Origin of the sequence: Streptomyces sp. TM32, from assembly GCF_004122755.1 — a bacterium.
In the GTDB taxonomy this organism is placed as follows: domain Bacteria; phylum Actinomycetota; class Actinomycetes; order Streptomycetales; family Streptomycetaceae; genus Streptomyces; species Streptomyces sioyaensis.
In genome coordinates this window covers 1-53597 of record NZ_SDIG01000033.1, presented here as the reverse complement: position 1 = coordinate 53597, position 53597 = coordinate 1, and the positions used below count along the sequence as shown (strand labels likewise).

The window sequence follows — 53597 nt, the reverse complement described above, 5'->3', positions numbered from 1 at the left end:
CGGGGGCGTGGGAAGCAGCGTGCCGGAACTGCCGGACGGTCAGCGGGTCTGCTGGGCGGGGACGCCGCGGGTGACGGTCTCCTCGTCGCCGGGGGCACCGGCCGCGGCCACCGCCGCACCGGTCAGTGTCGCGAGCATCTCGCGGACGTTGGTCAGCTGCGCGTTGATCGAGTCGCGGCGGTTGGTCAGCGCCGCCAGCTCGCGCTCGGATTCGCTGCGGATACGGTCCGCCTTGGCGTTGGCGTCCGCCACGATGTCCTCGGCCTGGCGCTGCGCGGTCTCCACCGTCTGGCGGGCCCGGCGCTCCGCGTCCGTGCGCAGCTTCTCGGCCTCCAGGCGGAGCTGCTCGGCGCGGTGCTCGATCTCCGCGAGCCGCTTCTCGGCCTTGGCCTGACGCGAGGCCAGGTCGCGCTCGGACTGCTCACGGCGCTTGGCGAGGTTGGTCTCGAAGTCCGCGGCGGCCTGGGCGGCCTTGGCGCGGGTCTCCTCGAAGAGGGAGTCCGCCTCCTCGCGCTTGGACTGCGCGTCCTTCTGCGCCTCGGCGCGCAGCGTGGACGCCTCGCCCTTGGCCTTCTCGACGATCCGGGCGCCCTCGTCCTCCGCCTTCGACTTGCGCTCGGCGGCGAACGCCTCCGCGTCGTTGCGGACCTGCTGGGCGGCGGACTCGGCCAGCTCACGGTGCTGCTCGGCGGCCCGGCGGGCCTCCTCGCGCAGATCCTTCGCCTCTTCCTCGGCGAGACGGAGGATCTTTTCCACGCGTGCACCCAGGCCCGCGTAGGACGGTTCGGCGTCATTGACCTGCGCCTGGGCGTTCTGCGTTTCGAGGTGCAGCTCCTCGATCCGCTTTTCCAGCGACGTGATGCGGGCCAGCGCGCTGTCGCGGTCCGCGACGAGCTTCGTAATGCGGTCATCCACCTGACCGCGGTCGTACCCACGCCGCACGAGCTCGAAGCCGAAGGGGGAGGAAGTGTCGCTCATGGGGTTCCTGTCGAAGAGACCGGTGAGGTGATAAGGAGAATCCTAGGGGTCACAACGGCGTGTCATCGAGTCATTGCCCGTTTGATCTGGAGAATGACCCCTCATTTGAGTGGCTACCCTTCAGACTGCTTGCCACTCGAACGAGTTGCCCCCGCTCCAGCGGCTGCCTTCACACCACCGCCTTTGCCCTCCCCGTTTCCGCCGGGCGTCTCGAACGATTCCAGGGCCTCCAGGACATCCTGGACGCGGGAGATTTCGGCGTTGATGTCCTCGCGCCGGCGCACCAGAACCTCCAGCTCCCGCTTGCCCTCGTCCACGATCCGGGTGGCCTCCGCCTCGGCCTCGCGGCGCATCCGCTCCGCGTCGCGCACCGCCTCGGCCTTCTTGTTCTCGGCCTCCTTGATCAGACCCTCGGCCTTCTTCACCGCCGAGATCCGGACCTTGCTCGCCTCGCTGTTGGCGTCCGCGACCATCCGGTCGGCCTTCTCCTCGGCCTCCACCTGCTGGGCGGTGGCCTGCGCGATGAGCTTGTCGACCCGCTCGCCGGCGTTCTTCATCGTCTCCGCCGACTCCCGGCGGGCCCGCTCGTGCAGCTCCTCGACCTCGGACTCGATCCGCTGGCGCAGCTCCTCGGCGCGCTCGCGGATACCGGTGGCGTCCCGGCGGGCCTCCTCCAGCAGGGTGTTCGCGTCCGTACGGGCCTTCTCGACGCGCTCGTTGCCGTCGGAGGTCGCCTCCGCGACGAGCCGCTCGGCCTCCTTGCGGGCCGCCCCGACCATCGTGTCGGCCTGCTCCTCGGCGGCGGTGGCGGCCTTGAGCGCCTCCTCCTGGGCCCGGGCGATGAGCTGGTCCGCCTGCTCGGCGGCGTCCCCGCGGCGCCGGGACGCGTCCTTGCGCGCCTCGTCCAGCAGCCGGTCCGCCTCCTCCTGGGCCTCGGCCCGGGTCCGCTCGGCCGCCGCTTCGGCGTCCTCCTTGAGCTTCGCGGACTCGTTGCGGGTGCGGTTGGCGTGCTCCTGAGCGGCGGTGACCGTGTCGGCCGCCTCCGCCCGCAGCCGGTCCGCTTCCGCGGTGGCCGTCGCGACCATCCGGTCCGCCAGCTCCCGGGCATCGGCCCGGGTACGGTCCGCGTCCCGCTCGGCGTCCGCGGTCGTCTCCGCCGCCTCGGTGCGCAGCCGCTCCGCCTCGGTCGCGGCCTCCGACATCAGCTGGTCGGCCTGCTCCGCGGCGTCCGAACGCGTCTTGTTCGCCGCCTCGCGCGCCTGGTCGCCGGTGCGCTCCGCGTCCAGCCGGGCGTTCTCCAGCGCCTGGGCGGCCTCGGTGCGCAGCCGCTCCGCCGTCTGCGTCGCCTCCGACACCAGCGCCTGCGCCTGCTGCTCGCCGTCCGTACGCAGCCGGTCGGCGGCCTCCTGGGCCTCCTGGACGATGCGGTCGGCGTCGTCCTGCGCCGAAGACGTCAGCTCGGTGGCCTCGGTGACGATCCGTTCGGCTTCCGTACGGGCCTCGGTGATCAGCCTGTCGGCCTGCTCCGCGGCGTCCGCACGCATCCGGTTCGCGTCGTCCCGTGCCTCCGCACGGGCCCGCGCCGCGTCCTGCTCGCCGGACGCCAGCGCGTCCGAGGCGTCCGTGCGCAGCTGCTGCGCCTTCGCGGTGGCGTCCGCGACCAGCTTCTCGGCCTGCGCGTTCGCCTCCGACAGCAGCCGGTCGGCCTGCTCGGCGGCCTCGGTGCGCGCCGTGTTGGCGTCCCGGCGGGCCTCGTCGAGGACCCCGGCCGCCTCGGCGCGCAGCCCCTCGGCCTCCTCGATGGCCTCGGCAACCGCCCGCTCCGCCAGGGACTTCGCGTCGTCCCGTGCCTCCTGCGCCTCCTGGCGGACGCGTACGGCGTCCTCCGAGGCACGCTCGCGCTCCTCGGAGGCCTCCTTGCGGAGCCGGTCCGCCTCGTCCTGCGCCTCGGCCTTCGTACGCTCCGCGGCGTGCTCGGCCGCCGAACGCAGCCCGGCGATCTCCTCGCCGGCCTGCTCGTGCAGCCCCGCGACCGAGTCCCGCACCTGCTGCGCGGTCTGCTCGGCCGCCGCCATCAGCTCGCCGGCCCGCCGGTCGGCGTCCTCGACCAGCCGCTCGGCCTCCTCCTGCGCCTCGCCGACCCGGGTACGGGCCGCCGCCAGCAGCTCCTCGCTCTGCTCGCGCGCCGCGGTGCGCTCCTGGTGGGCCTCCTCGCGGGCCTCGCCCAGCAGCTGCTCGGCCTCCCGGCGCCGCCGCGCGGCCTCCTCCTGGGCCGCGGCCAGCGCCTGCGCCGCCTCGGTGCCCGTGCGCTCCGCGGCCGTCGCCGCCTCCGCACGCACCCGGTCCGCGGTCTCCTGCGCCTCCGCCTTCAGCCGCTCCGCCTCGGCCGTCGCCTCGCCCCGCAGCCCTGCAGCCGCCGATTCGGCCTCGGCACGCGCCGCCGTCGCGTCCGCGGCGGCCTCCGTGCGCAGCCGCTCGGCCTCCTCCTCGGCCTGCTGCTCCAGCATCCGGCGGCGCTCCGCGGACTCCGCCTTGAGGCGGGCGGCCTCCTCCTGGGTCTCCCGGCGCAGCCCCTCCGCCTCCGCGCGGGCGTCGCGCAGCTGCTGCTCGGCGGCGGTGACCTTCTCCTCCGCCTCGGTGCGCAGCCGGTCCAGCTCGGCCTGTGCCTCGGCCCGCCGCTCCTGCGCGGCCTGCTCGGCCTCGGCCCGCAGCCGGGCGGCGGACTCCTCCGCCTCGGTGGTGACCATCTCCGCGGCCTGGGCGCCCTCGGTGAGCAGCTCCTCGGCCTCCGAGCGGGCCCGCTCCAGGGCCTCCTCGGCCTGCCGGCGCAGCGCCGTGGCCCGTTCGATGGCCTCCGTCCGCACCCGCTCGCTCTCCGCGACGGCGCCCGAACGGGTCTCCTCGGCATCGTTCTTGGCCTTGCCCAGCAGCTCCTCCGCGGACCCGGCCGCCTCCTCGATCTGCTGGACCGCTTCCCGGCGGGCCTCGCTGCGGATCCGCTCGCCCTCGGCGACCGCGTCCGCCCGCAGCTGCTCGGCCTCCCCGCGCAGCCGGCGCGCCTCCTCCTGGAGTTCGACGGTCTTGGCGCGGTACTCCTTGGTGTCGTCCTTCGCCGCGCCCTTGAGCTGCGCGACGGTGTCGTGCGCCTCTTCCCGCAGCCGGTCCGCCTCGGACTCGGCCTCCCTGCGCAGCCGTTCGGCCTCCTCCGCCGCCGCCTTGGTGGTGGCCTTGGCGTCCTCCGACGCCTTGGTCAGCACCTCCTCGGCGGTGCGCGCGGCCTTCGCCAGCTGCGCCGCGGAGTCCTCGGCGGCCTGGGACCGGGCGGTGTCCTGCGCCTCGGCGATCAGCCGTTCGGCCTCCGTGGCGGCGTCGGCCCGCAGCTGCTCGGCCTCGGCCTTGAGCGCCTCGGCCTCCTTGGTGGCCTCCCCGACCAGCCGGGCGATCTCCGCCTTGGCCGTACGGGTGCGCTGCTCGTTGTCCGACTCGACCGCCGACAGCCGCTTGGAGGCGGCCTGCTGCGCCTCCTCGACCAGCTTCTCCGCCTCGGCACGCGCCTCGCGCAGCGCCGTGTCGGCCTCCTGGATGCGGCTCTCGGCGGTGCGGGTCAGCTCCGCGGCCTGCCGGCGCGCCTCCTCCGACTCGCTGCCGACGCTGGTACGCAGCTGCTCGGCCTGGTCGGTGGCCTCCTGGGCCTGGCTGGAGGCGGCGTTCAGCAGCCGCTCGGCGTCCGTACGTGCCCGGCGCAGGATGGATTCCGCTTCGGCGCGGGCCTGCTCCGCCTCGGAGCCGAGCCGCTCACGGGCGCGTTCGGTCAGACGCTGGGCCTCGGCCCGCGCGGCCGCGAGCGCCTGCTCGGCCTCCGCCCGGGACTCCTCCATCAGCCGGCGGGCCTGCGACTCCGTACGGGCGCGCAGCTGTTCGGCCCAGGCGACGTTCTCGTTGACGTGTGATTCGACGGTCTGCCGGCGCTCGTTGAGCTCCTCGTCGAGCCGCTGGCGGCGGGCGACCGCCTCGGCGTGCAGCTCGGCCTCCAGCCGGGACTGCCGCTCGGCCTGCTCCTGGAGCAGCCGCTGGGTCTGTGCCCGTGCCTCGCGGACCTCCCGCTCGGCGTCCGAACGCAGCTGGTCGGCCTGGATCTGCGCATTGCGCAGCAGCTGTTCGGCCTGATGGCTGACGCTGTCGTAGGCAGGGCGCGTCGCGAGGTTGCGGCGCGCCTCATGGAGCTTGGCGCGCAGCACCTCGACCTGATAGCCGAGGTCGTCGGCGTGCTGGACCGCCTTGTCCCGCTCGCTCTTCAGCCGCTCCATCTCGGCCTCGAACTGCGAGAGGTGGTCGTCAGCCTCGTAGCGGTCGTTGCCCCGCACTGCGCGGTCCCATCCGTCCCCTGGTCATGGTGGCGGCCGTCTCCGGATTCTGCAGCGCTCGCCCCGTACACGTCACGTCGTACGGACTTGCGCCCCTCGGAGCTGACCCTTCCGAAGAAATGGTGTCAGATCATCGGCAGGGTATGGACCGAGCCCCACTCCCTTACCCCGGCCGAAGCTGCACTCTACCGGCCGGGGAAGGCAAAGGTCAGTGCTCTTCCGCCGCGGGGGGCGCCGCGGTGACAAGTTCGGTCAGCACGCCGTGGCAGTCCTTGGGGTGCAGGAAGGTGATCCGCGACCCCATCGAACCCGTCCTGGGCTCGTCGTACAGGACCCGGACGCCCTTGCCGCGGATGGCCTCGGAGTCGCCGTCCACGTCCGCGGTGCCGAACGCGATGTGATGGACTCCCTCGCCGTTCTTGGCAAGCCACTTGCCCACCGCGGAGTCCTCGCGGGTGGGCTCCAGAAGCTGGAGATACGAGGCACCGCCGTCCGAGGTCTCATTGATCTTGAGCATGGCTTCCCGGACTCCCTGCTCCTCGTTGACCTCGGAGTGGAACACCTCGAAGCCGTACGTGGCACGGTAGAACTCGACAGTCTTGTCGAGGTCGAAACAGGCGATCCCGATGTGGTCGATTCGCGTCAGCATGGCTCCAGTGCACCCCTCGCATGGCTGGTTACGCAACGTGCGCGCGATCACACCTGCTTCCCGGTGACCCCGGGCGTACTGCTCAGTACATTGACGGGAACCCTCGTTAACTTCCCTGCAAAGGAAGGCCGCACCGCATGTCTCCAACGAACGGCACCAACGGCAGCACCTCAGTGATCGTGGCGGGAGCGCGCACCCCCATGGGCCGGCTCCTGGGGTCCCTGCGGACCTTCTCCGGCGCGGATCTGGGCGGCGTCGCCATCAAGGCGGCACTGGACCGGGCGGGGATCGGCGGCGATCAGGTGCAGTACGTGATCATGGGCCAGGTCCTGCAGGCCGGGGCAGGGCAGATCCCGGCACGTCAGGCGGCCGTCAAGGCCGGTATCCCGATGAGCGTCCCCGCCCTGACCATCAACAAGGTCTGCCTCTCCGGCCTGGACGCCATCGCCCTGGCCGACCAGCTCATCCGCGCCGGTGAGTTCGACGTCGTCGTCGCCGGCGGCCAGGAGTCCATGAGCAACGCCCCGCACCTGCTTCCGAAGTCCCGCGAGGGCTACAAGTACGGCGCCGTCGAGATGCTCGACGCGATGGCGCACGACGGCCTCACGGACGCCTTCGAAGGCATCGCCATGGGCGAGTCGACCGAGCAGCACAACACCCGTTTGGGTATCGCCCGACCGGAGCAGGACGAGGTCGCCGCGCGCTCCCACCAGCGGGCCGCCGCCGCCCAGAAGAACGGGCTCTTCGAGGCCGAGATCACCCCCGTGGAGATCCCGCAGCGCAAGGGCGAGCCGGTCGTCTTCAGCAAGGACGAGGGCATCCGCGGCGAGACCACCGCCGAGTCGCTCGGCAAGCTGCGCCCGGCCTTCGCCAAGGACGGCACGATCACCGCGGGCAGCTCCTCGCAGATCTCCGACGGCGCCGCCGCGGTCGTCGTCATGAGCAAGGCCAAGGCCGAGGAGCTCGGCCTGGAGTGGATCGCGGAGATCGGCGCCCACGGCAACGTCGCCGGCCCCGACAACTCCCTCCAGTCCCAGCCCTCCAACGCCATCAACCACGCGCTGAAGAAGGACGGCCTCGTCGTCGGTGATCTTGACCTGATCGAGATCAACGAGGCGTTCGCGGCCGTCGCCGTGCAGTCGGTGAAGGACCTCGGAGTGTCGCCGGAAAAGGTGAATGTCAACGGCGGCGCGATTGCGCTGGGTCACCCGATCGGTATGTCCGGCGCCCGCATCGTGCTGCATCTCGCGCTGGAGCTGCGCCGCCGGGGCGGTGGCGTGGGTGCTGCCGCACTGTGCGGTGGCGGCGGCCAGGGCGACGCGCTGATCATCCGCGTTCCGGGTAAGTAACCGACGAGCTCGTACGCCCCGCGCGTACGAGTGCCCGATGCGCGTACGAGCGAGCCGAAGGAGCCGAGCGGCGATGGTGGACGTCCCCCAGCTGGTGGAACAGGCACGGCAGGGCCGGCCCAGGGCCGTGGCCCGGCTGATCTCCCTCGTGGAGGGGGCGTCGCCGGAGCTGCGCGAGGTGATGGCGGCCCTGGCGCCGCTCACCGGCAACGCGTACGTGGTCGGGCTGACCGGCTCGCCCGGCGTGGGGAAGTCCACCACCACCTCCGCGCTGGTGTCGGCCTATCGCAGGACCGGCAAGCGGGTCGGGGTGCTCGCCGTCGATCCGTCCTCGCCGTTCTCCGGGGGCGCGCTGCTCGGCGACCGGGTACGGATGAGCGAGCACGCCTCCGACCCCGGCGTCTACATCCGTTCGATGGCCACCCGCGGCCATCTCGGCGGGCTCGCCTGGGCCGCACCGCAGGCGATCCGCGTGCTGGACGCGGCGGGCTGTGACGTGGTCCTCGTCGAGACGGTCGGCGTCGGCCAGTCCGAGGTGGAGATCGCCTCGCAGGCCGATACGAGCGTGGTGCTGCTCGCGCCCGGCATGGGCGACGGCATCCAGGCGGCCAAGGCCGGAATCCTGGAGATCGGCGACGTCTACGTGGTCAACAAGGCGGACCGGGACGGCGCCGACGCCACCGCCCGCGAGCTCAACCACATGCTGGGGCTGGGTGAATCCCGCGCGCCCGGCGACTGGCGGCCGCCGATCGTCAAGACCGTCGCGGCGCGCGGCGAGGGCGTGGACGAGGTCGTCGAGGCACTGGAGAAGCACCGGGCCTGGATGGAGGAGCGGGGCGTCCTGGCCGAGCGGCGCCGCGCGCGTGCGGCCCACGAGGTCGAGACGATCGCCGTCACCGCCCTGCGGGAGCGGATCGGCGATCTGCGGGGGGACCAGCGGCTGGATGCGCTGGCCGAGCGCATCGTCTCCGGCCAGACGGATCCGTACCGGGCGGCGGACGAGTTGGTCGACGGGCTGACCAACGGGGACAACGGGGGCTGAGCGCCGGGCGCGTGGCGGCCGGAACGGCGCGACCCCCGTCCACCGTGAACGGGGACGGGGGCCTGGCCGGGGGGCCCGGGGTCAGTCGTCCGAGCCGTCGTCGTCGTTGTCGTCGGCGTCCTGCGCCGGTGCCGCGGTCAGCTTGCCCGACTGCGGGTCGACCAGGACGGTGTGCTCCTTGCCGTCCTTGGTGACCGTCTCGACCTCCCAGGCGGGCTTCGGACCGTGGTCGTCGTCCAGCTCGACGGAGGTCACCGTGCCGCGCGGGGCCGCGGAACGGGCGGCGTCCGCCGCGGTCGTCCGGGCGTTGGTGAGGGCGGCGCGCTGCCGGCCGCGGTCGTCGTCCCCGCGGTCGAGGTGCTGGTTCAGCACCCGCGCGGTGCCGGCGTCGAGGGTGACCTCGTGCTGCTTGCCGTCCTTGCCGAACACCTCCGCGTCCCAGACCAGGCCGGGGCGGTCCGCGTCCAGGTCCAGGCCGGTCACGGTGCCGGGGACGGCCTTGAGGGCGGCGGCCGCGGCGTCCGGTGCGGTCACCTTGGCGGCCTTCGCCTCGCGGCTGTCCCCCTGGCCGTCGTTGCCGTCCGCCATGCGGATGCTCGACCGGCCGTCCTGCACCTGGGCGGTGCCCGGGCCGGACGCTCCCGTGTGGGCGGTCTGCTGCGCCGAGGACTGCGCGCCGCCGGAGCCGCTGTCGCTGTTGGCCGCGACGGCGGTCACCGTGCCGCCGGCGATGAGGGCGGCCGCGGCGGCGGTGGCGATGACGAGGTGGCGCTTCATGTGGTTTCTCCTCTTGCGATCGACTGTGCCCACACCGTGACGGATCGAAGCTGAAGGGGAGCTGAAGCAGCCTGAAGGGGCCTTCAGGTTCCGGATGGCAGGGTGGGCGCATGCACCCGCCCGTATCGCGCCACGCCCATCCCGGCGCCGTCCGCCGCCCGTTCCGGCTCCTGATCGTCGAGGACGAGAAGCGGCTGGCCCTGTCGTTGGCCAAGGGTCTGATGGCCGAGGGGTACGCGGTCGACGTGGTGCACGACGGTCTGGAAGGGCTGCAACGGGCGGGCGAGGGCGGCTACGACCTGCTCGTGCTCGACATCATGCTGCCGGGGATGAACGGCTACCGGGTGTGCGGGGCGCTGCGCGCCGCCGGTCACGAGACGCCGGTCCTGATGCTGACCGCCAAGGACGGCGAGTACGACGAGGCCGAGGGCCTGGACACCGGCGCCGACGACTATCTGACCAAGCCGTTCTCGTACGTGGTGCTGGTGGCGCGGGTGAAGGCGCTGCTGCGCCGGCGCGGCCGGAGTGCCGAGCCGGTGCTGCGGGTGGGGTCGCTGGCCGTCGACCAGGGGGCGCGGCGGGTCGAGCGGGACGGCGCCGACGTGGTGCTGACGGCGAAGGAGTTCGCCGTGCTGGAGCAGTTGGCGCTGCGGGCGGGCGAGGTGGTCTCCAAGGCGGAGATTCTGGAGCATGTCTGGGACTTCGCCTACGAAGGCGATGTCAACATCATCGAGGTGTATGTGAGTGCGTTGCGGCGCAAGCTCGGCGCCGGCCACATCGTGACGGTGCGCGGCGCGGGATACCGGCTGGTGGCCGATGGGTAGGGCGCTGGGCTCCGTACGGGCCAGGGCGGCGGCGGGCGCGACCGTGGTGGTGGCCCTGGCGCTGGTCGCCGCGGGGACGGCCGTGCTGCTGGTGCTGCGCGGCCATCTGCACAGCCAGGCGGGGCTGCAGGCCGAGGTCACGGCGCGGGACGTGGCCGGCCAGATCGCGACGGGGACGCCGTACGGCAAGCTGGACCTGCCGGACGGTGAGGACCGTCCGGTGATGGTCACCGGCGACGACGGGCGGGTGCTGGCCGTCGGTGAGGACGTGCGGGCCGTGGACGGGAAGCGCGTGGGCGCGCAGGGGGCGCCGGGCTCCGGGCCGGGCCGGTCGGCGGACGACGAGGACGGCGACGACGACGGGCCGCGGCTCGGGCCCGGGGAGATCGATGACGATGTCGACCTCCGGGACGGGAGCGCCGACGTCGGGGGGAAGGTGGCCGGCTACCGGCTCGCGGCGGTCGAGGCCAAGGACAGCCGGGGTGCGCAGGCGACGGTGCGGGCGGGGTCGGCGCTGGCGCCGGAGGAGGACACCGTCGCATCGGTGCGCGACGCCATGCTGATCGGGCTGCCGCTGCTGCTCGTGGTGGTGGCGGGGGTGACCTGGCTGGTCACCCGGCGGGCGTTGCGGCCGGTGGAGGGGATCCGCGGGGAGATGGCCGCGATCACGGCGAGTACGGATCTGAGCCGGCGGGTGCCGGTGCCGTCGTCGCGGGACGAGATCGGCCGGCTGGCGCGGACCACCAACGAGACGCTGGCGGCGCTGGAGCTGTCCGTGGAGCGGCAGCGGCGGTTCGTCGCCGATGCCTCGCACGAGCTGCGCAGCCCGATCGCGAGTCTGCGCACCCAGCTCGAAGTGGCGGTGGCGCATCCGGAATTGCTGGATGTGCCGGGTGCGGTGGTGGACACCGTGCGGCTGCAGCGGCTGGCGGCGGATCTGCTGCTGCTGGCCCGGCTGGACGCGGGGGAGCGGCCGGCGGACACCCGCGTCGAGCTGGCTGCGATGGTGCGCGAGGAGACCTCGCAGCGGGTCGCGGACCGGGTTCCGGTGCGGATCGGGGAGCTGGCGAGCGGGGAAGTGGCGGGGTCGCGCGGTCAGTTGGCGCGGGTACTGGGGAATCTGCTGGACAATGCGCAGCGGCATGCCGACGGGGCCGTACGGGTGGCCGTGGTGCGCGAGGGGGAGGAGCTGGCGCTGCGGGTCGAGGACGACGGGCCCGGGGTGGCGGAGAGCGAGCGGGAGCGGATCTTCGAGCGGTTCGTGCGGCTCGACGACGCACGGGCCCGGGACGACGGCGGGGCGGGGCTGGGGCTGGCCATCGCGCGCGATGTCGCGGTGCGGCACGGCGGCTCGCTGGCCGTGCGCACGGGGTCGGTGTTCGAGCTGCGGCTGCCGGTGGCCGGCTGAGCCGGCCGGCCGGGCCTCGGCCCGCTCGGGGAGCCGGGGCCCGGCCGCTCAGGGGGCCGCGTCCGGCGGGGGGCCGAGGCCCGGCCGGTCAGACGCCGCCGCGCTCCGTGCGGAGGTGTTCGGCCACGGGGGTGAGCGAGGCGCGCAGCGCCTGGAGGTCCTGGGCCGAGAACAGGTCGATGAAGTGCTTGCGGACCGATGCGACATGGTGCGGGGCGACCCGGCGCATGGTGTCCCAGCCTTCCTCGGTGAGCACGGCGTAGAGGCCACGGCGGTCCGACTCGCAACTCTCGCGGCGCACCAGCCCGGCGTTCTCCATCCGGGTGATCTGGTGGGAGAGACGGCTCTTGGACTGCAGGGTGCTGGCGGCCAGGTCGCTCATCCGGAGCCGGCGGTCCTCGGCCTCGGAAAGGTTGACCAGGATCTCGTAGTCGTTGTTCGTCAGGCCGAACGGTTGCAGATCGCGCTCGAGTTGGTGCATCAGCAGTCTGCTGACGTCCAGATGAGTGCGCCAGGCACGCTGCTCCTGGTCGGTCAGCCAGGGGGTGTCGCTGTCGGTCGTCATGGAGGAATTCTACCCGTAAAAGTTGAATACTGAATTAAATGGGTGGGGGTGGCGACTCGACCGGCAGGGGGCCGGGTGTTGGTCAGACGTTCGAGGTCACCGTCCGCAGAGTACCGCTCACAGGCCGAAACGGCGCTGGAGGCTCCCGAGGTTGCCGGGCAACTGGGGCAGTTGTGAGCCACTTTGCGGGACGTGTCCGCCCGCGCCCGGAATGCCCGCTTCGGTGGGGACTGCCCCGGTTGCCAGTTCCGGCATCAGCTGCTCCGTCGACTGCAGCAGGACCGTGCCGGCGCCGACGAACTCGAATTGGTGCTCCTCGCCGGACGCCCCGCCGATCCCGGTGTGCGCCCGCAGCCCGCCCAGGAATCCCCGCAGGTACTGATGGTCGTAGTGGTGGCACGGGGACGGGCAGTCCGCCCAGCCGACGAGCGCCTGGGGGTCCACCCGGATCGGCGGCTCCATGAAGACCACCGGTCCGTTGGATGCGGCCACGAACTTGCCCGTACCGATGAGGGTGAGAAAGCCCGGGATGATGGACTGCTTCAGCGACAGAGATGGCTGAAATGCGAGCAGGTTGCCCGAGCGAATCGTCAGATTGCCGTCCTCCAGATCGAAGGAATTCACATCGAAGGCACGGTCCGCCAGCAGCATTTTTCCGCGGCCCTCGGCGACGACCCAGTCCGCGGCGTGCAGTGGCGAATGGAAACTGCCGGCGATCAGGCGGTCCAGGCGGCCGTGTCCGATGCCGTGGAAGTCGATCTGCCCGTAGTAGGCGATCATCTTCCCCTTCTGCAGGAACCACTGGCCGTTCAGCTCCACGCTGAAGGCGTAGGCGTGGACGTTGTCGTCGGAGGGGAGGGAGGAGACGTCGTGGATGACGGGACCGGTCACAGTTTTTCCTCCGACGCCTGGACGTAGACGGTGCCCTGGCCCGACAGCTCCAGCTGGAAGGCCTCGCCCGAGCCGCGGCCGACCATGTCGCGCCAGCCGAGCGCCGTGGACAGTTTGTTGCGGACGTCGCCGCGGTGGGCGACATAGGCCTGCGGGTCGACATGGACCGGGCGCTGGGGGGTGATCGGCAGTTCGATGACGCCGCCGTGCGCCATCACCGCGACCGAGCCGACGCCCTTGAGGGTCGTGGTGAACAGGCCCTGGCCGGTGACCTGGCCGCGCACCATGCCCATCACCCCGCCCTGGGAGCCCATGAACATCGTGCCCTGGTGCAGCGAGCCGTCGAAGGCCAGCAGCCGGTCGGCCTCGACGTAGAGCGTCTCGCCGGTCAGGTCGACGACATGGACGTGATGGCCGCCGTGGCCGAACATGACCGTTCCTGTGCCCTCCACCGTCATCAGGGGGGTCGCCTCGCCGGCGATCCGGCGGCCGATCATGGAGCCGACACCGCCCTGGCCGCCCTGGATGTTCGGGGTGAAGGAGACCTCGCCGCGGTAGGCGAGCATCGCGCCGCGCTGGCTGAAGAGCCGCTGGCCCGGACCGATCCGGGCCTCCACCATGCGGGAGTTGAGCGTCGTGAACGGCATCAGACCTCACCGCCCACGGTGTTGCGCTCGCTGGGCTGGACGTAGACCAGACCCTCGCCCTCGAAGCGGATCTGGAAGGCCTCGCCCGAGCCCTCCCCGAGGAAGGTGCGGAAATTGACCCCGGACTGGAAGTGCTGCCGCAGGTCACCGGTGTGGGCGACATACGCGCCCGGGTCGACCTGGAGGGGGGACTGCTTGGTGACCCGCAGCACCACCGCGGGCCCGTCGGAGATGATCGCCGCCTGGCCGCTGCCCTCGACGGTGGTGGTGAACAGGCCGTGGCCCTGGGAGGCGCCGCGCAGGCCGGTGAAGGTCGTGCCCGTACGCAGCGCGGCTTCCGTGCACAGGAGGTTGTCGGCCTCGACGTACAGCTTCTCGCCCTGGAGCCGGACGAGGTTGATCTCGCTGGCGCGGTCCGCGAAGTAGCAGGTGCCGTGGCCCTTCACCTCCATCACGGCCATCTGCTCACCCGTGAGCCGTCGGGTGACCATGCCGCGCAGGCCCTCGCCGCCGCCGGTCATCTTCTTGAACGACATCTGGCCGTCGTACGCGACCATCACACCGTTTTTCGCCTTGACGGCGTCGCCCGTCATGTCGACGGCGAGCACCTTGCTCCCCTGGAGCCGAAACTGAGCCACGCGTCAGACGGTAGTCGGCGCCGGCCGCCCGCGGCAGGCCCCGTGACCCTGACTTCGCCCTGATCTCCGGGCGGTGTGCGTCGGGGGCACCGGCGGCCACCGGACCCCGGCGCAGTGATCGCCGGGGCGACTGTAACAATGGGGCGAAGCTTGTGAACCCTTGCACAAGCGCCCTTGCTCCTCGCCCGCCGCCACCCGAACGAGGTTCCCGTGGACATCAAGACCGCTGCCGCCCTGCACCGACTGCGCCTGGCCTCCGTCCCGGAGGCCATCTCCTTCCCGGCGCTGCTGATCTTCGGCACCGGCTTCCGCCTGGCCTTCGACTACGACTCCCTGGTGATGCCGCTCGGCATGATCCACGGCCTGCTCTTCATCACCTACGTCGTGCTGCTGCTGGACGTGTGGAACCGCACCAAGTGGCCCGTCAAGCGCGTCGCCTTCTTCTTCGTACTGGCGATCGTCCCGTTCGGCGGCCTCTACGGGGACCGGGTCCTCAAGCGTGAGGAGGAGGCCGGCGTGATCGCGGCCCGCGCCCGCAAGGAAGGGGTGCTGAACGCATGATCGTCGCCTTCTCCGTGAGCCCGCTGGGCGTCGGCGAGGACGTCGGTGAGTACGTCGCCGACGCGGTCCGGGTCGTCCGCGAGTCGGGCCTGCCGCACCGTACGGACGCGATGTTCACCTCCATCGAGGGGGAGTGGGACGAGGTCATGGACGTCGTCAAGCGCGCGGTCGCGGCCGTCGAGGCCCGCTCCCCGCGGGTCTCGCTGGTGCTCAAGGCCGATATCCGGCCCGGTGTCACGGACGGCCTGACGTCGAAGGTGGAGACCGTGGAGCGGTACCTCGCCGACGGCGACGCCCGCTGACCCGCGCTCAGCCCCCCGCCGCCAGCGTGATCCCCAGCGGCGTGCGCTCGTAGTGCACCCGGTGTCCGTCCCGGCGCGCGGTCAGCAGCCCGGCGTCGCGCAGCACGGACAGATGGCCCGAAACGGAGGACGCCGCCAGGCCGAGGCGGTGGGCCAGGTCCGTCGTGGTCGCGGGCGTGTCGAGGGCGGCCAGTACGGCGGCGCGGTTCGCCCCCAGCAACCGGGCCAGCGCCGGGCCGGTCTCCGGCTCGGTCCACAGCCCGCCGATGCCGCGCGCCGGGTAGATGACGGTGGGCTGCCACGGCGGGTCGAACCCGCTGACCACGTCCGGCCAGACGAAGACGCTGGGCAGCAGCAGGACCCCGCGGCCGTCCAGGTCCTGCATCTGGACGAAGTCGGTACGGGTGCGGACGGTGAGGGTGTCACCCGACCAGGACAGCCGCGGATGCAGATCGGCGAACAGCCGCCGCAGCCCGCCGTCCGCCAACTGGCGTGACCGGTAGGCGATCTCGGCCTCCAGCAGCGCCCGCAGCCGGGGCCAGTCCGGGGCGAGCAGCGCCCGCCAGGCCCGTTCGGTGACATCCGCCAGCTCTTGGACCGCCCGTGCCGGGTCCGCCAGTACGGCCCGGCCGCGCGCCGAGCGCGCCGCATCCGGCCGGCCCGCCAGCGACTTGGCCATCTCGGCGCGGGCCAGGGCCGGATCGGTGGCCCGCAGCCGGGCCAGCTCCTCGTCGAAGCCCGCCATCGGGGCCTCCGGTGGGCGGCCCAAGAAGTCGGGGGTGTAGCCCGGGGGCGACGACGGCATGAAGAGCCACAGCGGTGTCAGGTCCAGGCCGGCCAGGGTCCGGCGCATCCGGCGCAGCCACGGGGCGTGATAGCCGTGCCGGTCGGTGCGGCGCAGGGTGCGTACCGCCTCATGGGTCTCGCACAGCGGGGAGACGGCGAAGCGGACGCGGAGGAAGTCGTCGGCGCCGAAGTGCAGGTTCACCGGCATGACCGGGCTCGCTCCCCTCCCGGACCCAGGATTCGGCCGGAGCCGAAAGAGTACGGGGCGCGGGCGGGCTCCGGCAGGCTGCGGCCATGTCTTCGCCCTCCGGGCCCGCGCCGTCGGGCCACACCCCCGCCTGCCCTGACGGCGCCCGAACCGCGGACCGGGCTCCGCGCGCCGACGGGGCCCGCTCGGCCGGGTACCGCGCCGTCTTCGCCGTCCACGAATTCCGCTACGTCTTCGCCGCGCATCTGCTGTCCTCGCTCGGCGTGGTCGTCTGCGAGCTCGCGCTGTCCGTGCTGGTCTTCAGGATCACCGCGTCGCCGCTGCTCAGCGCACTGACCTTTGCGCTGGGGCTGCTGCCGTACGCGGTCGGCGGGACGCTGCTGTCGGCGGTGGCCGACCGCTGTCCGGCCCGGCGGGTGCTGGTCGTCTGCGATCTGTTGTGTGCCCTGGCGGTGGCCGGGATGGTGCTGCCGGGCACACCGGTCGCGGCCTTGCTGGCGCTGCGCTGTGTGCTCGCCGCCATCGCGCCGGTCTTCGCCGGCACCCGGGCCGCGACGCTGGCCGAGACCCTCGGCGACGGGGAGCTGTTCGTGTTGGGGCGCTCGGTGATCCGCCTGGTGAACCAGGGCGCACAGCTCGCCGGGTTCGCGGCGGGCGGGCTGCTGCTCGCCGCGGTGTCCCCGCGGGTGGTGCTCGCGCTCACGGCGGGCACGTTCCTCGCCTCGGCCCTGCTGCTGCGGCTGGGGACCCGGGCGCGGCCGGCCCGCGGGGGCGAAGGGCGCGGTGCGCTGGTGGGGGCCTCGCTGGGCGGTGTCCGGCGGCTGCTGGCCGACCGCCGGGTCCGGGCGCTGCTGTTGCTGACGTGGCTGCCGCCGGCGTTCGTGGTCGTCCCCGAGGCACTGCTGGTCCCCTACTCCGGCCTGCTGGGGGTGGGACCGGCCGGGACGGGGCTGCTGCTGTGCAGCATGCCGGTCGGTGCGGTGGTCGCGGAGAGCCTGGTGGGCGCGTTCCTCGGGCCGCGGGCCCGGGCCCGGCTGACCTTCCCCATGGGCGTCTTCGCCGTCCTGCCCTCGCTCGGGTTCGCCGCGCGGCCCTCGCTCGGCTGGGCGGTGCTGCTGCTGGTGCTGACCGGCACCGGGATCTCGTACAACTTCGGCGTCGACCGCTGGTTCGTCGCCGCGGTCCCCGAGGAGCTGCTGGGTCGGGCGATGACGGTGATGCAGGCGGGGCGGATGACCGTGATGGGGCTCGCGATGGGGCTGGCCGGGGTGGCCGCGCAGGGGGCGCCCCTGCGGGTCGTGATGCCGGCCGCGGGGGTGCTGGGGGCGGTCTGCGTACTGGCGGTGATCTCCGAGGTACGGCGTACGGCGCCGGGGCCGGACCGGGCGTCCGCCGGGCCGGTGCGCCGGGGTGGCCGGGGCCGGCGACCGGGACCGAAAATGAGACGCGCCTGACCACGATGTGGCCGCCCGGTAGGGTCGGATGCGTGCCGAAGCCGCTCAGCCTTGCCTTCGATCCCATCGCGCGCGCCGACGAACTGTGGCGGCAGCGATGGGGTGCCGTGCCGTCGATGGCCGCCATCACCTCGATCATGCGCGCCCATCAGATCCTGCTGTCCGAGGTGGACGCGGTGGTCAAGCCGTACGGCCTGACCTTCGCCCGGTACGAGGCGCTGGTGCTGCTGACCTTCTCCAAGGCCGGTGAGCTGCCGATGTCCAAGATCGGTGAGCGGCTCATGGTGCACCCGACCTCGGTGACCAACACCGTCGACCGCCTGGTGAAGTCCGGTCTCGTCGCCAAGCGGCCCAACCCGAACGACGGACGGGGCACGCTCGCCACCATCACCGAAAAGGGCCGTGAGGTGTGTGACGCGGCGACCCGCGAGCTGATGGCGATGGACTTCGGGCTCGGGACGTACGACGCCGAGGAGTGCGCGGAGATCTTCGCGCTGCTGCGGCCGCTGCGGGTGGCGGCGGCCGACTTCAAGGACGAGTGACCCGCCTCCCAGTTCCCCGGGGGGCGGCGAAGATCGCCCCGGAACGGGTCGTTACGCTCGGGGCATGAAGCGAAGCGTCCTGACCCGCTACCGGGTGATGGCCTACCTCACCGCCGTGATGCTGCTGGTGCTCTGCACCTGCATGGTGTTCAAGTACGGCTTCGGGATGGGGAAGGACCTCACCCTGGTCGTCTCCCAGATCCACGGCGTGCTCTACATCGTGTACCTGATCTTCGCCTTCGACCTGGGCTCCAAGGCAAAGTGGCCGTTCGGCAAGCTGCTGTGGGTGCTGGTCGCCGGGACGATCCCCACCGCCGCGTTCTTCGTCGAGCGCCAGGTGGTCCGCGAGGTCGAGCCGCTGCTCGCCGACCGGACGCCGGAGCCGGTGAAGGCCTGACGGGGCCCGCCCCCGTTCGACGGCGGCCCGCCCCTTCTGCCGGTGGGCCCGCCCCTTGTCACGCGCCTGTCCCCGAGGACGGGCGCGTGGTGTCGTGTGCGTCCAGTTACGGAAAGTGACAAAAGTGACCCATGTGGCGACTCATGGGCCCGCTCCCGTCGACAATTACTAGGACGTCCTAGTAAATTCGAAGGTATGGACGCTGACGCGATCGATGAGGGCCGCCGCCGCTGGCAGGCTCGGTACGACTCCGCCCGTAAGCGGGACGCGGACTTCACCACGCTCTCGGGCGATCCCGTCGAGCCGGCGTACGGGCCCCGGCCGGGGGACGCGGTCGAGGGGTTCGAGCGGATCGGGTGGCCGGGCGAGTACCCCTTCACGCGGGGGCTCTACGCGACCGGCTACCGCGGGCGGACCTGGACGATCCGCCAGTTCGCCGGCTTCGGCAACGCCGAGCAGACCAACGAGCGCTACCAGATGATCCTGAAGGCCGGTGGCGGCGGCCTCTCCGTGGCCTTCGACATGCCGACCCTGATGGGGCGGGACTCCGACGACCCGCGTTCGCTCGGCGAGGTCGGCCACTGCGGCGTCGCCATCGACTCCGCCGCCGACATGGAGGTCCTCTTCAAGGACATCCCGCTCGGTGACGTCACGACCTCGATGACGATCTCCGGCCCGGCCGTCCCGGTCTTCTGCATGTACCTCGTCGCCGCCGAGCGCCAGGGCGTCGACCCGGCCGTCCTCAACGGCACGCTCCAGACGGACATCTTCAAGGAGTACATCGCGCAGAAGGAGTGGCTCTTCGAGCCCGAGCCGCATCTGCGGCTGATCGGCGACCTGATGGAGCACTGTGCGCACGGCATTCCCGCGTACAAGCCGCTCTCGGTCTCCGGCTACCACATCCGCGAGGCGGGCGCGACGGCCGCGCAGGAGCTGGCGTACACGCTGGCCGACGGCTTCGGCTATGTGGAGCTGGGCCTCTCCCGCGGCCTGGACGTCAACACCTTCGCCCCCGGCCTGTCCTTCTTCTTCGACGCGCATCTCGACTTCTTCGAGGAGATCGCCAAGTTCCGGGCGGCGCGCAGGATCTGGGCCCGGTGGATGCGCGACGTGTACGGCGCGACGAGCGAGAAGGCGCAGTGGCTGCGCTTCCACACCCAGACCGCCGGCGTCTCGCTGACCGCCCAGCAGCCGTACAACAACGTCGTACGCACCGCCGTCGAGGCCCTGGCTGCCGTGCTCGGCGGCACCAACTCGCTGCACACCAACGCCCTGGACGAGACCCTGGCGTTGCCGAGCGAGCAGGCCGCGGAGATCGCGCTGCGCACCCAGCAGGTGCTGATGGAGGAGACCGGCGTCGCCAATGTCGCCGACCCGCTGGGCGGTTCGTGGTTCATCGAGTCGCTGACCGACCGGATCGAGGCGGACGCCGAGAAGATCTTCGAGCAGATCAAGGAGCGCGGCCGGCGGGCGGTCCCGGCCGGCGAGCACCCGATCGGCCCGATGACCTCCGGCATCCTGCGCGGCATCGAGGACGGCTGGTTCACCGGCGAGATCGCCGAGTCCGCCTTCCGGTACCAGCAGGCGCTGGAGAAGGGCGACAAGAAGGTCGTCGGCGTCAACTGCCACGAGGGTTCGGTCACCGGCGATCTGGAGATCCTCCGGGTCAGCCATGAGGTCGAGCGCGAGCAGGTACGGTTGCTGGCGTCCCGCAAGGCGGCGCGCGACGACGCCACGGTGCAGGCCGCGCTGAAGACGATGCTGGACGCCGCCCGCGACGGCGGCAACATGATCGAGCCGATGCTGGACGCCGTTCGGGCCGAGGCGACGCTCGGCGAGATCTGCGGGGTGCTGCGGGACGAGTGGGGGGTCTATACGGAGCCGGCCGGGTTCTGACCTTGCTCATGCGGGCGGGGCCGTCGCGCTGACGGCCCCGCCCGCTCGTCTCAGTTGCCGGCGGTGAGGGCGAAGCCGAGGGCCGGGCTGACGACGAACGCGCCGAAGAGGGCCGCCGCGGCGGCGCCGAGAACGATCTTGCGGGTTCGGGTGCCGGCGGTCGCCCGCCATGCCGCCCACTGCTGGGCGATCGTACGAGTGGTGTCATCAAAGCGTGTGAGCCAGGAGAAGAGCAGCACGGGGATGATGAAGAGGAGACCGCCGAAGCCGGTGGCGAAGTTGCCTATGGCTGCTTCGCGACCAGCGACGGTGTAGGTCGCGGCGGACAGGGCACGGAGCACGGTGCTGTCGCCGTGCCCCTGGACCGCGAGTGTGAAGCCCGGGTCGTACCCGGTGTCGAGGTTGTCCAAGGACGCCTTGTTGTCCACGGTCTTCCCGTCGTCCGAGCGGAACGTGCCCTCGCAGTCGTAATAGTGCGAGGCCGTGGAGCGGTGACTTGTGCTTTCCCGGACGCATTCCTTGACCGTGAAGATTCCGTGCGTGCCCGTGAGGCCCGCCGAGGTCAGCCCTTTGACGAAGAAGACGGTGAAGAACACCAGAGCGACAGTGAGGAAGAAAAGGTGCCCGCATAGCGTCTTCAAAGGTGTCTTCCCAGACATCTGCGGAGAGTTGGACATTGAGGGAATTCCCTTTCATGGTCATCGGCCGGGACTCCGGCAGGCACAGACATCGGCTACCGTACGGCACACGCTTCGGCGGATTCCTGATGCAGCCGAGAATAAGGGGGACCCATGGCAGGCTCCGGATACGACGTGGATCCGGCCGTCCTTAGGTCGCAGGGCGGAGTCTTCAAGGGCATTGGCTCTGATTTCAGCGGTGCCGCAAAGAAGTTGGCGGCCACGCTCAAAGAGGCTGAAGACTGGGGCGACGACGATTTGATCAAGTATTTCATGGACGTCTATGCGCCGGTGAGTGCAGGTCTCGTGAAGTCGATGCCCACCCTTGGTGAAGGTCTCACCACGATCGGGGAGAAACTCGAGGCGACGGGTGGACATTACGCCACTACCGAGCAGGACCAGCACGATCACCTTGCCAAGTACGCGGCGAACCGTCCCAAGTTCGCGAATTGACGCCGGATCAACTTGGTACACCCCCACAACACCCCATAGAACAACGAAAATACGCTTCCCGGGGGAGTGAGTCATAGTGGCCACCATCATGCTTCCTGTCGAGGTCGACTGGGTCCTCGATCTACTGGGCTTCCAATGGCCCAATATCGACGAGGACAAGATGCGCGACGCGGCCGAGGCCTGGAGTAGCTTCGCTGCCTCTGTGCGTGCGGCCCAGCAACAGGGAGAGAGTGCTACCCAAGTGGTGCGCGGCGCCAACTCCGGCGAGGCGATCGAGGCATTCGAGAACAAATGGAAGAAGTTCTCCGGAGGCGGTTTCCTCGATGAGTCCGCCGAGGCCGCCGAGGCGCTTGCCATCGTGCTGCAGATCGTGGCCACGATCATCATGGTGATGAAGCTCGCGGTGATTGCCCAACTCATCGCGCTGGCCTTCGAGTTCGCGGCGGCCCAGGCTGCCGCGCCGGTCACGCTGGGGGCCTCCGAGGCCGGGGCGGCCGCCGCCACGGCGACCACCCGGGTCATGGTTCGCCAGATCATCAGCAAGGCGAAGGACCAGATCATCCAGGCCATCAAGGACGCCATCGCCCAGAAGGTGAAGCGGTCGGGCCGGGAGATCGCGATCGATCTGGCCAAGGAACTCGGTATCGACGCCGGCAAGAAGCTCGCCGGGAACCTCGCCACTCAGGGGATCAAGGGCCACTTCGGGGCGCAGAAGGGGTTCTCCTTCGGGGCTGCGGGTGAGGCCGTGGCCAAGCCCTTTGTCGACAAGGGGACAGAGGTCGTCGACGGCGCCAAGGGTGTGGGCGAGGTCGGCCAGGGTCTCGGAAAGATGGCGACGGGCGATGTCGGCGGGGGCCTCACGCAGGCCTACGAGGGGGAGCAGAAGGTCGCCAAGGTGGGCAAGACCGTTTACGGCGCCACCTACAAGGACCCTGAGCCGACCACCGCGGGTGACGGCACGTCGTCGGAAGGCGGCGACGGCAGCAGCTCCTCCGAGGGCGGTTCCGGTTCCTCGTCGTCCTCGTCCTCCTCCGAAGGCGGCTCCAGCGGTTCGTCCGAAGGCGGCTCCAGCGGGTCCTCCGATGGCGGCTCCGGCGGCTCGTCGCCCTCCAGCAGCGGCTCCGACGGCTCGAACCCGTCGTCCGCCGCGTCCGGGGGCGGAGCTGCCAGGCCCCGCGCCGAGAGCAACACCAACACCGACAACGACGGCGGTCAGGACGAGGCCGCACGCGTCCGCAACGCATTCGGCTGACGCAGACCCGCACCGTCCGACAGGAGCCCTGACCCATGACCAGCAACAACGCCTTCACCCACCCCGGCGACCGCGAATACCCCATCGAGGAGAGGGACCTCGCCGAGGAGCAGAACGAGCACCTCACCTCCGCTCTGCGCGCCGTGCGCGACAACCCCAATGCTCCCTCCGAACTCCAGGACATCGCCCGCAAGATGCTCGGTGGCCGGGTCGAGCTGAAGGACGTGCTGGACGACCCGTCCGGCTACCGGGCGCTCACCGACGGCATCTCCGGGATGAGGGAGAGCTGGCGGTCGATGTCGCCGCAGGACCGGCAGGCGGTCCGTGCGAAGGTCGAGGAGAAGGCAGCGGAAGCGGAGGCCGAGGGGGTCGGCGCCACGTACCGGCCTCGTGAAGCGTGACGGCGTCCCGTTACGCCGCTCCGGCCGGCATCCGCAGCCGGAACAGCGCGCCGCCGCCCGGCGCCTGTTCGGCGCTGAGCTCGGCGCCGTGCGCGCGGGCGATCTGCCGGGCCATGGCCAGGCCCAGCCCCGAACCGGGCAGGGCGCGGGCGGCCTTCGCGCGGTAGAAGCGGTCGAAGACATGGGGGAGGTCCTCGGGCGCGATGCCGGGGCCGTGGTCGCGGACGGTCAGCTGCAACTCCCCTTCGCGGAGGGTGAGTTCGGCGTCGACCGGGCCGCCCGGCGGGGAGAACTTGGCGGCGTTGTCGAGGAGGTTGGACAGCAGCCGGGAGAGGCGGGCCGGCACCCCGGGGACCGTGCGGTCCGCCGCGGACGGGTCGATGCCGGTGGTGAAGGCGATCTCGGGCCAGTGCTCGCCGGCGGTGGCCACCGCATGCTCCAGAAGGGCGGCCGGGCGGACCTGTTCGACCAGCGGCCGGGGCTCCTCGTCGCGGGCGAGTTCGATCAGGTCGTTGACCAGCGTGGTGACCTCGCGCAGCTGGCGGCCCAGCGCGGCCGAGGCCCGGTCGCGCTGAGCATCCGTCAGGCGGTCTGCGCGGGTGAGGAGTTCGGCGTTGGTGCGGAGCGCCGTCAGCGGGGTGCGCAGCTCGTGGGAGGCGTCGGCGACCAGCCGGCGCTGTGCGGTGACCGACTGCTCCAGCGCGTCGAGCATGGTGTTGAAGCTGGTGGCCAGCCGGGTGATCTCGTCCTCCCGGGCGAGCGGCCCCGCGGGCACGTCGATGCGGTGCCCGGCGTCGCGGGTCGTGGCGATGCGCTCCGCGGTGGCGGTGAGCCGGGCGACCGGGGCCAGCCCGGTACGCGAGACCCAGTAGCCGAGGGCGGCGGCCAGCAGCACCCCGCCGGCGCCGACCGCGGACAGCGCCCAGGCGGCCTGCTCCACGCTCCGGTCGACGGAGTCGGAGCGCTGGGCGACCTGCACGGCCTCGTCCCTGTTCCCCAGGCGCGTGGTGAACATCCGGACCGGCTGCCCGGCCACCGACGTCTTCTGGTAGAACGCCGGATGCCGGCCGGCGGCGACCTTCCGGGTGTCGTCCGAGACGGGCAGCACATACGGCTGGCGCGGGTCCTTGGCGGGGTCGGGCGGCACGATCTGGATGCAGGTGGAGGCCGGGTACTGGCAGAGGGTGTCGCTCGGCGTCGGGCCCCAGTTCTGGCGCTGACGGATGGCCTCGGTGGCCGCCTGGGCCAGGTTCCGTTCGAGCTGGCGGGTCATCTGGTAGTCGATGACGACGAACGCCGCCGCACAGACGCCGACCGCCACCAGTGCCACCGCGGCGGAGGCCGCCAGCGCCAGCCGGGTGCGCAGCGGGCGCCTGCGCCGCCAGCGGGCCCCCAGGCCGCGGGTGCCGCTCATGCGCCCTCCGCGTGCCCGAGGCGGTAGCCGATGCCGTGCACGGTGTGGACGAGCCGGGGCTCGCCGCCGGCCTCCAGCTTGCGGCGCAGGTAACCGATGTAGACGGCCAGGGAGTTGGAGTCCGGGCCGAAGTCGCGGCCCCAGACGCGCTCCAGGATCACCTCCCGGGGCAGCACCTGCCCCGGGTTCTGCAACAGCAGTTCCAGCAGGGCCCATTCGGTGCGGCTGAACTCCAGGGGGCGGTCGCCCCGGTGGCCGCTGCGGGTCAGCGGGTCGACCACCAGGTCGCCGAAGGTGAGGCGGGAGTCCTCGACGGCCGTGGTCGAGGCGCGGCGCAGCAGCGCGCGGACCCGGGCGACCAGCTCGTCCAGGGCGAACGGTTTGACGAGGTAGTCGTCGGCGCCGGCGTCGAGGCCGTCGACCCGTTCGCTGACCGAGTCCAGCGCGGTCAGCACGAGGATGGGCGTGCGGTCGTCCAGGGCGCGCAGCCGGCGGCAGACGGCCAGTCCGTCCAGGACGGGCATCATCACGTCCAGGACGAGGGCGTCCGGCTGCCAGGAGGCGACCTCCGAGAGGGCGGCCAGGCCGTCGGCGGCGCCGCGTACCTCATAGCCCTCCACGGCGAGGCCGTCCTCCACAGCGGCGCGCACCTCCGGTTCGTCATCGACGACGAGGATCCTGGCGGCGGGGGTGTTTCCGGGCGTGGGCGGCATGGACATAGGCTGCCAAACACCTCTCTTAGAAGCTTCTTAGGGCGTATCGCGAGCGTGGCGGCCATGCGCACACCACTCTCTGTCGTGATCGGTGCGGGCGGCACCGGCGGCCACATCTATCCCGGTCTCGCCCTCGCGGACGCCCTCCGCCGGGCCGTTCCCGACGCGGTGATCTCCTTCGTCGGGACCGAACGCGGCCTGGAGAAGCGGTTGATTCCCCAGGCCGGATACCGGCTGCACACCGTCGACATGATCCCCTTCGATCCCTCGCTCGGCGCCCGACGCTATCTGCTGCCGGCCGCGCTGCTCCGCTCGGGCGCCCAGTGTCGGGCGATCCTCAAGGAACAAAAGGCCCAGGTCGCGGTGGGTATGGGCGGCTACCCTAGCGCCCCGGTGATCGTCGGGGCGCGGATGGCCGGGCTGCCGAGCCTGATCCACGAGTCCAACGCGGTGCCCGGCCGGGCCAACAAGTTCGCCGCCCGGCTCACCCCGCACCTCGCCCTCGCCTTCGACCGCAGCCGGGAGCATCTGGCGGGCGGCGACCGGGCCGAGACGGTGGGGATGCCGCTGGTGGGGCCGCTGGCCGAGCTGGACCGTACGGCCCTGCGCCCCGCGGCCCGCCGGGCGCTCGGCATCCCGGACGGGGCCCGGCTGCTGCTGGTCAACGGCGGCAGCCTGGGGGCGGCCCGGCTGACGGAGGCGGCCATCGGGCTGGCCGGCCGCTACCGGGGGCGCCGGGACCTGCGGCTGCTGATCAAGACCGGGCCCGCGGCCCTGGAGGAGACCTCCGCCCGGCTGGCGGAGAACGGCGGCTCGGCGGTCGCCGAGGCCGTGCCGTACCTGGACCGGATGGATCTGGCGTACGCGGCGGCCGATCTCGTGGTGTGCCGGGCCGGCTCGGCGACCGTCGCCGAGCTGGCCACGATCGGGATGCCGGCCGTCCTCGTGCCGTATCCGCACGCACCGGGCGATCACCAGACGCACAACGCGCGGGTGCTCTCCGACGCCGGGGCGGCGCTGCTGCTGCCCGACGCGGAGGCCTCCGACGGGCGGCTGGACGCACTGGTCACCCCGCTGCTCGACAACCCCGCCCGGCTCGCCGCGATGGGCCGGGCCGCCGACCCCGGCACCCACGCCCGGGCCGCCGACCTGCTCGCCGCCAAGGCGCTGGCACTGGCCGGTCACCCCCACGACTCGACCGCCTCCCTGCACTCGACCACCCCTCTGAAGGAGTCCGCATGAGCAACCACACCGCACAGCAGTGGGCCGGCCGCAAGGTCCTGGTCACCGGGGCCGAGGGATTCATCGGCTCGACCCTCGTCGACATGCTGGTGGACGCCGGCGCCGACGTACGCGCCTTCGTCCACTACAAGCCGTACGCCGAAAAGGGAAATCTGGCGCGCTATCTGGTGCCGGGCTCCCCGGTCGAGATGATCGCGGGGGACGTCCGGGACGCGGGCCGGGTGATGGACGCCGTCGCGGGCTGCGACACCGTCTTCCATCTCGCCGCGCTCATCGGGATCCCGTACAGCTACGACTCGCCGGGCGCGTACGTGCAGACGAACGTGGTGGGCACGGAGAACGTCGCGGAGGCCTGCCGGCGGTACGAGGTGCGCCGGATGGTCCACACGTCGACGAGCGAGGTCTACGGGACCGCGCTGACCGCGCCGATCGGTGAGGACCACCCGCTGCAGCCGCAGTCGCCGTACTCCGCCTCGAAGATCGGCGCGGACATGATGGCGCTGTCGCACCGGCACGCGTTCGGGCTGCCGGTCACCGTGGTGCGGCCGTTCAACACCTACGGCCCCCGCCAGTCCGCACGGGCCGTGATCCCCACGATCCTGGCCCAACTCCACGCCGGTGCCCGGCAGATCAAGCTCGGCTCGCTCACCCCGACCCGCGACTTCACCTACGTCACCGACACCGCCGCCGGGTTCCTGGCGCTGGCCGACTGCGACCGGGCGCTGGGCGAGGTCGTCAACCTCGGCACCGGGCGGGAGATCTCCATCGGGGCGCTCGCCGAGGCGCTGATAGCGGCCTCGGGCCGGCAGGCCGAGGTGGTGGTGGACGCCGAGCGGCTGCGGCCCGCCGGCAGTGAGGTCGAGCGGCTGCTGTCCGACAACTCCCGGGCGCGCGAATGGGCTTCGTGGCGGCCGGAGGTGTCCCTGGAGCAGGGCCTGAAGTGGACCTCGGAGTGGGTGGCCGAGAACGTGCACCTCTTCGCGGCCGACCGCTACCAGGTCTGAACCACCGGCCCCGGGGCGGCCCGGTGTTCCCGGGGGGGGACACCGGGCCGCCCGGTGGGTCAGCTCCGGCCGTCGGGACCGGCCAGTCCGGTCAGCCCGGTCAGGAAGAGGGCGGTGAAGTCGCGGCCCCACTCGGCGTCCACGGGTTCGCCGCTGACCAGGGTGCGGTGCACGATCGCCCCGGCGATCACATCGAAGATCAGGTCCATGGCGCGGACGGCCGCCCGCGCGCCGTCCTCGCCGTCGGTGTCCGGCGGCAGTTCGCCGCGGGTCTGGGCGCGGGAACGGCCGAGCGAGACCAGCCGCTTCTGGCGGTCGACGATCGCCGAGCGGATCCGTTCGCGCAGCGCCTCGTCGGTGGTGGACTCGGCGACCACGGCCATCAGCGCCGTCTTGGTCTCCGGCCGCGCGAGCAGCGCGCCGAACTGCAGCACCACACCCTCGATATCGGAGCGCAGCGAGCCCCGGTCGGGGAGTTCGAGCTCGTCGAAGAGGACCGCCACGGCGTCCACGACGAGCTCGTTCTTGTTGGCCCAGCGGCGGTAGAGCGTCGTCTTGGCGACCCCGGCGCGTGCCGCCACCTCGCTCATGGTGAGCCGCCCCCAGCCCAGATCGACCAGCGCGGCGCGGGTCGCGCTGAGGATCGCGTGATCGGTCGCGGCGCTGCGCGGGCGGCCCGTGCGGCCTTTGCGGGGGCTGGCGGAGTGGTGCATGCGGGCGACCATACCGGTCAGTACGGGGCCGGGCGCCGACCGCCGTGAGGGAGATCACTTCACGCAGGGCTGAAACCGGTTGTGGCGCGGGGTCGACGGCGAGTTACGCTACGGGTCGTAGCGAAAGAGTGATAGCCACTGGCCGTGGGTGGGGACCCATGGCCGCAACCGGTCCTCCTCGGGGCCGAATCGGGCAGCGGTCCAGGACGTGCGCCGGCATTCCGGCGGGGCGTACGGAGCGGATGCGGTGCCCTGCGGAAGGTCCGGCGGCGATACCGGACCGGGGATTCCGCGTCGCCGACCGCATCGCTTTCCGGATCGCTTTTCGGAACGGACCGCCCAGGGGGGAGGATGGACCCATGCAGCCACGCAATATGTCCATGAGTGGAGTCGTCGACCTCGCCGCGCTGAAGGCGGCCGGGGAAGCGAAGCAGAAGGCGGAGCAGGCACGTGCCGAGGCCGCCCGTACGGGCCAGGCGCCCGCGAGCGGTGCCCGCCTGGTGTTCGACGTCGACGAAGCGGGGTTCCAGCAGGACGTCCTGCAGCGCTCCACCGAGGTCCCGGTCGTCATCGACTTCTGGGCCGAGTGGTGCGAGCCGTGCAAGCAGCTGGGTCCGCTGCTGGAGCGCCTCGCGGGGGAGTACGCCGGCAAGTTCGTGCTGGCCAAGATCGACGTCGACGCCAACCAGATGCTGTTCCAGCAGTTCGGGGTGCAGGGCATCCCGGCGGTGTTCGCGGTCGTGGCGGGTCAGCCGATCCCGCTGTTCCAGGGCGCGGCCCCGGAGGCGCAGATCCGCCAGGTGCTCGACCAGCTGGTGCAGGCCGCCGAGCAGCAGTTCGGCATCGTGGGGGCGCCCGTCGAGCCGTCGGCCGCGGACGAGCAGGAGCAGGCCGAGGCCCCGGTGCCGGCCGGTCCCTACGACGCCGTGCTGGAGGCCGCGAACCAGGCGCTCGACTCCGGTGATCTGGGCGGCGCCATCCAGGCCTACAAGAACGTGCTCTCCGACGACCCCGCCAACCCGGAGGCCAAGCTCGGTCTGGCGCAGGCCGAACTCCTGCGCCGGGTCCAGGATCTGGACCCGCAGGCCGTGCGCAAGGAGGCCGCGGAGAATCCGGCCGACGTGCCGGCGCAGATCCGTGCCGCGGACCTCGATCTGGTCGGCGGCCATGTCGAGGACGCCTTCGGCCGGCTGGTCGACGCGGTGAAGCGGAGCGCGGGCGACGACCGGGAGGCCGCACGGCTGCGGCTGCTGGAGCTGTTCGAGGTCATCGGCGCCGAGGATCCGCGGGTGACGGCGGCCCGTACCGCGCTGGCCCGGGTGCTGTTCTGACCCGCTGTTTCTGACTCGCCCGCTTGTGACCAGTACGCCCTCCGCGAGTTGACCGATCAAACGACGCAGCGGCCACGTTTTACCAAAACTTGGTAAACGTGGCCGCTGTTACTTGGAGTAAGTCTCAACCACCCTCTTGCGGCGATCTGTCCGCAATTGACGCTTGTCCCCTTGCGGTGAGCAACCACCGTGTGTGTCCAGTTGATCTCGGTCCGTCGAAGCGTGTTTATCGGGCCGTTACCCGCAAGTAACGAGCCCCTTGTGCGGCGGCCGTGAATGGACCACGATCGGCCACGCTCGGTCCATTCCCGCAGCCCGGCATCCGGTTGGTGCCGCGGGGTACTTGGGTCCCCACCGAGTGGTCGGCGGCAGTGGCGCCGGCCGTGGACAGGGGGGTCTCTGCCCCACCCGGCAGGGCCTGTCCAGTGAGGTTGCGCGAGAGCGTGGCCAGTGGTTGTCGCTCGGGGGTGATCGCCGGTATTCGGAACACGATGTGCCTCCGAGAACAGGCGCTCTCCTTCCCGAGGACGTAGCACTTCTCCCATCCCAGGTACCGCGCCTCAACGGAGGCGGCAGGTACCGGAGATGTACGTCCGAGAAGGAGGAAAGTCATGGAGTCCCTGGCTCGTGGCGGGACCAGATGGAAGCGGTTCGCCGTCGTCATGGTGCCGAGCGTCGCGGCGACCGCCGCGATCGGTGTCGCCCTCTCGCAGGGTGCGCTCGCGGCATCGTTCAGCGTGTCCGGACAGCAGTTCAAGGTCGCTACAGACCGGCTGGACGGCACCGGATTTGTTCAGTACGGAGCCATTGACGCCCAGAAGGGCGGCAAGCAGGTCCCGGTGGCGGTCTCGGGGTTCTCGAACGCCAAGATCAAGAACCTGTGCCAGTCGGTGGTCGTTCCGGTCCCCGTCTTCGGCGATGTGTCGATGAAGCTGTCGGCCGGTGGCGGTGACACGCCCGTCGAGGCGAAGAACCTCTACATCGACCTCGACCAGCTGTCCGCGGACGCGACCTTCAACAACATCGACATCGGTGTTGCTGCGGGCTCGACGACCAAGGGCCCGGGGATGCACAAGGGCGACAAGGCCGACCCCGGCTCGTTCGCCCAGCAGGCCGATTCGGCCACGCTGACCCACGTCAAGCAGACGGCCTGGGCCACGACGGCCGGCACGTTCAAGCTCAGCGGCCTGAAGATGAGCGTCGCCAAGGGCAAGAGCGAGTGCTACTGACGCACTGAGCGTACGGGCGCGGGGGAGCTGTGCGGCGGATGCCGTTCCCCGTGCCCGTACGCCGGGTAGTGCCAAGTAGAACACTCCAGCACAGAACCACCGATTTGCCAGTCCCGAGGAGCTGTACGACATGAGCGCCGAAACGCGACCACGGCTGATCGAGACCATCGGCCGCAAGCGGCTTTCGTTCCGGGAGTGGCGCGGACACCGCCCGTTCTGGGGCGGATTCCTGACCCTGCTGGCCGGCCTCCCGATCATGTACATCCCTTACGCGAATCTCACGATCGGTTCCCTGACCGTCCGCATGGCGACCACCGCCGGCGCCGGCTCGCTGATCATCGGCGTACTGCTGGTCGTGCTCGGTCTCACCATGTGGTTTCAGCCGGCCTCCCGCGTCTTCGCGGGGGTGGCGGCGATTCTGCTCTCCCTGGTCTCCCTGGTCGTCTCGAACTTCGGCGCCTTCCTGATCGGCTTCCTTCTGGGGCTGATCGGCGGTGCGCTGGGTGTCTCCTGGGCGCCGGGCAAGGCCGCTCGAAGCGAGGACGACGACGATCCGGCCGCCAGGACGGTCGCCGGACCCGTGGTCGCCACGCACCCCGCGCCGGCCGCCGGTCCCGGGTTGGGCAAGGGGCTGGACGACCTGTCAGGAACCAGCCCGACCAACGGAACGAACGGGAGGCACTGTGCCGGGTGACGAGCTGCACGCGGAGAGCGCAGCTGCCGGGGCGAGAGGCGGGCCGCGACACGCGGCCCCCAGGAAGCCTTTGCTGACGCGGCTCCACGTGCCCGCGGGCAAGGCGATAGCCATCGCCGCCATGCCGTCCGCGGTGCTGATGGGCATGGGGCTGACGCCCCAGATGGCGATAGCGAAGCCGGCGCCCAAGAGCCCCTTCAAGGACGGTCCTTGCGTCACCGCGCCGGACAAGGCCGGCCAGAAGGACACCAAGGCCAAGGACGGTGCGAAGGACGACACGGGCACGAAGGGCGGCACCAAGCCGTCCGACAAGCCCAGTGCCGAGCCGTCCGCCGCACCGTCGTCGTCGGCCGGCAAGGACGCGGAGAGCAAGCCCGCGCCCGAGCCGTCCGCCTCCAAGGAGACCAGCGAGCCCTCGGGTTCGGCGACCCCGTCGCCGTCGCCCTCGCCCTCCGAGGACAAGGACGGCGGTGTGCTCGGCGGCATCGGCGATGCGCTCGGCGGTCTGCTGGGCGGGGACACGTCCGACGACTCCTCCGCCTCGCCGAGCCCTTCGACGTCCGCGTCGGCCACGCCGAGCCCCTCGCCGTCGGCCTCCAAGGACTCCGCGTCCACCGACTCCGGGTCCGCCCTGGAGAAGGCCACCAAGCCGGTCACGGACACGGTCGACGGTCTCAAGGACGGCGCCGGCAAGGCCGGTGACAGCCTCAAGGACGGCTCGAAGACGGTCAACGACACCGTCCACGGCGCCGTGGGTGCGGCGGACAACGCGCTGCCCGGCGGCGGCCTCGACGGCAAGGACTCCAGCGGCAAGAAGTCCTTCCCGTGCGTCGTCGAGAACAAGCAGAAGGGCAAGGACGAGCAGACCCCCGTCACCCTGCCCGACGACCCCTGGCACCTGGAGTCCAGCGCGCTCACCCTGCGCGGTCTGAACTACGAAGGCGTCGTCAACGTCCAGACGCAGAACGGCCACACCAAGCAGGCCCTGAAGTTCACCGCCGACAGCGTCGACATCGGCGATCTGCATCAGACCGTCGACGACAAGGCGTCCGGGAAGAAGTACCACGTCCAGGCGTCCCAGGGATCCACGTCCACGATCCGCGGCGGCAAGGTGACGATGTACACCGAGCGGCTGCAGGGCAACCTCTTCGGGTTGATCCCGATCGTCTTCGACCCCGAGCACCCGCCGCCGCTCAACGTCCCGTTCGCGTACTTCACCAAGGTGAAGATCGACCAGGCGGGCCAGTTCGGCGGCAACCTCCACGTCCCGGGTCTGCACCAGTTCATGACCGGCTGAGGAACGGCCCGGGCCACCGACCCGTTCGGGAGCCGCAGAAAACGGCGGTGGGCCGCCCCCTCCCCCAGGGGGCGGCCCACCGCCGTTTTCGCGCGCCGGACTCAGGCCTGCTGGCCGCCGAGGTGGTGCACCCGGACCATGTTGGTGGTGCCGGGAACGCCGGGGGGCGAACCGGCGGTGATCAACATGGTGTCGCCCTTGCTGTAGCGCTGGAGCTTGAGCAGCTCGGCGTCCACCAGGTCGACCATCGCGTCGGTGTTGTCGACGTGCTGCACGACGAAGCTGTCGACGCCCCAGCTCAGCGTGAGCTGGTTGCGGGTGGCGGCTTCGGTGGTGAAGGCCAGGATCGGCTGGGACGCGCGGTAGCGGGAGAGCCGGCGGGCGGTGTCACCGGACTTGGTGAAGGCCACCAGCGCCTTGCCGTCGAGGAAGTCGGCCATCTCGCAGGCCGCACGGGCCACCGCACCGCCCTGCGTGCGCGGCTTCTTGCCGGGCACCAGCGGCTGCAGGCCCTTGGAGAGCAGCTCCTGCTCGGCCGCCTCGACGATCTTCGACATGGTCTTGACGGTCTCGATGGGGTACTGGCCGACCGAGGACTCCGCGGAGAGCATCACCGCGTCGGCGCCGTCGAGGATGGCGTTGGCGACGTCGGAGGCCTCGGCGCGGGTCGGCCGGGAGTTGGTGATCATCGACTCCATCATCTGGGTCGCCACGATCACCGGCTTGGCGTTGCGGCGGCACAGCTCGACGAGCCGCTTCTGCACCATCGGGACCTTCTCCAGCGGGTACTCCACCGCCAGGTCACCGCGGGCGACCATGACGGCGTCGAAGGCCATCACGACCTCCTCCATGTTGGCCACCGCCTGCGGCTTCTCGACCTTGGCGATGACCGGGACCCGGCGGCCCACCTCGTCCATGACGCGGTGCACGTCCTGGACGTCCTTCGCGTCCCGGACGAAGGACAGCGCGACCATGTCGCAGCCCATCCGCAGGGCGAACTTCAGGTCCTCGATGTCCTTCTGGGACAGCGCGGGGACGTTCACCGCGGCACCGGGGAGGTTGATGCCCTTGTGGTCGGAGATGACCCCGCCCTCGATGACGATGGTCCGCACCCGTGGGCCGTCGACCTCGATGACCTGGAGCGCGACGTTGCCGTCGTTGATCAGGATCGGGTCGCCCTTGGACACGTCGCCGGGCAGGCCCTTGTAGGTGGTGCCGCAGATGGTCTTGTCCCCGGGGACGTCCTCGGTGGTGATGACGAACTCGTCCCCGCGCACCAGCTCCACGGGGCCGTCGGCGAAGGTCTCCAGGCGGATCTTGGGGCCCTGGAGGTCGGCCAGCACGCCGACCGCGCGGCCGGTCTCCTCGCAGGCCTTTCGGAGGCGGTGATACCGCTCCTCGTGCTCCGGCTGGGTCCCGTGGCTCATATTGAAACGGGCCACGTTCATGCCGGCCTCGATCAGCGTTTTCAGCTTCTCGTAGGAGTCGACGGCGGGGCCCAGGGTGCAGACGATTTTGGAACGGCGCATGGGCGGAATCCTATCGGTTTGTTCAGGAGCGGAATTTATTGGTCGGCCGAAACACCGAGTCCTAGGCGCTGACCAGGGCGTATGTCTGCTGGGCGATCTCCAGTTCCTCATCGGTGGGCACCACGGCGACCGCGACCCGGGAGCCCTCGGGCGAGATCAGCCGGGGCTCGTCGGACCGTACGGCATTGCGGTCCGCGTCCACCGCCATGCCCAGCTGCTCCAGACCGGCGAGCGCGGCCGCGCGCACCGGGGCGGCGTTCTCGCCGACGCCCGCGGTGAAGGCCACCGCGTCCACCCGGCCGAGCACCGCGGTGTAGGCGCCGAGGTACTTCTTCAGCCGGTGGATGTAGATGTCGAAGGCGAGCTGGGCGCGCGCCCCGTCCTCGCCGCCCGCGTCGATCCGGCGCCGGATCTCCCGCATGTCGTTGTCGCCGCACAGCCCGATCAGGCCGCTCTTCTTGTTGAGCAGCTCATCGACCTCGTCCTCCGACATCCCGGCCACCCGCTTGAGGTGGAAGGTCACCGCCGGGTCGATGTCGCCGGAGCGGGTGCCCATGACCAGGCCCTCCAGCGGGGTCAGGCCCATGGAGGTGTCCACGCACCGTCCGCCGGCCACCGCCGAGGCGGAGGCGCCGTTGCCCAGGTGCAGCACGATGACGTTGACCTCGGAGGGGTCCTTGCCCAGCAGCGCCGCGGTCCGGCGGGACACGTAGGCGTGCGAGGTGCCATGGAAGCCGTAGCGGCGGATGCGGTGGGCGTCGGCGGTCGCCACGTCGAGGGCGTAACGGGCCGCGTGCTCCGGCATCGTGGTGTGGAAGGCGGTGTCGAAGACCGCGACCTGCGGCAGATCGGGGCGCAGCGCCCGGGCGGTCCGGATGCCGGTGATGTTGGCCGGGTTGTGCAGCGGCGCGAGAGGCACCAGCCGCTCGATCTCCGTCAGCACCGCGTCGTCGATCACGGTCGGCTCGGTGAACTGCAGCCCGCCGTGCACCACCCGGTGCCCGATCGCGGCCAGCTGGGGGGAGTCGAGGCCGAGCCCGTCGGCGGCCAGCTCCGCGGCGACGGCCTTCAGCGCGGTCGTGTGGTCGGCGATCGGGCCCTCGGTCTCGCGGGTGTCGCCACCGGTGGCCAGCGGGGTGTGCGCCAGGCGCGAGGTCTCCTCGCCGATCCGCTCGACGAGGCCGGCGGCGAGGCGTGCGCCGTCGTGCATGTCGAGCAGCTGGTACTTCAGCGACGAGGAGCCGGAGTTGAGGACGAGGACGCGGGTGGCGGTGGCAGTCATGGAGCGCTTTCCGATGGGGAGACGGGTGGGGGCCGGGGTCAGGCGGCGGGGCCGGCGCCGGGCCGCTCGCCCTGCGCCTGGATGGCGGTGATGGCCACGGTGTTGACGATGTCCTGCACCAGAGCGCCGCGCGAGAGGTCGTTGACCGGCTTGCGCAGACCCTGCAGGACCGGGCCGACGGCGACCGCACCGGCCGAGCGCTGCACGGCCTTGTAGGTGTTGTTGCCGGTGTTGAGGTCCGGGAAGATCAGCACGGTGGCCTTGCCGGCGACATCGGACTCGGGCAGCTTGGTCCGCGCGACCGCCGCGTCCACCGCCGCGTCGTACTGGATCGGGCCCTCGACCAGCAGATCGGGGCGCTGGGTGCGGACGATCTCGGTGGCCTTGCGGACCTTGTCGACGTCGGCGCCGGAGCCGGAGGTGCCGGTGGAGTACGACAGCATCGCGATCCGCGGCTCGACGCCGAACTGCGCGGCAGTGGTGGCCGACTGGATCGCGATGTCCGCCAGCTGCTCGGCGTCCGGGTCCGGGTTGACCGCGCAGTCGCCGTATACCAGCACCCGGTCGGCCAGGCACATGAAGAAGACCGAGGAGACGATCTGGGCGTTCGGCCTGGCCCGCCCGTCGCCCGCCACCGCCCCAGCCGACGCGCTACGCGCGGCCCCGTTGGTCTTGATGATCTCGAAGGCGGGGCGGATGGTGGCGGCGGTGGAGTGCACCGCACCGGAGACCATGCCGTCGGCCAGCCCCTCCTGGACCATCAGCGTGCCGAAGTAGGAGACGTCCGCGACCACGTCGTAGGCCAGCTCGACGCTGACACCCTTGTGGGCGCGCAGCGCGGCGTAGCGCTCGGCGAACCGCTCGCGCAGCGGGGAGGTCTGCGGATCGATGATCTGGGCGTCCGCCAGGTCGATGGCCAGGTCGGCGGCGCGCTTGCGGATCGCCTCCTCCTCGCCCAGCAGCGTCAGCTTGCACACGTCGCGGCGCAGCAGCACATCGGCGGCGCGCAGCACCCGCTCCTCGCCGCCCTCGGGGAGGACGACCCGGCGGCGGGCGGAGCGGGAGCGCTCGATCAGCTCGTGTTCGAACATCATCGGGGTCACCCGGCCGGAGCGGGCCACGGAGATCCGGTTGGTCAGCTCCACGGTGTCCACATGCCGCTCGAACAGGCCGAGCGCGGTCTCCGCCTTGCGCGGCGAGGCGGCGTTCAGCTTGCCCTCGATCGCGAACAGCTCGCCGGCGGTCGGGAAGGATCCGCCGGGTACGGAGACGACCGGGGTGCCGGGGGCGAGCCGGCCCGCCAGCGCCATGATGTCCGGGCCGGGCCGCTCGTCGAGGGTGAGCAGCACACCGGCGATCGGCGGGGCACCGGCGCTGTGCGCGGCCAGCGAGCCGATGACCAGGTCCGCCCGGTCCCCGGGGGTCACCACGAGGCAGCCGGGCGTGAGCGCCTTGAGGAAGGTCGGCAGCATGGCGCCGCCGAAGACGAAGTCCCGGGCGTCCCGGGCGAGCCCCGAGTCGTCGCCGAGCAGCACCTCGGCGCCGAGGGTGTGCACGATCTGGCTGACGGTCGGCGCGGAGAGCGAGCCGTCCTCGGGGAGGGCGTAGCAGGGCACCGGGAGGCGGGCGGCGAGCCGCTCGACGACGGCCGTGCGGTGCTCGGGCGCCACCCGGTTGACGACCACGGCGACGACGTCGCAGCCCAGCGAGTGGTAGGCGCGGTAGGCGTTGTGGGCCTCGGCGCGCACCGACTCGGCCTCCTGGCCCTGACCGCCGACGACGGCCAGTACGGCGGCACCGAACTCGTTGGCCAGCCGCGCATTGAGGTTCAGCTCGTCGGGGAGGCTGGTGGCCGCGTAGTCCGAGCCCAGGACCAGGACGTACTCGTACTCCCTGGCCACGGCGTGGAAGCGGTCGACGAGCCGGGAAACCAGCTCGTCGGTGCCGCGCTCGGCCTGGAGGGCGGCGGCCTCCTCGTAACCGAGGCCGTGGACGGTGTCGGCGGGCTGGGTGAGCCGGTAGCGCGCCCGCAGCAGGTCGAAGAGCCGGTCGGGTCCGTCGTCGTGGATCAGCGGGCGGAAGACGCCCACCCGGTCGACTTGGCGGGTCAGGAGCTCCATGACTCCCAGCTCGATGACCTGACGGCCGTCGCCGCGGTCGATCCCGGTCACGTACACGCTCCGCGTCACGCGTGCTCTCCGATCCATTCCGTTGGTCGCAAGGCAAAAATTAGCCGTTATGGTAGGCGTGCCCCTCTTGACAATACCTGCGCGTGTGGCTAAGTCGCTCTCCCAGTTTCCCTTGTGCAGCCCGTGCAGGAACAGTAGGGGTGAGGTCCGGTGGGCGGGGAGGGCCGGGCCTCCCGTGAAACAATCGGACCGGCTCACACGGAACCGACAGCGAGCACAGGAGACACAGCACGATGCGTATCGGAGTCCTCACCGCAGGCGGCGACTGCCCCGGCCTCAACGCTGTGATCCGGTCGGTGGTCCATCGCGCCCTCACCGGGCACGGCGACGAGGTCATCGGCTTCGAGGACGGTTTCTCGGGCCTGCTCGACGGCCGCTTCCGCAAGCTCGACCTCGAAGCGGTCAGCGGCATCCTCGCCCGCGGTGGCACCATCCTCGGCTCCTCGCGGCTGGAGCGCGCCCGGCTCCAGCAGGCCTGCGAGGACGCCAAGGACCACTCCAAGGACTACGGCATCGACGTCCTCATCCCGATCGGCGGCGAGGGCACCCTGACCGCCGCCCGGATGCTGTCGGACGCCGGGCTGCCGGTCGTCGGCGTTCCCAAGACCATCGACAACGACATCTCCTCCACCGACCGCACCTTCGGCTTCGACACCGCCGTCGGCGTCGCGACCGAGGCCATCGACCGCCTCAAGACCACCGCGGAGTCGCACCAGCGGGTCATGGTCGTCGAGGTGATGGGCCGGCACGCGGGCTGGATCGCGCTGGAGTCCGGCATGGCCGGCGGCGCCCACGGCATCTGCCTTCCCGAGCGCGGCTTCGAGGTCAACGACCTGGTCACGATGGTCGAGGAGCGCTTCGCCCGGGGCAAGAAGTTCGCCGTGGTCTGTGTCGCCGAGGGGGCGCACCCGGCCCCCGGCAGCATGGAGTACAAGAAGGGCGCCATCGACCAGTACGGCCACGAGCGGTTCTCCGGCATCGGCAACGCGCTCGCCCACGAGCTGGAAAAGCGCCTCGGCAAGGAGGCCCGGCCGGTCATTCTCGGCCATGTCCAGCGCGGCGGTACCCCCACCGCCTACGACCGGGTGCTCGCCACCCGCTTCGGCTGGCACGCCGTCGAGGCCGCGCACCGCGGCGACTTCGGCCGGATGACCGCGCTGCGCGGCACCGACATCACGATGGTGCCGCTGGCCGACGCGGTCACCGAGCTCAAGACGGTGCCCGAGTGGCGGATGGACGAGGCCGAGTCGGTCTTCTGAGACCCGCTGCTTCCCGGACACACCAACGGCGGCGCGCATGTCCTCGGTCGAGGACAGGCGCGCCGCTTTTGTGGGGGGTGGCGGTCACGTGGTCACTGGGCGCCGATGGCCTCCAGCATGTTCAGCCGGGCCGCGCGGCGGGCCGGCCAGAGTGCGGCCAGCACCCCCACGACCAGTGCGATCAGTACGAACAGCGCGAGCCGGCCCCAGGGCAGCATCAGCTCGTAGGTGGGCAGGCCCTCGCTGACCAGGTTGCCGACGGCCCAGGAGCAGAAGACACCCACCGCGATGCCCAGGCCCGCGCCGAACAGCGCGATGACCACCGACTCCAGCCGGACCATCTGCTTGATACCGGTGCGTGCCAGGCCGATCGCCCGCAGCATCCCGATCTCGCGGGTCCGCTCGAAGACCGACATGGCGAGGGTGTTGACGACGCCCACCACCGCGATGATGACGGCCATGCCCAGCAGCCCGTAGGAGATGTTGAGCACCGTCTCGATGCTCGCGGCGTTCTCCTTGCGCAGGTCGTCGTGGTCCTGGACCTTCAGCAGCGGGCTGTCGCCGAGGGCGTGCCGGATCTGCTTCGCCAGCTCCTCCGACGGGCCGTCCTGGGCCTTCACCAGCAGTGACTCGACCATCGGCACGAGCTGGTGCGGCGCCGCCAGCGAGGTGGCGCCGATCGAGTCGCCGAGCAGCTGGTTGTCCGCGTAGATTCCGACGATCTTGAGCTTCGCCTTCTTCTTGTCGTAGAAGGTGGCGTCCAGGGTGTCGCCGGTCTTCCAGCCCTTCATCTTGGCCATCTCCTGGGAGACCGCGATGTCGTTGCCTCCGGCGCCCTTCAACGAACCGCTGAGGAAGTCCAGTTGGGTGAGCTTGCCGATCGTGCTGAGGTCGGTGCCCATCAGGCCCATGGAGGAATGGGGGGTCGTGAAGCCCGTATTGCGCAGCGGAGCCGCCGCCTCGACGCCCGGGACGTCCGCCACCTTCTGCGACAGCTCGGGGTCCAGACCGGAGGAGGTCCCGATCTTGTAGTCGGCCTTCAGCCCCTGGGCCGTCATCTTGTCCATGGCCTCCCCGGCCGAGTTCCCGACGACCGTCATACCGGTGATCAGGGTGAGGCCGATCATCAGCGCCGAGGCGGTCGCCGCGGTACGGCGGGGGTTGCGCAGCGTGTTCTCCGTGGCCAGCTTGCCGCTGATGCCGAAGAGCCGGGTGGTGACGACGCCCGCCAGCGAGACCAGCGGCCGGGACAGCATCGGCGCGAGGATGATGACGCCGGTCAGCGTCAGCATGCCGCCCACCATCGCGATCGGCAGATCGTCGGCCTTCTTCAGCGTGGAGACGTAGAACATGGTCGCGATGCCGAGGCCGGTGATGACCGCGCCGAGGGAGTTGCGGAGCACCAGGCTGCGCAGTGCCGGCGGTGCTTCGACGGTGTTGAGCGCCTCCACCGGGGCGATCTTCGCCGCCTTGCGGGACGGCAGCCAGGCGGCCAGTACGGTCACCACGACGCCCACACCCAGCGCGGAGAGCACCGCGGCCGGGCTGATGACGAGCGGTCCGTCCGGGAAACCCGCGCCATTCGCATCGAGCACCGCCCGCAGGCCCACGGCGAGGCCGGTGCCCAGCGCGAATCCGACGGCCGACGAGATCAGGCCCAGCAGGGCCGCCTCCGCGAGTACCGAGCGCACGACCTGACGGCGGGAGGCGCCGATCGCGCGCATCAGGGCGATCTCCCGGCTGCGCTGGGAGATCAGCATGGTGAAGGTGTTGGCGATGATGAAGACGCCGACGAACAGCGCGATCCCGGCGAAGGTCAGCAGCGTCTGGCTCAGGGCCTTGTTCTGGCTGGAGATCATCCTGGACTGCTCGGCGGCGAGATCGGCGCCGCTGGTCGCCGTGGCGCGGCCCTTGGGCAGCACCTCGCGGACCTTGGCGGTCAGTGCCTCCTGATCGGCACCGGGCGCGGCACCGATCACCAGCTCGTCGAACTGGCCGGGGTGCAGGAACAACTGCTGCGCGGTGGCGGTGTCGAAGAGCGTCAGGCTGCCGCCCGCGGTGACCTGCGGGTCGTCGGTGGAGACGATGCCGACCAGCTTCTTCGTCAGCACCGGGCCGTCGGTGGCGAGCCGTACGGAGTCACCGATCTTGCGGCCGGACGCCTTCGCGGTCGCCTCGTCCAGCGCGATCTCGTTGCCGGCGGCCGGTCCGCGGCCCTTCAGCAGCGGATAGCGGGGGTCGTGACCGTCCTTGTCCGGCTGGAAGTTGGTGGCGAGGTTCTGCCAGTCGTGGCCGAGCGGCACATTGTCCGGGCCGGCGACGGTGGCCGTGCCGTTGACATTGCGGCGTACGGACTGCACGCCGGGCAGTGCGCGGACTTTGTCCGCCAGCTTTTCGTCGACAAGGGTGCTCCGCTTGCGGTCCTTGCCGACGGCCGGGGAGCTGTCGGCGGCCTCGGCCTGGACGGAGACGGCCACCCCGTCGAGGTTCTTCTCGGACGCCTTCTTGACGGCCGAGCCGACGGTGTCACTGAAGATCAGGGTGCCGGCGACGAAGGCGACGCCGAGCAGGACCGCGAGCGCGGTCATCATCAATCGGGCTTTGTGCGCAAGGACATTGCGCAGGGCGGTACGCAGCATGGTGGTGTCAGTCCTGGGTCCGGTGGCTCGGGAGGAGGGGCAGCGCCCCGGGGGCGGCGGGTGGCGCGCGGGCGTCAGCTCGTACGGCCCTTGGAGTCGAACAGCCGCATCCGGTCCAGGACGGCGTCCGCGGTCGGGTCGTGGAGCTCTTCGACGATCCGGCCGTCCGCGAGGAAGACCACCCGGTCCGCGTAGGCGGCGGCGACCGGGTCATGGGTGACCATCACCACCGTCTGGTCCGCCGCCCGCACCGACTCCCGCAGGAAGCCCAGCACTTCGGCGCCGGAGCGGGAGTCGAGGTTGCCGGTCGGCTCGTCCGCGAAGATGATCTCCGGCCGGGCAGCCAGCGCCCGGGCGACCGCGACCCGCTGCTGCTGGCCGCCGGAGAGCTGCGCCGGCCGGTGGGCGAGCCGCCCCGAGAGGCCGACGGTGTCGATCACCGCGTCGAGCCACTCCCGGTCGGGCTTGCGGCCCGCGATGTCCATCGGCAGCGTGATGTTCTCCAGCGCGCTCAGCGTCGGCAGCAGGTTGAACGCCTGGAAGATGAAGCCGACCTTGTCCCGGCGCAGCCGCGTCAGCTGCCGGTCGTTCAGCGAGCCCAGCTCGACCTCGCCGATCCGGGCCGAGCCGGAGGAGATCCGGTCCAGTCCGGCCATGCAGTGCATCAGCGTCGACTTGCCGGAGCCGGACGGGCCCATGATCGCCGTGAACCGGCCCCGGCCGAACTCGACGGAGACGGAGTCCAGTGCGACCACGCGGGTCTCCCCCTGGCCGTAGACCTTGCTCAGGTCCGTGGCACGGGCGGCGACAGCGGCGGTGCGGGGGGAGGCGGGGGAACCGGGGAAACCCGGAGAGGTGGCCGCGTGGGACACGGGAACTCCTGGAAAAAGGACGGATGTTTCGACGTCCTTATTCTCGAATGCGCAGGTCAACCCGGTCTTCACCCGCAGGGACCGAAAGCCGGACCGGCCGGAAGTGCCATCGCCGCCCCCGGCGTCATCCTCTGGACGGACGGCCCTCCGACCTCGGGCCGACGGGAAAACCCGGGGGTGGTGGGAGAGTTCGGGGGTGCGGCCCCTTCAGCTAGGGGCCATGCCTGCCCGTGTCCAGAATTCCGTCAGGATGCCGTCGAGAAAGGCGCGCCCGGCCCTGCCGGACTCCTCGGCGCGCGGCCCGCCGCCCCAGTGGAGCGTAGCGGCCATGGTCGCCTGGTAGTCGGCGTGCAGTTCCTGCAGCACCTCCCGGAGGCGTTCCCTGGGCAGCGGTACCACCTTGCCGACCGGCCGGACGTAGGCCTGCCAGCGGGTGGTGGCGGCGCTGGTCAGCAGCTCGGTCAGCAGGGCGTCCCGGCCGGTGAAGCGGATCAGGGCGGGCAGCGGCAGCGCCAGCGCCTCGGCGAGCGCGGCGGCCTGCCGGGCGGTGCCGCGCCAGTGGCCGCCGGCCTCCAGGCGCGCGTAGGCGGCGGGGGCCATGCCGAGGTGCCGCGCGAGGTCCGCGGCGGCGAGGCCCCGCGCCAGCCGGAATTCGTGCAGGGTGCGCGGCGCGCCCAGCAGCTCGCCCGGCGCACACCACAGGGCGCCGGCCAGCGCGGTCAGTTCGGCCTCCGAGGGGGCGCGCTCGCCCGCTTCCCAGGCCGTGACCGTCGCGGGCGACAGCGGCATTCCGTAGGCGGCCGCGATGCCGTACGCGACATGGGCGGGGGTCATGCCGAGGGCCTCGCGGAGCCGGCGGGCGGCCTCGGCGTCGAAGGGTGGCCGGCGGGGCTCCCCGGCTTGCGTACGCACCGGCACACGGTAGTTGAGGGCATGCGGGGGCACCTATGGTGCGGATGGCCAAGCCGCAAAGTCGTAGGAACCTACCAGTCGGCCGGTTTCCCGGTCCGGCCCGGGGTGCGGCCGGCCGCCGGGCTCCTCGACCCCGCACGACGCAGCCGATCGGCCCTGCACGGCCCCGATCGGTCCGGCACGCCGCCGATCAGCCCTTCACGGCGCCGCCGAGCGCGAAGCCGCCGCCGAGCCGCCGGGAGATCAGGAGGTAGAGGGCGAGGACCGGCGTCGAATACAGCACGGAGAAGGCCGCGAGTTCACCGAAGGCGATGGCGCCGTAATTGCCGAAGAAGGTGAAGATGCTGACCGAGGCCGGGAGTTGCTCGGGGGAGAGCAGCAGCATGAAGGGGACGAAGAAATTGCCCCACATCATGATGAAGGTGTAGATCGCCACGACGCCGACGCCGGGCCCCATCAGCGGCAGGATCACCCGCAGCAGGGTCTGCCCCCAGGAGGCGCCGTCCGTCCACGCCGCCTCCTCCAGGGCCCTGGGCACCGAGTCCATGAAGTTCTTCATCAGCCAGATGGCGAACGGGAGTTGGGAGGCGGCCAGGAACAGCGCGGTGCCGTATCGGGTGTCGATCAGATCGACCCGCACGAACAGCGCGTAGACCGGGACCATGACCGCCGTGATCGGCAGACAGGTGGCGAACAGAATCGTCAGCAGGTACGGGCGGGCGAAGCGCGCGCGGAAGCGGGAGAGCGGATAGGCGGCGAGCGCCGCACAGACCACCGTGAGCAGGGTGGCGCCACCGCAGATCAGCAGGCTGTTGAGCATCGGGGTGAAGGTGATCTCGTCGGTCCAGACCGCCGAGAAGTTGTCCAGCGTCGGGGACTGCGGCAGCCGCACCCGCAGCGTCGCCCGCGTGTCCAGCGAGGACAGCACCAGCCAGAGAAGGGGCGTCGCGAACGCCACCGCGACGGCCAGCAGCGCGGCGTCGGCGGCCGCCCGGTGGCGGGTCCGCCGGCTCGGCGCGCGGCGCCGCGCGTGGGGGCGGCGGGGGAGCGGCACGGCTCAGACCTCCTCGCGCAGCAGGCGCAGATAGACGGCCGAGAACAGCGCCCCCACCACCAGCAACAGCAGCGCCACCGCGGTGCCGTAGCCGATCAGGGACTTCGTGAACGCCTGGTCGTACATGAACACCGGCAGGGTCTGGCTGCGGCCCCCCGGCCCGCCCCGGGTCATCACCCAGATCAGCCCGAAGACGGAGAGCGTCTGGAGGGTGTTGAGCATCAGATTGGTGCCGACCGAGCGGCGGATCATCGGCAGCGTGATGTGCCACAGCCGCCGCAGCCCGCCCGCCCCGTCTACCTCGGCGGACTCGCTGACCTCCGGGGGGATCCCGGCGAGCGCCGCGGAGTAGATCAGCATCGAGAAGGCCGTCCCGCGCCAGACGTTGGCGAACGACACCGCGAGGACGGGCAGGCCGAACAGCCAGTTCTGGGCGGGCAGATGGAGCCAGGCGAGCAGGGCGTTGAGGGTGCCGCGGCGCTCGAAGAAGGTGTAGAGCAGGAAGCCCGCGACGATCTCGGGGAGCACCCAGGCGGTGACCACCAGCGCCCCGGTCAGGGTCCGTACCGGACGCGAGGCGCGGCGCAGCAGACCGGCCAGCGCCAGGCCCAGGGTGTTCTGCCCGAGGACCGAGGAGGCCAGGGTGAACACCAGCGTCAGCACCACGGCGTTGCGGAACGCCGGGTCGCCGAAGGCATGGCGGAAGTTGGCCAGGCCGACGAAGGACGCGGACTCCTGGCCGGTCAGCTGGGCGTCGGTGAAGGCGATCCCGACGCAGTAGACGAGGGGGCCGCCGAGGAAGAGCAGCAGCAGGACGGTGGCCGGAACGAGCGGGGCCCAGCGCAGCGGACGGGTACGGGCCGGGGTGCGGCGCGGTGTCCGCGGGACGGCTGGGGTTCCGGCGGGCCCCGCGGGCCTGGTCGCGCCCGCGGGCCCGGCGGCGCCGGCGGTCACGGCTTCGCGACGGTCCGGCCGCCGACGAGCGACCGCAGCGACGCGTCGTAGTCCCGGGCCGCCTTGTCCGGTGCGGAATCGCCGGCGGTGACCGCCTCCATCGCCTCGCCGATCGCCGCGGCGACCTTGGGGTAGTCGGGCAGCGCGGGCCGGTACCGGCTGATCGTGACCAGACCGGTGAAGAAGCCGATGCCGGGCACGGACGTGCGGTAGCGCGGATCGGCCGCGACGTCCTTGCGCACCGCGATCTGGGCGCCCCGTACGCACCATTCGAGGGCGTTCTGCCGTGACTGGAAGGCCTCGATCAGCTGCCAGGCCAGCTCGGGCTGCCGGGCCTGCCGCGGCACCGACCAGGTCCAGCCGCCGGCCAGGCTGACCTTGCCGGGCGGGGCGCCGTGCTGGGTGGGGAACGGGGTCTGGCCGAGCGTGGCCGACCAGGCGGGCCAGGGGTTGCCGCCGCCGGTCTTCTGCCACTGCTGACCCAGCCACGAGCCGTCGAGGTCGATGGCGAGCTTCTCCTCGGGCAGCAGCTCGGTGGCCACACTGGTCTGGATGGTGGGGCTGAGCGCGTCGGACACCTCGGGCCCGAGTTTCTCCCGGTAGACCGTGTCGAGGAAGGCCAGGCTGTCGCGGAAGCCCCGGGTGCCGGTGACCCACTTCCTGCTGCCCGGGTCGTAGAGCTGGTTCTCGCCGGTGCCGTACAGCAGCATCTCGAAGCCCTGCATCACCGCGGCCTCGCCCGCGCCCTTGCCGGTGAAGACGTTCAGCGGGATGACACCGGGGACCCTGCGCTTGACCGTCCGGGCCGCGTCCAGCACCTCGCCCCAGGTCCGGGGCCGCCAGTCGGCCGGCAGCCCGGCCTTCTTGAAGATCTTCTTGTTGAACCACAGCCCGCGGGTGTCCGTACCGTCCGGGACGCCGTACGTGTGGCCGTCCTGCCCCCGGGCCGCGGCCTTCGCGGCCGGCTCGAACTGCCGCCACTCCTTCCAGGCGCGCAGTTGCGCGTCCAGCGGGCGCAACAGCCCCGCGGCGATATCGGAGTTGACCAGGAAGGTGTCCTCGTAGACCAGGTCCGGTGCGGTCCGCGGGGAGCGCATCATCTGCTGGATCTTGGTGTAGTAGTCGTTCTCCGACGCCTGGATCGGAATCAGCCGGACCTTCTTGCCGGGGTGGCTCTTCTCGAACTGCCGTGCCACCAGGCGGACATAGTCGTCCCGGACGGTGACCTTGCTGTTGGTGTCCTTGATGAAGGCGACCTTGACGGTGTTCCGGTCGCCGGCCGGCCCGCTGCCGCAGGCGGTGAGCGCGCCGGCGGCCACGACGGCGGCGGCGAGCAGGATCAGCGGGGCGGTGGGGCGCACGGCACGACCTCCAACTGGCCACGAGGGGCTGCCAGCTGAAAGTAAGTCACCGGTCACAGCCGGTCAATGCCCCGACCAGCGATAGCGCAATTCGGGACGGCCGACCTGGCCGTACTGGGGGGCGCGGGCGGCCCGGCCGCTCACCACGAGATGTTCGAGGTAGCGGCGCGCGGTGATCCGCGAAATCCCCACGTCGGCGGCGGCCTCGGTGGCCGTCAGACCGCCGCCGGCGGCCCGCAGCACATCGGTCACCGCCCGCAGGGTGGCCGCGGTCAGCCCCTTGGGCAGCGCGGCCGGCTGGGGTGCGCGCAGCGCGGCGAGCGCCCGGTCCACCTCGTCCTGCCCGCTGGCCTCGCCCGTGGTGGCGCGGAAGTGGGCATAGCGGGTGAGCCGGTCGCGCAGGGTGGCGAAGGTGAACGGCTTGAGGACGTACTGCACCACGCCGAGCGAGACGCCCTCGCGCACCATCGTCAGATCGCGGGCGGAGGTGACCGCGATGATGTCGGCGGTGTGCCCGGCCGCGCGCAGCGTCCGCACCAGCGCCAGCCCGTGGCCGTCGGGCAGATAGAGGTCGAGGAGCAGCAGATCGACGGCGTGCGTCTCCAGGTGGCGGCGGGCACCGGCGCCGGAGTGCACGGTGCCGGAGACGGTGAAACCGGGCACCCGCCCGACGTACAGGGCGTGCGCGGCGGCGGCGACCGGATCGTCCTCCACGACGAGGACCCGGATGTCGGCGGAGGTCACCGGGTGCCTCCTGACGTGTCCGCACGCGGCGGGCCGGCCGTCGCGTTCCTGCCGTCACTCCTGTCCGCGGCGGCGGTCGCCCCGGCCTCGCCCCGCGGGTCGAGGACCGGTGCTGTCGCCCCCGCCCGCAGCGGCAGCCGTACGGTGAACCGCGCGCCGCCTTCCGGGGCCCGGTCCAGCGTCAGGGCACCGCCGTTGCGGCGTACCGCCTGCTGCACCAGGGCCAGGCCCAGGCCGCGGCCACGGGCGGGCGCCGCCGCGCTCTGCTTGGTGCTCCAGCCCCGCTGGAAGATCTCCTGTGCGGCCTGCGCGCCCACTCCCGGCCCGTTGTCCGCCACCCGCAGCAGCAGCTCGCCGTCGGCCGCCCGCGCGGTGACCGCCACCCGCGGCGGGCCGCCGGCTCCGGGTTCCCGGGGCGGGGCCGCGGCGTCGATGGCGTTGTCCAGGAGGTTGCCCAACACCGTGACCAGGTCACGGGCCGGCAGCCCGGGCGGCAGCAGCCCGTCGTCGATCCGGCTGTCCGGCGTCAGCGCCAGGTCGACGCCGCGCTCGTTGGCCTGCGCCGCCTTGCCGAGCAGCAGCGCGGCGAGCACCGGCTCGGCGACCGCCCCGACCACCTGATCGGTCAGCGCCTGCGCCAGCTCCAGCTCCGCGGTCGCGAACTCCACGGCCTCCTCGGACCGCCCGAGTTCGATCAGCGACACCACGGTGTGCAGCCGGTTGGCGGCCTCGTGGGCCTGCGAGCGCAGCGCCTCGGTGAAACCGCGTACCGAGTCCAACTCGCCGGACAGCGCCTGGAGTTCGGTGTGGTCGCGGAGGGTGACCACGCTGCCGCGGCGCTCACCGCCGGAGACCGGCGCGGAGTTGACCACCAGCACCCGCTCGCCGGTCAGCTGCAGCTCGTCGACCCGCGGGCCGGGCGCCAGCAGCGCCTCGGTCAGCGCCGGGGGCAGCCCCAGCTCCGTGACCGGGCGGCCGACCGCGTCGCCGGACAGCCCCAGCAGCTCCTGCCCGCCGTCGTTGATCAGGGCGACCCTGCGTTGCCCGTCGAGCATGAGCAGTCCCTCGCGGACGGCGTGCAGCGCGGCCTGGTGGTAATCGTGCATCCGGCCGAGCTCCCCGGCGTTCATCCCGTGGGTGTGCCGCCGCAGCCGGGCGTTGATCACATACGTGCCCAGGCCGCCGAGCGCCAGCGCCGCGGCCGCCACCCCGGCCAGCGCCAGCACCTGGTCCCGCAGCTGCGCGCTGATGGTCCTGATGGTGATCCCGGAGCTGACCAGCGCGGTGATCCGGCCGCCGCGCTGCGGGTCACGGACCGGGGCGACGACGCGTACGGACGGTCCGAGCACCCCCATGTGGGTCTCGGCGAAGATCTCGCCGCGCAGCGCCGGGCCGGTGTGCCCCAGGTATTTCTTGCCGATCGCGGACGGCTCCGGATGCGTCCAGCGGGTCCCGTCCGTGGCCATCACCACCACGAAGTCGACGCCCGCGTCGTGCCGCAGCCGCTCGCTGTACGGCTGGAGCGCGGCCGTCGGGTGGGCGCTGCGGGCCGCCGCCACGACGGCCGGCGAATCGGCGACGGCGGTGGCCGCCGCGGTCGCCTGCCGCCGCGCGGTCTCCTCCGCCTGCCGGCCGGCGCTGAGGTACGCGAAGACGGCGCAGCCCATGACGACCACCGCCACCAGCACGACCTGCATCGCGAAGAGCTGCCCGGCGAGGCTGCGGGGACCCCGCAGCCGTCGGGGCGGCCGGGGTCGGGGGAGTCGCATGCAGAACAGTCTGCACGGTGAACGCGAAACCGTCTGCACGGTCACTTTCGCGTGAACGAAATGAACGTAAGGGTGACGGGCGCCACAGTGGCGTGCATAGTCACCGGGACTTTGTTGTGTGACAGAGCCGCAGATCAGCGCACAGCCGAAGACCTGAGGAGGCAGCCGTGGCTGCACACACCCCACCGCGTGGGGGCACCACCGAGGAGACCGCGCCGGCGAGGCGGGACCGGACCCACTTCCTCTACCTCGCCGTGATCGGGGCGGTCCTGCTCGGCATCATCGTGGGCTTCGCCGCCCCCGGTGTCGCCGTCGAGCTCAAGCCGCTGGGCACGGGGTTCGTGAACCTGATCAAGATGATGATCTCGCCGGTCATCTTCTGCACCATCGTGCTGGGCGTCGGCTCGGTACGGAAGGCCGCCAAGGTCGGCGCGGTCGGCGGGATGGCGCTCGGCTACTTCATGGTGATGTCGACCGTCGCGCTGGCCATCGGCCTGGTCGTCGGCAACATCCTGGAGCCCGGCTCCGGCCTGCATCTGACCGAGACCGTGCGGCACGCGGGCCATGCCCAGGCCTCCGGCGGCGGCGAGTCGCTGCCGGATTTCCTGCTCGGCATGATCCCCACCACGCTGGTCTCCGCCTTCACCCAGGGCGAGGTGCTCCAGACGCTGCTGGTGGCGCTGCTGGTGGGCTTCGGACTGCAGGCGCTGGGTTCGGCGGGCGAGCCGGTGCTGCGCGGGGTCGGGCACCTCCAGAAGCTGGTCTTCCGGGTGCTGGCCATGATCATGTGGGCGGCACCGGTGGGTGCCTTCGGCGCCATCGCCGCGGTGGTCGGTGAGACCGGCCTGGACGCGCTGAAGTCGCTCGCCGTCATCATGGTGGGCTTCTACGTCACCTGCCTGCTGTTCGTGCTCGTGGTGCTGGGCACGCTGCTCCGGCTCTGTGCCGGGATCAACATCTTCCTGCTGTTGAAGTACCTCGCCCGGGAGTTCCTGCTGATTCTGTCCACCTCCTCCTCGGAGTCGGCGCTGCCCCGGCTGATCGCGAAGATGGAGCACCTGGGCGTCAGCAAGCCGGTGGTCGGCATCACCGTCCCCACCGGCTACAGCTTCAACCTCGACGGCACCGCCATCTACCTGACGATGTCCTCGCTGTTCGTGGCCGAGGCGATGGGCAAGCCGCTGCCGCTGGGCCAGCAGATCTCGTTGCTGGTGTTCATGGTCATCGCCTCGAAGGGGGCGGCGGGCGTCACCGGCGCGGGCCTGGCGACGCTGGCCGGCGGCCTGCAGTCGCACCGTCCCGAACTGGTCGACGGTGTCGGCCTGATCGTCGGCATCGACCGCTTCATGAGCGAGGCGCGCGCCCTGACCAACTTCGCGGGGAACGCGGTCGCCACGGTGCTGATCGGCACCTGGACCAAGGAGATCGACAAGGGCCGGGTGGCGGAGGTGCTGGCCGGAGCGCTGCCGTTCGACGAGAAGTCGCTCGCCGACGAGGCGGCCGCCGGGCCGCCTCCCGCGGACGTCGTCGGGCCGCGCGACGGCGGGGCGGAGAAGGCGTCCGCCCCGGTCTGATTCCGGGTGCTGGAGGAGAGAAGGGGCGGGTGCCGGCACCCGCCCCTTGTGCGCGGCCGCCGTCCCACGGCCGCGCCGCCCGCCGTCAGGTCTCCCCTCACGCCGCCCTGACCTGCTGTTTTATCGATCCCGGTCGATTGTCAGTGCCCCCTGACACCATAGGCAGGACAGGGAAAACGCGGCCGGTGAAGGCCGGAGGCGTGGGGGATCGAACAAGGGGGAATGGGACATAACGACTTGGGGGACGGATCTGATCGGTGGGGGCGCCGCGGCGGCGGGAGACGGGTCGGACAAGCACCGCCCATGAGCGCTCAGAGGGGTCGTAGCCAGACGGTGGCCAAGGGGGGCAGCACCGCCGTGACGGACGCGGCGCGGCCGTTCCAGGGGACCGGTTCCGCCCTCAGGGGGCCGGGATGGGTGACACCGCTGCCGCCGTAGCGCGGGTCGTCGGTGTTGAGGACCTCGCGCCAGGCGGGGACGTGATCGGGGACGCCGAGCCGGTAGGCGTGGCGTACGACGGGGGAGAAGTTGGTGACCGAGATCAGGGGGGAGCCGTCGGCGGCGAAGCGCAGGAAGGAGAAGACGTTGTCCTCGCTCGCCTCGCCGTCGATCCAGGAGAAGCCGGCCGGGTCCGTGTCGCGTTCCCACAGCGCGGGCGCGGCGGCGTAGTGGCGGTTCAGGTCGCGGACCAGATCGCGGACGCCCCGGTGGTCCGCCTCCGCCTCGTACGAGGGGTCGAGCAGCCACCAGTCCGGACCGTGGCTCTCCGCCCACTCCGCGCCCTGGGCGAACTCCTGTCCCATGAAGAGGAGTTGCTTGCCGGGGTGGGCCCACATGAATCCGAGGTAGGCCCGGTGGTTGGCGCGCTGCTGCCACCAGTCACCGGGCATCTTCGACACCAGTGCGCGCTTGCCGTGCACCACCTCGTCATGGGAGATCGGCAGCACATAGTTCTCGGAGTAGGCGTAGATCATGGAGAAGGTCATCTCGCCGTGGTGGTATTTGCGGTGCACCGGCTCCTTGGTGACATAGCCGAGGGAGTCGTGCATCCAGCCCATGTTCCACTTCAGGCCGAAGCCCAGCCCGCCGAAGCCGCCGGGCCCGGTGTGGTGCGTGGCGCGGGTGACGCCGTCCCAGGCCGTGGACTCCTCGGCGATGGTGACGACACCGGGGCAGCGGCGGTAGACCGTCGCGTTCATCTCCTGGAGGAAGGCGACCGCGTCGAGGTCCTCCCGGCCGCCGTGGACGTTCGGCGTCCAGGCCCCGTCCTCGCGCGAGTAGTCGAGATAGAGCATCGAGGCGACGGCATCGACCCGCAGGCCGTCGATGTGGAACTCCTCGCACCAGTACACCGCGTTGGCGACCAGGAAGTTGCGGACCTCGGTGCGGCCGTAGTCGAACTCCAGGGTGCCCCAGTCCGGGTGCGCGGCCCGGGCCGGATCCTGGTGCTCGTAGAGCGGCCGGCCGTCGAATGCGGCCAGCGCCCAGTCGTCCCGGGGGAAGTGCGCCGGCACCCAGTCCATCAGGACACCGATGCCGGCCCGGTGCAGCGCGTCGATCAGCTGCCGGAAGTCGTCCGGGGTGCCCATCCGGGCGGTCGGCGCGTAGAACCCGGTCACCTGATAGCCCCAGGAACCGCCGAACGGATGCTCACAGACCGGCATGAGCTCGACGTGGGTGAAGCCCAGGTCCTTGACGTACGCGGGGAGCTGCTCGGCCAGCTGACGATACGTCAATCCTGGGCGCCAGGACGGAAGATGCACCTCGTAGACGGAGAACGGTGCCTGGTGTACGGGGCGCTCGCCGCGCCGGGCCATCCAGTCCCCGTCCGTCCAGCGGTGCTGCGAGGCCTCCACGACCGAGGCGGTGGCCGGCGGGCACTCGGTCCGCCGGGCCATCGGGTCGGCCCGCACGGTCTTCGTGCCGTCCGGCCGGGTGATCTCGAACTTGTACAGCTCGCCCGCGCCGATGCCCGGCAGGAAGAGCTCCCAGACGCCCGAGGAGCCCAGCGACCGCATCGGATGGCCGGTGCCGTCCCAGTAGTTGAAGTCGCCGACGACCCGGACGCCCCGGGCATTGGGCGCCCAGACGGTGAAGCGGGTGCCGGTCACCCCCTGGTGGTCCATGATCCGCGCGCCGAGGGCCTGCCACAGCTCCTCGTGCCGCCCCTCGCCGAACAGATGCAGATCCAGCTCGCCGAGCGCGGGCAGGAAGCGGTAGGGGTCGTGCACGGTCGGCGTGTGGTCGCCGTAGTCGACCAGCAGCTCGTAGTCCGGGACGGTCCGCAGCGGCAGCACCCCCGCGAACAGCCCGTCGCCCTCGGGCAGCAGGTCGGCACGGAGCCCCTTCGCCAGGACGGTGACGCGCTCGGCGCACGGCCGCAGGACCCGGATGAGCAGCCCGCCGCGTACGGGGTGGGCGCCCAGCAGCCCGTGCGGGTCGTGGTGGGCACCGTCCAGCAGCCGGCCGCGGTCCTCGTCGGACAGCGGGGTGGCGGCCCGGACCCCGTGCCCGCCGGCCGCCGGCCGCGCCGGCCGGCCCGCACGGAAGGTGCTCGGGAGCTCCTCCGTCCGGCCGGGCGCCGCGGGCGCGTGAGGGGTCAGGGGCGGCCGGGGTGCGGGGGCACCTCCGGCGGCGCCACCCTGAGTGCTCGTCAGGTTGTCGGCGGCCGACGGCCGGGGCGGCGCCGGGTGGAAGGGCCGCCCCGCCGCGCTGTCGTCGGTCGCGGCCCGGGCGGGCGCGGTGTGGGGCGGGTGCGGAC

At 71.6% G+C, this 53597-nt stretch carries 46 protein-coding genes; 21 read left to right on the top strand and 25 right to left on the bottom strand.

What is annotated here, in order from left to right:
• Nucleotides 1-39: 39 nt before the first annotated feature.
• The 3 genes from EST92_RS11055 to mce all read right to left on the bottom strand — a co-directional run bounded on the left by EST92_RS11055 (nt 40) and on the right by mce (nt 5991).
• The gene (locus EST92_RS11055) at nt 40-978 is read right to left on the bottom strand and encodes a cellulose-binding protein (RefSeq protein WP_093485204.1); all 939 of its coding nucleotides are present in this window, start codon (nt 976-978) and stop codon (nt 40-42) included.
• Between the two features lie 113 nt (nt 979-1091).
• The gene (scy, locus tag EST92_RS11050; protein ID WP_129280760.1) at nt 1092-5342 is read right to left on the bottom strand and encodes a polarized growth protein Scy; all 4251 of its coding nucleotides are present in this window, start codon (nt 5340-5342) and stop codon (nt 1092-1094) included.
• A 208-nt stretch (nt 5343-5550) separates the two neighbouring features.
• Complete coding sequence (gene mce, locus EST92_RS11045; protein WP_006603065.1) at nt 5551-5991, bottom strand: methylmalonyl-CoA epimerase; 441 nt, start codon at nt 5989-5991, stop codon at nt 5551-5553.
• Nucleotides 5992-6164: 173 nt separating this feature from the next.
• Here mce and EST92_RS11040 point away from each other — a divergent pair, with 173 nt between their 5' ends.
• Nucleotides 6165-7340, top strand: a complete 1176-nt coding sequence (locus EST92_RS11040) for an acetyl-CoA C-acetyltransferase (RefSeq protein ID WP_129280765.1) — start codon at nt 6165-6167, stop codon at nt 7338-7340.
• Between the two features lie 73 nt (nt 7341-7413).
• A complete protein-coding gene (gene meaB / locus EST92_RS11035; RefSeq protein WP_129280759.1) occupies nt 7414-8382 on the top strand; it encodes a methylmalonyl Co-A mutase-associated GTPase MeaB in 969 nt (322 codons plus the stop codon).
• A gap of 81 nt (nt 8383-8463) precedes the next feature.
• Here meaB and EST92_RS11030 read toward each other — a convergent pair whose 3' ends face one another.
• Nucleotides 8464-9159 carry a PepSY domain-containing protein gene (locus tag EST92_RS11030; protein WP_129280758.1) on the bottom strand — a complete coding sequence of 232 codons (696 nt, stop codon included), beginning with the start codon at nt 9157-9159 and terminating at the stop codon, nt 8464-8466.
• A 110-nt stretch (nt 9160-9269) separates the two neighbouring features.
• Between EST92_RS11030 and EST92_RS11025 the strand changes: the two genes are divergently transcribed.
• On the top strand, nt 9270-9983 hold the full coding sequence (locus tag EST92_RS11025; RefSeq protein ID WP_129280757.1) for a response regulator transcription factor: 714 nt from the start codon (nt 9270-9272) through the stop codon (nt 9981-9983).
• A 4-nt stretch (nt 9984-9987) separates the two neighbouring features.
• Nucleotides 9988-11391: an ATP-binding protein gene (locus tag EST92_RS11020; RefSeq protein ID WP_129280764.1), complete on the top strand. Its 1404-nt coding sequence runs from the start codon at nt 9988-9990 to the stop codon at nt 11389-11391.
• Nucleotides 11392-11479: 88 nt separating this feature from the next.
• Here EST92_RS11020 and EST92_RS11015 read toward each other — a convergent pair whose 3' ends face one another.
• The 4 genes from EST92_RS11015 to EST92_RS11000 form a co-directional block, all read right to left on the bottom strand.
• Nucleotides 11480-11956, bottom strand: a complete 477-nt coding sequence (locus tag EST92_RS11015) for a MarR family transcriptional regulator (protein ID WP_129280756.1) — start codon at nt 11954-11956, stop codon at nt 11480-11482.
• A 117-nt stretch (nt 11957-12073) separates the two neighbouring features.
• A complete protein-coding gene (locus tag EST92_RS11010; protein ID WP_129280755.1) occupies nt 12074-12847 on the bottom strand; it encodes an AIM24 family protein in 774 nt (257 codons plus the stop codon).
• Entirely contained in the window at nt 12844-13494 is a 651-nt protein-coding gene (locus EST92_RS11005; RefSeq protein ID WP_129280754.1) for an AIM24 family protein, read from the bottom strand. The genes EST92_RS11010 and EST92_RS11005 overlap by 4 nt, the downstream gene beginning before the upstream one ends.
• Nucleotides 13494-14132: an AIM24 family protein gene (locus EST92_RS11000; RefSeq protein WP_129248258.1), complete on the bottom strand. Its 639-nt coding sequence runs from the start codon at nt 14130-14132 to the stop codon at nt 13494-13496. The genes EST92_RS11005 and EST92_RS11000 overlap by 1 nt, the downstream gene beginning before the upstream one ends.
• 210 nt (nt 14133-14342) lie before the next feature.
• Between EST92_RS11000 and EST92_RS10995 the strand changes: the two genes are divergently transcribed.
• The gene (locus EST92_RS10995; protein WP_129248257.1) at nt 14343-14693 is read left to right on the top strand and encodes a DUF3817 domain-containing protein; all 351 of its coding nucleotides are present in this window, start codon (nt 14343-14345) and stop codon (nt 14691-14693) included.
• Entirely contained in the window at nt 14690-14995 is a 306-nt protein-coding gene (locus EST92_RS10990; protein ID WP_129280753.1) for an MTH1187 family thiamine-binding protein, read from the top strand. The genes EST92_RS10995 and EST92_RS10990 overlap by 4 nt, the downstream gene beginning before the upstream one ends.
• 7 nt (nt 14996-15002) lie before the next feature.
• On the opposite strand, the gene EST92_RS10985 is transcribed toward EST92_RS10990, so the two are convergent.
• Nucleotides 15003-15989, bottom strand: coding sequence for a DUF5937 family protein (locus EST92_RS10985; RefSeq protein WP_129280752.1), 987 nt, complete (start codon nt 15987-15989; stop codon nt 15003-15005).
• Nucleotides 15990-16075: 86 nt separating this feature from the next.
• Between EST92_RS10985 and EST92_RS10980 the strand changes: the two genes are divergently transcribed.
• The 4 genes from EST92_RS10980 to EST92_RS10965 all read left to right on the top strand — a co-directional run bounded on the left by EST92_RS10980 (nt 16076) and on the right by EST92_RS10965 (nt 20278).
• Nucleotides 16076-17443, top strand: coding sequence for an MFS transporter (locus EST92_RS10980; RefSeq protein ID WP_129280751.1), 1368 nt, complete (start codon nt 16076-16078; stop codon nt 17441-17443).
• A gap of 32 nt (nt 17444-17475) precedes the next feature.
• Nucleotides 17476-17985 carry a MarR family transcriptional regulator gene (locus EST92_RS10975; protein WP_129248253.1) on the top strand — a complete coding sequence of 170 codons (510 nt, stop codon included), beginning with the start codon at nt 17476-17478 and terminating at the stop codon, nt 17983-17985.
• Between the two features lie 64 nt (nt 17986-18049).
• Nucleotides 18050-18382 carry a DUF3817 domain-containing protein gene (locus EST92_RS10970; RefSeq protein ID WP_129280750.1) on the top strand — a complete coding sequence of 111 codons (333 nt, stop codon included), beginning with the start codon at nt 18050-18052 and terminating at the stop codon, nt 18380-18382.
• Between the two features lie 195 nt (nt 18383-18577).
• On the top strand, nt 18578-20278 hold the full coding sequence (locus EST92_RS10965; RefSeq protein WP_129280749.1) for a methylmalonyl-CoA mutase family protein: 1701 nt from the start codon (nt 18578-18580) through the stop codon (nt 20276-20278).
• Between the two features lie 50 nt (nt 20279-20328).
• Here EST92_RS10965 and EST92_RS10960 read toward each other — a convergent pair whose 3' ends face one another.
• Nucleotides 20329-20874, bottom strand: coding sequence for a hypothetical protein (locus tag EST92_RS10960; RefSeq protein ID WP_129280748.1), 546 nt, complete (start codon nt 20872-20874; stop codon nt 20329-20331).
• Between the two features lie 195 nt (nt 20875-21069).
• Here EST92_RS10960 and EST92_RS10955 point away from each other — a divergent pair, with 195 nt between their 5' ends.
• The 3 genes from EST92_RS10955 to EST92_RS10945 all read left to right on the top strand — a co-directional run bounded on the left by EST92_RS10955 (nt 21070) and on the right by EST92_RS10945 (nt 23061).
• On the top strand, nt 21070-21408 hold the full coding sequence (locus tag EST92_RS10955; RefSeq protein WP_129280747.1) for a hypothetical protein: 339 nt from the start codon (nt 21070-21072) through the stop codon (nt 21406-21408).
• A gap of 76 nt (nt 21409-21484) precedes the next feature.
• Nucleotides 21485-22660, top strand: a complete 1176-nt coding sequence (locus EST92_RS10950; protein ID WP_129280746.1) for a hypothetical protein — start codon at nt 21485-21487, stop codon at nt 22658-22660.
• A gap of 35 nt (nt 22661-22695) precedes the next feature.
• Nucleotides 22696-23061, top strand: a complete 366-nt coding sequence (locus tag EST92_RS10945; RefSeq protein WP_129280745.1) for a hypothetical protein — start codon at nt 22696-22698, stop codon at nt 23059-23061.
• 10 nt (nt 23062-23071) lie between these two features.
• Here EST92_RS10945 and EST92_RS10940 read toward each other — a convergent pair whose 3' ends face one another.
• Together EST92_RS10940 and EST92_RS10935 are read right to left on the bottom strand one after the other, a co-directional pair.
• A complete protein-coding gene (locus tag EST92_RS10940; RefSeq protein ID WP_129280744.1) occupies nt 23072-24475 on the bottom strand; it encodes a HAMP domain-containing sensor histidine kinase in 1404 nt (467 codons plus the stop codon).
• Nucleotides 24472-25194 (bottom strand): response regulator transcription factor, encoded by a 723-nt coding sequence (locus tag EST92_RS10935; RefSeq protein ID WP_129280743.1) that lies wholly within the window; start codon nt 25192-25194, stop codon nt 24472-24474. Before EST92_RS10935 ends, EST92_RS10940 begins: the two co-directional genes overlap by 4 nt.
• A gap of 57 nt (nt 25195-25251) precedes the next feature.
• On the opposite strand from EST92_RS10935, the gene EST92_RS10930 reads away from it, so the two are divergent.
• Both EST92_RS10930 and EST92_RS10925 read left to right on the top strand, forming a co-directional pair.
• A complete protein-coding gene (locus EST92_RS10930) occupies nt 25252-26430 on the top strand; it encodes a UDP-N-acetylglucosamine--N-acetylmuramyl-(pentapeptide) pyrophosphoryl-undecaprenol N-acetylglucosamine transferase (protein WP_129280742.1) in 1179 nt (392 codons plus the stop codon).
• Nucleotides 26427-27434: a GDP-mannose 4,6-dehydratase gene (locus tag EST92_RS10925; RefSeq protein WP_129280741.1), complete on the top strand. Its 1008-nt coding sequence runs from the start codon at nt 26427-26429 to the stop codon at nt 27432-27434. Before EST92_RS10930 ends, EST92_RS10925 begins: the two co-directional genes overlap by 4 nt.
• A 59-nt stretch (nt 27435-27493) precedes the next feature.
• On the opposite strand, the gene EST92_RS10920 is transcribed toward EST92_RS10925, so the two are convergent.
• Nucleotides 27494-28147 (bottom strand): TetR/AcrR family transcriptional regulator, encoded by a 654-nt coding sequence (locus EST92_RS10920; protein ID WP_254068767.1) that lies wholly within the window; start codon nt 28145-28147, stop codon nt 27494-27496.
• 359 nt (nt 28148-28506) lie between these two features.
• On the opposite strand from EST92_RS10920, the gene EST92_RS10915 reads away from it, so the two are divergent.
• The 4 genes from EST92_RS10915 (at nt 28507) to EST92_RS10895 (ending at nt 32698) form a co-directional block, all read left to right on the top strand.
• Nucleotides 28507-29478, top strand: coding sequence for a tetratricopeptide repeat protein (locus EST92_RS10915; protein ID WP_129248241.1), 972 nt, complete (start codon nt 28507-28509; stop codon nt 29476-29478).
• A 611-nt stretch (nt 29479-30089) separates the two neighbouring features.
• Entirely contained in the window at nt 30090-30707 is a 618-nt protein-coding gene (locus EST92_RS10905; RefSeq protein WP_006603038.1) for a DUF6230 family protein, read from the top strand.
• Between the two features lie 130 nt (nt 30708-30837).
• The gene (locus EST92_RS10900; RefSeq protein ID WP_129280739.1) at nt 30838-31401 is read left to right on the top strand and encodes a DUF6114 domain-containing protein; all 564 of its coding nucleotides are present in this window, start codon (nt 30838-30840) and stop codon (nt 31399-31401) included.
• Nucleotides 31402-31489: 88 nt separating this feature from the next.
• Nucleotides 31490-32698 (top strand): hypothetical protein, encoded by a 1209-nt coding sequence (locus EST92_RS10895; protein WP_254068766.1) that lies wholly within the window; start codon nt 31490-31492, stop codon nt 32696-32698.
• A gap of 101 nt (nt 32699-32799) precedes the next feature.
• On the opposite strand, the gene pyk is transcribed toward EST92_RS10895, so the two are convergent.
• The 3 genes from pyk to pta form a co-directional block, all read right to left on the bottom strand.
• A complete protein-coding gene (gene pyk / locus EST92_RS10890; protein WP_129280737.1) occupies nt 32800-34227 on the bottom strand; it encodes a pyruvate kinase in 1428 nt (475 codons plus the stop codon).
• A gap of 61 nt (nt 34228-34288) precedes the next feature.
• A complete protein-coding gene (locus EST92_RS10885; RefSeq protein WP_129280736.1) occupies nt 34289-35509 on the bottom strand; it encodes an acetate kinase in 1221 nt (406 codons plus the stop codon).
• 38 nt (nt 35510-35547) lie between these two features.
• Nucleotides 35548-37698 (bottom strand): phosphate acetyltransferase, encoded by a 2151-nt coding sequence (pta, locus tag EST92_RS10880; protein ID WP_129280735.1) that lies wholly within the window; start codon nt 37696-37698, stop codon nt 35548-35550.
• Between the two features lie 233 nt (nt 37699-37931).
• Here pta and EST92_RS10875 point away from each other — a divergent pair, with 233 nt between their 5' ends.
• Complete coding sequence (locus tag EST92_RS10875; protein WP_129248235.1) at nt 37932-38957, top strand: ATP-dependent 6-phosphofructokinase; 1026 nt, start codon at nt 37932-37934, stop codon at nt 38955-38957.
• Nucleotides 38958-39049: 92 nt separating this feature from the next.
• Here EST92_RS10875 and EST92_RS10870 read toward each other — a convergent pair whose 3' ends face one another.
• The 8 genes from EST92_RS10870 to EST92_RS10835 all read right to left on the bottom strand — a co-directional run bounded on the left by EST92_RS10870 (nt 39050) and on the right by EST92_RS10835 (nt 49262).
• Nucleotides 39050-41596, bottom strand: a complete 2547-nt coding sequence (locus EST92_RS10870; RefSeq protein ID WP_129280734.1) for an ABC transporter permease — start codon at nt 41594-41596, stop codon at nt 39050-39052.
• Nucleotides 41597-41670: 74 nt separating this feature from the next.
• Nucleotides 41671-42468 carry an ABC transporter ATP-binding protein gene (locus tag EST92_RS10865; RefSeq protein ID WP_129280733.1) on the bottom strand — a complete coding sequence of 266 codons (798 nt, stop codon included), beginning with the start codon at nt 42466-42468 and terminating at the stop codon, nt 41671-41673.
• 207 nt (nt 42469-42675) lie between these two features.
• Entirely contained in the window at nt 42676-43386 is a 711-nt protein-coding gene (locus EST92_RS10860; protein WP_129280763.1) for a helix-turn-helix transcriptional regulator, read from the bottom strand.
• A gap of 184 nt (nt 43387-43570) precedes the next feature.
• Nucleotides 43571-44434 carry a carbohydrate ABC transporter permease gene (locus tag EST92_RS10855; protein WP_129280732.1) on the bottom strand — a complete coding sequence of 288 codons (864 nt, stop codon included), beginning with the start codon at nt 44432-44434 and terminating at the stop codon, nt 43571-43573.
• A gap of 3 nt (nt 44435-44437) precedes the next feature.
• Nucleotides 44438-45280: a sugar ABC transporter permease gene (locus EST92_RS10850; protein ID WP_129280762.1), complete on the bottom strand. Its 843-nt coding sequence runs from the start codon at nt 45278-45280 to the stop codon at nt 44438-44440.
• Between the two features lie 104 nt (nt 45281-45384).
• On the bottom strand, nt 45385-46749 hold the full coding sequence (locus tag EST92_RS10845) for an extracellular solute-binding protein (RefSeq protein WP_129280731.1): 1365 nt from the start codon (nt 46747-46749) through the stop codon (nt 45385-45387).
• Between the two features lie 63 nt (nt 46750-46812).
• Entirely contained in the window at nt 46813-47493 is a 681-nt protein-coding gene (locus EST92_RS10840; protein ID WP_129280730.1) for a response regulator, read from the bottom strand.
• Nucleotides 47490-49262, bottom strand: a complete 1773-nt coding sequence (locus EST92_RS10835) for a sensor histidine kinase (protein ID WP_254068765.1) — start codon at nt 49260-49262, stop codon at nt 47490-47492. The genes EST92_RS10840 and EST92_RS10835 overlap by 4 nt, the downstream gene beginning before the upstream one ends.
• 167 nt (nt 49263-49429) lie before the next feature.
• Between EST92_RS10835 and EST92_RS10830 the strand changes: the two genes are divergently transcribed.
• Complete coding sequence (locus tag EST92_RS10830) at nt 49430-50836, top strand: cation:dicarboxylase symporter family transporter (RefSeq protein WP_129280729.1); 1407 nt, start codon at nt 49430-49432, stop codon at nt 50834-50836.
• A 311-nt stretch (nt 50837-51147) separates the two neighbouring features.
• On the opposite strand, the gene glgB is transcribed toward EST92_RS10830, so the two are convergent.
• Nucleotides 51148-53322 carry a 1,4-alpha-glucan branching enzyme gene (glgB, locus tag EST92_RS10825; RefSeq protein WP_129280761.1) on the bottom strand — a complete coding sequence of 725 codons (2175 nt, stop codon included), beginning with the start codon at nt 53320-53322 and terminating at the stop codon, nt 51148-51150.
• Between the last annotated feature and the right edge of the window lie 275 nt (nt 53323-53597).

Excerpts from the sequence above, each read along its gene's own strand:
- EST92_RS10930 (WP_129280742.1), top strand. The coding sequence starts at position 25,252 with ATGCGCACACCACTCTCTGTCGTGATCGGTGCGGGCGGCACCGGCGGC.
- EST92_RS11005 (WP_129280754.1), bottom strand. The coding sequence starts at position 13,494 with ATGCCGTTCACGACGCTCAACTCCCGCATGGTGGAGGCCCGGATCGGT.
- EST92_RS11055 (WP_093485204.1), bottom strand. The coding sequence starts at position 978 with ATGAGCGACACTTCCTCCCCCTTCGGCTTCGAGCTCGTGCGGCGTGGG.
- EST92_RS10900 (WP_129280739.1), top strand. The coding sequence starts at position 30,838 with ATGAGCGCCGAAACGCGACCACGGCTGATCGAGACCATCGGCCGCAAG.
- EST92_RS10955 (WP_129280747.1), top strand. The coding sequence starts at position 21,070 with ATGGCAGGCTCCGGATACGACGTGGATCCGGCCGTCCTTAGGTCGCAG.
- meaB (WP_129280759.1), top strand. The coding sequence starts at position 7,414 with ATGGTGGACGTCCCCCAGCTGGTGGAACAGGCACGGCAGGGCCGGCCC.
- EST92_RS10835 (WP_254068765.1), bottom strand. The coding sequence starts at position 49,262 with ATGCGACTCCCCCGACCCCGGCCGCCCCGACGGCTGCGGGGTCCCCGC.
- mce (WP_006603065.1), bottom strand. The coding sequence starts at position 5,991 with ATGCTGACGCGAATCGACCACATCGGGATCGCCTGTTTCGACCTCGAC.
- EST92_RS10970 (WP_129280750.1), top strand. The coding sequence starts at position 18,050 with ATGAAGCGAAGCGTCCTGACCCGCTACCGGGTGATGGCCTACCTCACC.
- EST92_RS10935 (WP_129280743.1), bottom strand. The coding sequence starts at position 25,194 with ATGTCCATGCCGCCCACGCCCGGAAACACCCCCGCCGCCAGGATCCTC.
- EST92_RS10980 (WP_129280751.1), top strand. The coding sequence starts at position 16,076 with ATGTCTTCGCCCTCCGGGCCCGCGCCGTCGGGCCACACCCCCGCCTGC.
- EST92_RS10905 (WP_006603038.1), top strand. The coding sequence starts at position 30,090 with ATGGAGTCCCTGGCTCGTGGCGGGACCAGATGGAAGCGGTTCGCCGTC.
- EST92_RS11015 (WP_129280756.1), bottom strand. The coding sequence starts at position 11,956 with ATGACGACCGACAGCGACACCCCCTGGCTGACCGACCAGGAGCAGCGT.
- EST92_RS10915 (WP_129248241.1), top strand. The coding sequence starts at position 28,507 with ATGCAGCCACGCAATATGTCCATGAGTGGAGTCGTCGACCTCGCCGCG.
- EST92_RS10940 (WP_129280744.1), bottom strand. The coding sequence starts at position 24,475 with ATGAGCGGCACCCGCGGCCTGGGGGCCCGCTGGCGGCGCAGGCGCCCG.
- EST92_RS11025 (WP_129280757.1), top strand. The coding sequence starts at position 9,270 with ATGCACCCGCCCGTATCGCGCCACGCCCATCCCGGCGCCGTCCGCCGC.
- EST92_RS10965 (WP_129280749.1), top strand. The coding sequence starts at position 18,578 with ATGGACGCTGACGCGATCGATGAGGGCCGCCGCCGCTGGCAGGCTCGG.
- EST92_RS10870 (WP_129280734.1), bottom strand. The coding sequence starts at position 41,596 with ATGCTGCGTACCGCCCTGCGCAATGTCCTTGCGCACAAAGCCCGATTG.
- EST92_RS10985 (WP_129280752.1), bottom strand. The coding sequence starts at position 15,989 with ATGCCGGTGAACCTGCACTTCGGCGCCGACGACTTCCTCCGCGTCCGC.
- EST92_RS10920 (WP_254068767.1), bottom strand. The coding sequence starts at position 28,147 with ATGCACCACTCCGCCAGCCCCCGCAAAGGCCGCACGGGCCGCCCGCGC.
- EST92_RS10945 (WP_129280745.1), top strand. The coding sequence starts at position 22,696 with ATGACCAGCAACAACGCCTTCACCCACCCCGGCGACCGCGAATACCCC.
- EST92_RS10875 (WP_129248235.1), top strand. The coding sequence starts at position 37,932 with ATGCGTATCGGAGTCCTCACCGCAGGCGGCGACTGCCCCGGCCTCAAC.
- EST92_RS10990 (WP_129280753.1), top strand. The coding sequence starts at position 14,690 with ATGATCGTCGCCTTCTCCGTGAGCCCGCTGGGCGTCGGCGAGGACGTC.
- EST92_RS10925 (WP_129280741.1), top strand. The coding sequence starts at position 26,427 with ATGAGCAACCACACCGCACAGCAGTGGGCCGGCCGCAAGGTCCTGGTC.
- pyk (WP_129280737.1), bottom strand. The coding sequence starts at position 34,227 with ATGCGCCGTTCCAAAATCGTCTGCACCCTGGGCCCCGCCGTCGACTCC.
- EST92_RS11030 (WP_129280758.1), bottom strand. The coding sequence starts at position 9,159 with ATGAAGCGCCACCTCGTCATCGCCACCGCCGCCGCGGCCGCCCTCATC.
- EST92_RS10885 (WP_129280736.1), bottom strand. The coding sequence starts at position 35,509 with ATGACTGCCACCGCCACCCGCGTCCTCGTCCTCAACTCCGGCTCCTCG.